At 40.7% G+C, this 44,134-nt stretch carries 45 protein-coding genes (1 of these 45 running past the window's edge); 13 read left to right on the top strand and 32 right to left on the bottom strand.

The genetic code is table 11. The annotated features are described in order from the left end of the window. Together ACTF6W_RS03225 and msrP are read right to left on the bottom strand one after the other, a co-directional pair. The coding region (locus tag ACTF6W_RS03225) for a sulfite oxidase heme-binding subunit YedZ (protein WP_438993100.1) at positions 1-549 on the bottom strand (549 nt) is incomplete at its 3' end. Between the two features lie 71 nt (positions 550-620). Further along, positions 621-1,565 (bottom strand): protein-methionine-sulfoxide reductase catalytic subunit MsrP, encoded by a 945-nt coding sequence (gene msrP, locus ACTF6W_RS03220; protein WP_438993099.1) that lies wholly within the window; start codon positions 1,563-1,565, stop codon positions 621-623. A gap of 132 nt (positions 1,566-1,697) precedes the next feature. Between msrP and ACTF6W_RS03215 the strand changes: the two genes are divergently transcribed. Then, complete coding sequence (locus ACTF6W_RS03215; RefSeq protein ID WP_438993098.1) at positions 1,698-3,521, top strand: ABC-F family ATP-binding cassette domain-containing protein; 1,824 nt, start codon at positions 1,698-1,700, stop codon at positions 3,519-3,521. A gap of 70 nt (positions 3,522-3,591) precedes the next feature. After that, positions 3,592-4,308, top strand: a complete 717-nt coding sequence (locus ACTF6W_RS03210; protein WP_438993097.1) for a nitroreductase family protein — start codon at positions 3,592-3,594, stop codon at positions 4,306-4,308. Positions 4,309-4,345: 37 nt separating this feature from the next. Here the strand turns inward: ACTF6W_RS03210 and ACTF6W_RS03205 are convergent, their stop codons facing one another. Then, positions 4,346-5,893 carry a peptide MFS transporter gene (locus ACTF6W_RS03205; RefSeq protein ID WP_438993096.1) on the bottom strand — a complete coding sequence of 516 codons (1,548 nt, stop codon included), beginning with the start codon at positions 5,891-5,893 and terminating at the stop codon, positions 4,346-4,348. Between the two features lie 116 nt (positions 5,894-6,009). On the opposite strand from ACTF6W_RS03205, the gene ACTF6W_RS03200 reads away from it, so the two are divergent. Continuing rightward, a complete protein-coding gene (locus ACTF6W_RS03200; RefSeq protein WP_438993095.1) occupies positions 6,010-7,134 on the top strand; it encodes a M14 family metallopeptidase in 1,125 nt (374 codons plus the stop codon). A 106-nt stretch (positions 7,135-7,240) separates the two neighbouring features. Here ACTF6W_RS03200 and ACTF6W_RS03195 read toward each other — a convergent pair whose 3' ends face one another. Continuing rightward, on the bottom strand, positions 7,241-7,396 hold the full coding sequence (locus ACTF6W_RS03195; RefSeq protein ID WP_438993101.1) for a YdcH family protein: 156 nt from the start codon (positions 7,394-7,396) through the stop codon (positions 7,241-7,243). A 16-nt stretch (positions 7,397-7,412) separates the two neighbouring features. Between ACTF6W_RS03195 and ACTF6W_RS03190 the strand changes: the two genes are divergently transcribed. Beyond that, entirely contained in the window at positions 7,413-8,210 is a 798-nt protein-coding gene (locus tag ACTF6W_RS03190; protein ID WP_438993094.1) for a LysR substrate-binding domain-containing protein, read from the top strand. A gap of 16 nt (positions 8,211-8,226) precedes the next feature. Here ACTF6W_RS03190 and ACTF6W_RS03185 read toward each other — a convergent pair whose 3' ends face one another. Next, entirely contained in the window at positions 8,227-9,207 is a 981-nt protein-coding gene (locus ACTF6W_RS03185) for a fumarylacetoacetate hydrolase family protein (protein ID WP_438993093.1), read from the bottom strand. Positions 9,208-9,314: 107 nt separating this feature from the next. Between ACTF6W_RS03185 and ACTF6W_RS03180 the strand changes: the two genes are divergently transcribed. Next, a complete protein-coding gene (locus ACTF6W_RS03180; protein WP_438993092.1) occupies positions 9,315-9,755 on the top strand; it encodes a MarR family winged helix-turn-helix transcriptional regulator in 441 nt (146 codons plus the stop codon). A gap of 2 nt (positions 9,756-9,757) precedes the next feature. Here ACTF6W_RS03180 and hemN read toward each other — a convergent pair whose 3' ends face one another. The 3 genes from hemN to ACTF6W_RS03165 all read right to left on the bottom strand — a co-directional run bounded on the left by hemN (position 9,758) and on the right by ACTF6W_RS03165 (position 12,048). After that, the gene (gene hemN, locus ACTF6W_RS03175; RefSeq protein WP_438993091.1) at positions 9,758-11,134 is read right to left on the bottom strand and encodes an oxygen-independent coproporphyrinogen III oxidase; all 1,377 of its coding nucleotides are present in this window, start codon (positions 11,132-11,134) and stop codon (positions 9,758-9,760) included. 67 nt (positions 11,135-11,201) lie between these two features. Next, positions 11,202-11,444 (bottom strand): Lrp/AsnC ligand binding domain-containing protein, encoded by a 243-nt coding sequence (locus ACTF6W_RS03170; protein ID WP_438993090.1) that lies wholly within the window; start codon positions 11,442-11,444, stop codon positions 11,202-11,204. 52 nt (positions 11,445-11,496) lie between these two features. Further along, positions 11,497-12,048: a putative 2OG-Fe(II) oxygenase gene (locus tag ACTF6W_RS03165; protein WP_438993089.1), complete on the bottom strand. Its 552-nt coding sequence runs from the start codon at positions 12,046-12,048 to the stop codon at positions 11,497-11,499. Between the two features lie 227 nt (positions 12,049-12,275). Between ACTF6W_RS03165 and ACTF6W_RS03160 the strand changes: the two genes are divergently transcribed. Next, positions 12,276-12,719 carry a hypothetical protein gene (locus tag ACTF6W_RS03160; protein ID WP_438993088.1) on the top strand — a complete coding sequence of 148 codons (444 nt, stop codon included), beginning with the start codon at positions 12,276-12,278 and terminating at the stop codon, positions 12,717-12,719. Positions 12,720-12,726: 7 nt separating this feature from the next. On the opposite strand, the gene hutG is transcribed toward ACTF6W_RS03160, so the two are convergent. From hutG to ACTF6W_RS03135, 5 genes are all read right to left on the bottom strand, one after another. Continuing rightward, on the bottom strand, positions 12,727-13,503 hold the full coding sequence (gene hutG, locus ACTF6W_RS03155) for an N-formylglutamate deformylase (RefSeq protein ID WP_438993087.1): 777 nt from the start codon (positions 13,501-13,503) through the stop codon (positions 12,727-12,729). Then, positions 13,503-15,032, bottom strand: a complete 1,530-nt coding sequence (gene hutH, locus ACTF6W_RS03150; protein WP_438993086.1) for a histidine ammonia-lyase — start codon at positions 15,030-15,032, stop codon at positions 13,503-13,505. Before hutH ends, hutG begins: the two co-directional genes overlap by 1 nt. A 2-nt stretch (positions 15,033-15,034) precedes the next feature. Then, positions 15,035-16,696, bottom strand: a complete 1,662-nt coding sequence (hutU, locus tag ACTF6W_RS03145) for a urocanate hydratase (RefSeq protein WP_438993085.1) — start codon at positions 16,694-16,696, stop codon at positions 15,035-15,037. A gap of 61 nt (positions 16,697-16,757) precedes the next feature. Continuing rightward, positions 16,758-17,483, bottom strand: a complete 726-nt coding sequence (gene hutC / locus ACTF6W_RS03140) for a histidine utilization repressor (protein ID WP_438993084.1) — start codon at positions 17,481-17,483, stop codon at positions 16,758-16,760. A gap of 47 nt (positions 17,484-17,530) precedes the next feature. Further along, positions 17,531-18,886, bottom strand: a complete 1,356-nt coding sequence (locus ACTF6W_RS03135; protein WP_438993083.1) for a formimidoylglutamate deiminase — start codon at positions 18,884-18,886, stop codon at positions 17,531-17,533. Positions 18,887-18,972: 86 nt separating this feature from the next. Between ACTF6W_RS03135 and hutI the strand changes: the two genes are divergently transcribed. Beyond that, positions 18,973-20,181 carry an imidazolonepropionase gene (hutI, locus tag ACTF6W_RS03130; protein WP_438993082.1) on the top strand — a complete coding sequence of 403 codons (1,209 nt, stop codon included), beginning with the start codon at positions 18,973-18,975 and terminating at the stop codon, positions 20,179-20,181. On the opposite strand, the gene ACTF6W_RS03125 is transcribed toward hutI, so the two are convergent. The 7 genes from ACTF6W_RS03125 to ACTF6W_RS03095 form a co-directional block, all read right to left on the bottom strand. After that, positions 20,178-20,993 carry an NAD(P)/FAD-dependent oxidoreductase gene (locus tag ACTF6W_RS03125; protein WP_438993081.1) on the bottom strand — a complete coding sequence of 272 codons (816 nt, stop codon included), beginning with the start codon at positions 20,991-20,993 and terminating at the stop codon, positions 20,178-20,180. The two genes, hutI and ACTF6W_RS03125, sit on opposite strands and share 4 nt — an antisense overlap. Positions 20,994-20,996: 3 nt before the next feature. Continuing rightward, positions 20,997-21,314 (bottom strand): FAD-dependent oxidoreductase, encoded by a 318-nt coding sequence (locus ACTF6W_RS03120; protein ID WP_438993080.1) that lies wholly within the window; start codon positions 21,312-21,314, stop codon positions 20,997-20,999. Between the two features lie 6 nt (positions 21,315-21,320). Next, on the bottom strand, positions 21,321-22,700 hold the full coding sequence (locus ACTF6W_RS03115) for a sodium-dependent transporter (RefSeq protein ID WP_438993079.1): 1,380 nt from the start codon (positions 22,698-22,700) through the stop codon (positions 21,321-21,323). A 152-nt stretch (positions 22,701-22,852) separates the two neighbouring features. Continuing rightward, entirely contained in the window at positions 22,853-23,887 is a 1,035-nt protein-coding gene (gene holA / locus ACTF6W_RS03110; protein WP_438993078.1) for a DNA polymerase III subunit delta, read from the bottom strand. A 4-nt stretch (positions 23,888-23,891) separates the two neighbouring features. Continuing rightward, complete coding sequence (gene lptE / locus ACTF6W_RS03105) at positions 23,892-24,434, bottom strand: LPS assembly lipoprotein LptE (protein WP_438993077.1); 543 nt, start codon at positions 24,432-24,434, stop codon at positions 23,892-23,894. Between the two features lie 22 nt (positions 24,435-24,456). Continuing rightward, complete coding sequence (gene leuS, locus ACTF6W_RS03100) at positions 24,457-27,021, bottom strand: leucine--tRNA ligase (protein ID WP_438993076.1); 2,565 nt, start codon at positions 27,019-27,021, stop codon at positions 24,457-24,459. Between the two features lie 32 nt (positions 27,022-27,053). Then, positions 27,054-27,503, bottom strand: coding sequence for a DUF3576 domain-containing protein (locus ACTF6W_RS03095; RefSeq protein ID WP_438993075.1), 450 nt, complete (start codon positions 27,501-27,503; stop codon positions 27,054-27,056). Between the two features lie 341 nt (positions 27,504-27,844). Here ACTF6W_RS03095 and ACTF6W_RS03090 point away from each other — a divergent pair, with 341 nt between their 5' ends. Beyond that, a complete protein-coding gene (locus ACTF6W_RS03090; RefSeq protein ID WP_438993074.1) occupies positions 27,845-28,771 on the top strand; it encodes a hypothetical protein in 927 nt (308 codons plus the stop codon). Here the strand turns inward: ACTF6W_RS03090 and ACTF6W_RS03085 are convergent. After that, complete coding sequence (locus tag ACTF6W_RS03085; protein ID WP_438993073.1) at positions 28,768-29,385, bottom strand: thiamine phosphate synthase; 618 nt, start codon at positions 29,383-29,385, stop codon at positions 28,768-28,770. The two genes, ACTF6W_RS03090 and ACTF6W_RS03085, sit on opposite strands and share 4 nt — an antisense overlap. A 29-nt stretch (positions 29,386-29,414) precedes the next feature. Here ACTF6W_RS03085 and ACTF6W_RS03080 point away from each other — a divergent pair, with 29 nt between their 5' ends. After that, positions 29,415-30,077, top strand: coding sequence for a YggS family pyridoxal phosphate-dependent enzyme (locus ACTF6W_RS03080; protein WP_438993072.1), 663 nt, complete (start codon positions 29,415-29,417; stop codon positions 30,075-30,077). Between the two features lie 15 nt (positions 30,078-30,092). On the opposite strand, the gene ACTF6W_RS03075 is transcribed toward ACTF6W_RS03080, so the two are convergent. Both ACTF6W_RS03075 and ACTF6W_RS03070 read right to left on the bottom strand, forming a co-directional pair. Then, positions 30,093-30,512 (bottom strand): PaaI family thioesterase, encoded by a 420-nt coding sequence (locus tag ACTF6W_RS03075; RefSeq protein ID WP_438993071.1) that lies wholly within the window; start codon positions 30,510-30,512, stop codon positions 30,093-30,095. A gap of 5 nt (positions 30,513-30,517) precedes the next feature. After that, positions 30,518-32,581, bottom strand: a complete 2,064-nt coding sequence (locus ACTF6W_RS03070; protein WP_438993070.1) for a S9 family peptidase — start codon at positions 32,579-32,581, stop codon at positions 30,518-30,520. Positions 32,582-32,859: 278 nt separating this feature from the next. Here ACTF6W_RS03070 and sdhC point away from each other — a divergent pair, with 278 nt between their 5' ends. Genes sdhC through ACTF6W_RS03050 form a run of 4 tightly spaced genes read left to right on the top strand, consistent with a single transcriptional unit; the run spans position 32,860 to position 36,230 of the window. Then, positions 32,860-33,246 carry a succinate dehydrogenase, cytochrome b556 subunit gene (gene sdhC, locus ACTF6W_RS03065; protein ID WP_438993069.1) on the top strand — a complete coding sequence of 129 codons (387 nt, stop codon included), beginning with the start codon at positions 32,860-32,862 and terminating at the stop codon, positions 33,244-33,246. 10 nt (positions 33,247-33,256) lie between these two features. Next, positions 33,257-33,631, top strand: a complete 375-nt coding sequence (gene sdhD, locus ACTF6W_RS03060; protein WP_438993068.1) for a succinate dehydrogenase, hydrophobic membrane anchor protein — start codon at positions 33,257-33,259, stop codon at positions 33,629-33,631. Positions 33,632-33,642: 11 nt separating this feature from the next. Then, positions 33,643-35,430 (top strand): succinate dehydrogenase flavoprotein subunit, encoded by a 1,788-nt coding sequence (sdhA, locus tag ACTF6W_RS03055; protein ID WP_438993067.1) that lies wholly within the window; start codon positions 33,643-33,645, stop codon positions 35,428-35,430. A 17-nt stretch (positions 35,431-35,447) separates the two neighbouring features. Further along, positions 35,448-36,230 carry a succinate dehydrogenase iron-sulfur subunit gene (locus ACTF6W_RS03050; RefSeq protein ID WP_438993066.1) on the top strand — a complete coding sequence of 261 codons (783 nt, stop codon included), beginning with the start codon at positions 35,448-35,450 and terminating at the stop codon, positions 36,228-36,230. Positions 36,231-36,380: 150 nt separating this feature from the next. Here ACTF6W_RS03050 and ACTF6W_RS03045 read toward each other — a convergent pair whose 3' ends face one another. The 9 genes from ACTF6W_RS03045 to ffh all read right to left on the bottom strand — a co-directional run. Then, positions 36,381-37,400 (bottom strand): aspartate-semialdehyde dehydrogenase, encoded by a 1,020-nt coding sequence (locus tag ACTF6W_RS03045; protein WP_438993065.1) that lies wholly within the window; start codon positions 37,398-37,400, stop codon positions 36,381-36,383. Between the two features lie 40 nt (positions 37,401-37,440). After that, a complete protein-coding gene (gene leuB, locus ACTF6W_RS03040; protein ID WP_438993064.1) occupies positions 37,441-38,538 on the bottom strand; it encodes a 3-isopropylmalate dehydrogenase in 1,098 nt (365 codons plus the stop codon). 27 nt (positions 38,539-38,565) lie between these two features. Next, a complete protein-coding gene (gene leuD, locus ACTF6W_RS03035; RefSeq protein WP_438993063.1) occupies positions 38,566-39,177 on the bottom strand; it encodes a 3-isopropylmalate dehydratase small subunit in 612 nt (203 codons plus the stop codon). Further along, entirely contained in the window at positions 39,177-40,589 is a 1,413-nt protein-coding gene (gene leuC / locus ACTF6W_RS03030) for a 3-isopropylmalate dehydratase large subunit (protein ID WP_438993062.1), read from the bottom strand. The genes leuD and leuC overlap by 1 nt, the downstream gene beginning before the upstream one ends. Before the next feature lie 113 nt (positions 40,590-40,702). Further along, positions 40,703-41,083, bottom strand: a complete 381-nt coding sequence (gene rplS, locus ACTF6W_RS03025) for a 50S ribosomal protein L19 (protein ID WP_438993061.1) — start codon at positions 41,081-41,083, stop codon at positions 40,703-40,705. Between the two features lie 76 nt (positions 41,084-41,159). Further along, entirely contained in the window at positions 41,160-41,882 is a 723-nt protein-coding gene (trmD, locus tag ACTF6W_RS03020) for a tRNA (guanosine(37)-N1)-methyltransferase TrmD (protein ID WP_438993060.1), read from the bottom strand. Between the two features lie 3 nt (positions 41,883-41,885). Beyond that, the gene (gene rimM, locus ACTF6W_RS03015; protein ID WP_438993059.1) at positions 41,886-42,473 is read right to left on the bottom strand and encodes a ribosome maturation factor RimM; all 588 of its coding nucleotides are present in this window, start codon (positions 42,471-42,473) and stop codon (positions 41,886-41,888) included. Between the two features lie 5 nt (positions 42,474-42,478). After that, complete coding sequence (gene rpsP / locus ACTF6W_RS03010; protein WP_438993058.1) at positions 42,479-42,991, bottom strand: 30S ribosomal protein S16; 513 nt, start codon at positions 42,989-42,991, stop codon at positions 42,479-42,481. A gap of 60 nt (positions 42,992-43,051) precedes the next feature. Beyond that, positions 43,052-44,134: the 3' portion of a signal recognition particle protein gene (gene ffh / locus ACTF6W_RS03005; RefSeq protein WP_438993057.1), read on the bottom strand. 279 nt of this gene lie beyond the right edge of the window; only the last 1,083 of its 1,362 coding nucleotides appear in the window; its start codon lies off the right edge, out of view; the stop codon is at positions 43,052-43,054.

Genomic DNA, 44,134 nt, shown 5'->3' with positions numbered 1-44,134 from the left:
CCCGGACAATTGCTTATTTGACCGTTTTGATTTTTTACTTTTATAAGAAAATACACGGTACCCTAATAAAACTGTCAAAATACTAGCATGAATAATCGGGATAAGTACATCTGCTTTTACCATCATGTAATTATGTACGATGGCAAAAATGGTCAGCACATAGACCAAACGATGAAGTTTTATCCAATTCTTTCCCATTTTTTTGATAATTGATTTCGTTGATGTGATTGCCAACGGGATCAATAACGTAAAGCCGATCATTCCAAATGTTAGCGCAGGGCGTTTAAAGATATCTTCGAGGATTAACGTCCAATCAAAGAAATAATCTAAAACCATATAATTTAAGAAATGTAACGATGCATAATAAAAAGCGTAAAGTCCTATAGCGCGCCTATATTTCAATATCTTAAATTTAAAAATCTTGGCTAAAGGTGTCACACTTAACGAGATCAATAAAAATCTTATGGTCCAGTCACCCGTAAAATCCGTGATATATTCAATTGGATTTGCCGTTAAACTGTGCGGTGCAAAATTATACCATAGCCACATCTGATGAAATAACCATAGAGACGGCGCAAGGCAAATTAAATGCAATATCGGTCTTTTAAAATCTTTAATCATTAGTAATTTTTTCGTAAGTCAATCCCTGCATATAGACTAGCGACTTCCTCGCCATATCCATTAAATTTTAAGGTAGGACGTCTGCTGAAATCACCAATGCGACGCTCTTTCGCTTGCGACCAACGCGGGTGAGAAACTTCCGGATTTACGTTGGCATAAAAGCCATATTCATGCGGCGCCAAACGCATCCAACTTGTATTTGGTTCATCTTCCCAAAATGAAATTTTGACGATCGATTTTACGCCTTTAAAACCATATTTCCATGGCACCACGAGACGCAAAGGCGCACCATTTTGATTGGCAAGTGTTTCACCATAAATACCAACTGCCATTAATGTTAAAGGATGCATCGCTTCATCCATACGCAGACCTTCTTTATAAGGCCATTTAATAACACCGCGAAGAAGTGCTGGCATTTGTGCTTCATCTTCCAGCGTTTCAAAATAAACATATTTTGCTTTTGACGTTGGCTCTAATTTTTTAATGATTTCTGATAATGAGACACCAACCCATGGAATAACCATCGACCATGCTTCTACGCAGCGCATGCGGTAAATACGTTCTTCAAGGGCATTAAAATCAATTAAATCTTCGACACCATATGTTCCTGGCTTTTCACAATGGCCATCAACCGTAATAGACCATGGATCAGTTATTAAGCTATGTGCATTGTCCGAAGGATCCGATTTATCCATGCCGAATTCATAGTAGTTATTATACCCGAGAATTGCGCGCTTATCCGTAAGTTCTTCCTTGATATCACGGCCATCATATGGATTTGCCGCGGCGGTTAATGTTCTGGCTAATGCGCCATATGGCACCATCATTCCGGCAGCCGTAACGATACCCGCCGCTTTTATAAAATCGCGACGCGTTTTATAATTACCGACTGATGTGACGTCATTCTCACTTAATTCCCAAGGTTTTTTAATTTTTATCAACATGGTGTTACCTGATTTATTAAACGTGTTCTAAACTTTATCTATTATATATAAGGCAATTTTATGTGCCTTTCTATTAACAGACTATCACATTTATGTTATTGCCATAATCTTAATAAAAATGAAAGTCTCAGAATGCCACCTCCACTACTCACGTTGACCAATATATCGTTAAGGTTTGGTCCCGACCCTATCTTTACAGATATGGAGCTATCAATCGGTGAGAATGACCGTGTTTCCTTGGTTGGAAGAAATGGTGCGGGTAAATCAACATTAATGAAAATCATCCATGGCACTGTAGAATTTGATAATGGTGAAAGATTTATAAAGCCGGGAACTCATATTACATACTTGGAGCAAGACCCTGATCTCTCTGAATATAAGACGGCTCACGATTACGTTATCAGCGGACTGGTTCATAGTTCTGAAGATGACCACTTCCAAGCTGATATTATCTTGGCTGAAATTGGGCTAAGTGGACCTTTAGAAACAAAAGCAATGTCAGGCGGCGAACGACGCAGAGCAGCCATTGCGCGCGCGCTTATTAGTGATACTGATATCTTATTATTGGATGAGCCAACCAACCATTTGGATATTGCTACGATCGAATGGCTAGAAGGAAAATTAAAAAGTTGGCGCGGCGCACTCGTATTAATCAGTCATGACCGAACATTTTTAAATAACCTGACCAACACGACATTCTGGCTTGATCGCGGAAAGGTCAGGCGACTTGATAAGGGATTCGCACACTTTGATGAATGGTCATCTGGTATTCTTGAGCAAGAAACCGTCGAGCGGGAAAAATTAGATAAGCTGATTGAAAAAGAAACGGACTGGTCACATAAAGGGATTACGGCTCGACGAAAAAGAAATATGGGGCGCATGAGGCGCCTTTGGGAATTACGTGATCAACGTGAAAAACAAATCGCTGTCGTTGGTTCAGCCAAAATCGCTACTGATAGTGGCAAATCATCCGGCAAAAAGGTTATTGAAGTCCATAAAGTATTCCATTCCTTTGGTGAAAAAACGATCTTAACAAATTTCAATTGTAAAATTCTAAGAGGTGATCGTGTTGGCATTATAGGTTCCAACGGCACGGGTAAAACGACACTTTTAAAAATTCTAACCGGAGACCTTCAACCGGATCAAGGACGGGTGAAGTTAGGTACTAATTTAATTCCTACATTCCTAGATCAACATCGTTCACTCATTAAAGAAACCAATACGGTTTGGGAAACATTAAGTGACGGTAGTGATCATATAATGGTCCGCGGTCATTCTAAACACATCATTTCCTATTTAAAAGATTTCCTATTTGATGCATCGCAGGCGCACAGTCCTGTTAGTTCATTATCAGGGGGAGAAAGAAACAGGCTTCTGCTCGCCAAGACACTTGCTCAACCAACAAACCTTCTCATTTTAGATGAGCCAACGAATGATCTGGATATGGATACATTGGATTTATTGCAAGATGTACTGAGTGAATATGAAGGAACGCTTATTTTGGTTAGCCATGACCGTGACTTTTTAGACCGCTTGGTTACATCAACGATAGCGATGGAAGGCAACGGTGATGTGGTTGAATATCCTGGAGGATATAAAGATTATATAAGACAACGAAAAAACCGCACAGATGGACCTAAGAAGCGCACTGAACAGAAGAATAAAGAAAAGAAAGAAATTAAAGCTAAACAAAAAAATCAACCCAAAAAACTGAGTTTCAAACATCAATTTGCGCTTGAAAATATTCCTAAGGAAATTGCCAAGATTGAAAAGAACATAAAAATGTTTGAGGAAAAATTAGCGGAACCAAATCTTTATTCCGAAAACCCTGACCTATTTCATAAATGTTCTGCCGAACTTGAAAAACTAAATGCCCTCCGGGATCAAAAAGAAGAAGAATGGCTTGAGCTAGAAATTTTAAAAGAAGAAGCGAATAATGTTCCTAATATTGAATGATTAACACTAATAGTTGCATATGTAACATTTCATGAATAAGATGTAATGCTTAATAATAAAGGGGTTCGTTATGACAAAAGAAGATAAAAGTTTTCAATCATCCATTCCACTTGACCATGAATATAAAGCGCTGCCGATTCCAGACAAATGGGAAATGAGCGATAAAGAAATGATTAGTAAATCAGAAGAGTTTTATGAATTGATGAAGAAGCGCCATACGGTACGTGAGTATTCTTCTAGACCCGTCCCTAGAGAAGTGATTGAAAATTGTATTCGAGCCGCAGGTCTTGCCCCAAGTGGCGCAAACCATCAACCTTGGCATTTTGCAATAATAGAAAATCCCGACCATAAACAAAAAATTCGTGATGCCGCAGAAGAAGAAGAAAAAACATTCTATGCAGGACGTGCCAGCGATGAATGGCTGGGAGCACTTGAGCCCATTGGTACCAATGACCACAAGCCGCATTTAACCGAAGCACCATGGCTTATTGTTATTTTTGCACAGCGCACCAGTATTGATCGAAACGGACGTAAATTTAAAAATTATTATGTCAATGAGAGTGTCGGTATTGCTACAGGGTTTCTAATCACGGCGCTTCATAAAGCGGGGCTTAGCACGCTAACCCATACGCCAAACCCTATGAAGTTTTTAAATGAGCTGTGTGGGCGGCCGTCGACTGAAAAACCAGAAATGATTTTGGTCGTTGGTCACCCGGCAGAGGATGCGACCGTGCCCGCCCATGCAAAATGGAAAAAGCCACTTGAAGAAATTATGACAGTGTTTTAAGGAACAAAAAAGGCCGAAACTTTCCGGCCTTTCGTCATTAATGAACGCCGTGCATTCCTTTTTTTAAGAGAGGCGTCAGCAATAAAATTATGATCCCAATCACTCCACTGCCGAGACCGATCATCGTATAAAGATCCATTGTCGCAGTCATATCAAGTGTACCACTTGCTGCACCATGTTCCTGACTACCCATTAGAGAGCTTATCCAACCGGCTACGTTATTACCAAGCGCCGTAAACAAAAACCACGTTCCCATCATCATTCCCACGATCTTCGGTACACTTAATTTCGTAACCATCGAGAGCCCAACCGGACTTAAGAAAAGTTCAGCGAGTGTCAGCATAAAATAAATGAAGATTAACCAAAGGAAGCTCTTGGAGGTGCTATCATCAAGTCCCATACCCCAAGCAAACACGATATAACCTGCACCGATTATCAAAAGTGAATAACCAAATTTCGCCGGCGTAGATGGCTCCCATTTCTTTTTCGCAAGCGCAAGCCAAGCCCACGCCATTACAGGAGCAAACATAATAATAAACATCGCATTCATGGTTTGTACTTGCGACGCCAGAATATTCAATCCTAAGAAATTCAGATCAAATTGTTGATCCGCCAGCAATGTCAAGCTGGCAGCTTGTTGTTCAAACAGTGCCCAAAAAACGGACTGTACTGCGATCAAAAAGAGTGCAACAAAGAGACGATCTCGATCCACCTTATCACACTTTGTAAATCCATAAAAAAGCACAAGTCCAATCATAAATGTTCCAGATATACCCACCAACTGTATAACCATTTCATCATATTGCATCATGACGAAACTAAGGGCGACCATGCCAAGACCAAATAGGTAAATAGTATTTTCCTTGTTTAAACCAATTGGTGATTTCTCTTTTAGAACTTCAGGTTTAGGTGGTTCTGCACGGCCACCAAGATACTTTTGTCCCCACAAGAAAACGAGTAAACCAAACAACATACCAATGCCGGCTAGTGAAAAACCATAATTCCAGCCATGAACTTCACCAACATACCCAACAATAATCATGGAGGCGAATGATCCTAGATTAATTCCCATATAAAAAATTGAGAATCCACCATCACGACGCGGGTCATTTGGGCCATAAAGCGCACCAACGACAGATGAAATATTTGCTTTCAAGAAGCCGACACCACCAATGATAAGTGCGAGGGCCAGAAAGAATATATTGATGTAGAATTCGTCCCTTATAACGATATCCCCGCTCATATACGCTGCGGGGCCATGGAAGGCCATCAAACCATGTCCTGCCACCAACAGAATGGCACCGTAAGTTACCGCTTTCCTGCTGCCAAGATAACGGTCCGCCAAATATCCACCAATAATTGGCATCATATAAACCATACCTGCATAGGCACCGTAAATCATACTGGCTTCATCAACACCAAAGAGATGGTATTTCGTAAGATAAAGAATAAGGATTGTACGCATTCCATAATATGAGAAGCGTTCCCACATTTCTGTGAAGAAGAGAACTGAAAGCCCTATTGGGTGTCCCATGAAATTTGGTTTTTGTGACCCCGCATACATTTCATCACTATATTCTGACATATAATCTCCGTAATATTATTTTATGCCACTTTACGAGAAGAATTTAAAAAAGTCACGTTTACGTTTTAATTGAATGAGACTATAAATAATTCATAGAATAACTTTGAGAGATGATCATGAAAATCAGCAGTAATTTTGACAGCGGTAATATCAATATCCTTGATGCCAGCAGCCCGGGAAATATTCGACTTTCTATAAACAAAGATAATAATTCAGATTTTTATCAGTGGTTCCATTTCCGACTAACAGGCGCGAAAGGCCAACTTTGTGCTTTAAATATTGAAGGAGCGGATGGTGCCGCCTATCCCGGTGGTTGGGAGAATTATCAGGTCGTGGCATCATATGACCATGAAACTTGGTTTCGGGTCAGTACAGTTTATAAGAATAGTACGCTGACCATCCAACACGTTCCGGAAACCGATAGCGTTTATTATGCTTATTTTGCCCCTTATAGTTATGATCGACACCAGGAACTGGTTTCAACAGCGGCCATGCATGAGCGTGTAAAACTTGATGTGATCGGCGAAAGCTGTGATGGACGTGATCTTGATCTCTTGACCATTGGCGAGGAACGCGAAGGAAAGAAAAAAATCTGGATTATTGCAAGACAGCATCCGGGAGAGAGCATGGCTGAATGGATGGTCGAAGGAATTTTAAATCGTCTACTTGATGATGATGACGCCTTAAGTCGTGAACTACTGAATAATTGTGTTTTTTATATAATGCCTAATGTTAATCCCGATGGCAGCATTCGTGGCCATTTACGCTGCAATGCAAAAGGGCAAAACCTTAATAGAGATTGGGATGATCCCGATCCCGAAATTAGCCCCGAGATTTTTCATCTGAGAAATAAAATGGATGAAAAGGGTCTTGATTTCTCACTTGATTGTCATGGCGATGAAGCGCTTCCTTATAATTTCATTGCGTGCTTTGAAGGGGTTCCCGATTTAAATCAATATAACCTTGATACAGCCTACATGTTTGGACGCGAACTAGAGCGAGCAAATCCGGATTTTCAGAATGGAAAAGGATATAGCAAAAGTGCCCCCGGCACAGGAAATTTAGGCATGAGTACAAACCAGATTGCCCACCGTTTTAATGCCGTCTCCATGACACTTGAAATGCCATTTAAAGATACTGTTGATAGCCCAAATCCAGAAACTGGCTGGTCCCCAGAACGTAGTATAAAATTGGGCTATAGCACCCTTGATGCGCTTTCCGCTATTCTGGAACGCCTATAAATATAAAACCCGGAACTACTTCTAGTTCCGGGTTAAGCTATGATCTCAAAATCTAAGATTACGCTTACTTAACTAATCTCTTATTAAATCATAACGCATGAATGCTTTAATAAGCGGTTTGTGCTTCCTTATTCGTTCTATGAATTGCTTCTTTTATTTGTAATTTTTGTTTTTTTAACTCTTGAATTTCATAGTCATTAACATGAGGTCTGCTGACTAAGCTTCTTAAGGCCAATTCTAAACTTCTATGTTTGGCTTTCAGTGGACAAATTAAAGAATTGGAAGAAAAACTTGGTGTAGAGCTATTCGAACGAACAAATAAAATGGTTCGTTTAACGCCAATTGGTGAAAAATTAACAGAAAAAGCTCGTATTATCTTACAAGATGTGGATTATTTTTGTGACGCCGCTACTATTGCAGGAAAGTCATTAGGCGGTGTTATTCATCTTGGTGTTCCCCCTTCCCTTGGGCCTTATATTTTACCATATATTATTCCGCTCATTCATAAAGAATATCCTGACCTCCGGCTTCATATAATTGAAGCGCCACCGCGTGAACTTGAAATTGGTCTTGATCAAGGGAAATATGATTTATTATTCACAGCAACGCCGACCATTATGGCGGAACTCTCTTATATGACTTTGTTTGATGAACCGTTATTAGTCGGTATGTCTTCTGAAAATAAATTATCTAAGCTAACTAAAATAGAAGGGCACCATCTGAAAGGCCAAAAGGTCATAACTCTAGGGCTTGGCCATCAACTTTTTGAACAAGCGCAAGTCATCGCAAGTCAATATGACTGTCAAATATTGAGCGAATATGAAGGCACTAGCCTGGATGCCGTTAGGCATATGGTTGCGATGAATATGGGTTTAAGTTTCTTTTCTGGCATTTATGCTGCTTCAGAAATTAAGGCCAGTAAAGAAATAAAGGTTCTACCGTTTTTTAAGAAAAGTTTCAAAAGGTCAGTCGGACTTGCTTGGCGTCGAACAAGTCCACGCATTAAAGATTATCACTTAATTGCTCAAATCATTATTCAAGAATTGAAAGAGAGATTTGCCGACATTATTGCTTAAATTAGGTATAGTTCAGCTACTCTTTAAATTTAACAACTTTTTGATCAATTCTGCCAAATATTGTATTGCCATCTTTGTCAAACATGTCAATTTCGACTCTATCGCCGAAGCTCATGAAAGGGGTTGTTGGTTTTCCATTGGCAATTGTTTCTAAGCATCTTATTTCAGCAAGACAACAGGAGCCATCATTTGAACCTTTATTTGAAACGGTTCCTGAGCCAATGACCGTTCCAGCGACGAGTGATCTCGTCTTTGCACAATGCTCAACAAGCTCAGTAAAATCAAAAGTCATATCAATGCCTGCATTTGGTGAGCCAATTTTTTCACCGTTTAATATTGCATGTAGTGGCAAATGAACTTTTGTACCGTCCCATGCATCACCCAATTCATCAGGTGTTACGAAAACGGGTGCAAATGCCGTCCAAGGCTTCGATTGATAAAAACCAAATTGTTTACCAAGTTCCGCTGGAATTAAATTACGGAGTGAGACATCATTTAAGATCGAGATTAGCTTGATATGTTTCTTTGCGTCTTCAGCAGTCGTGCCGGCGGGCACATCATCCGTAATCACTGCAACTTCTGCCTCAAGATCAATTCCCCATTCTTCTGATCCCGCTTCAATATCATCACAGGGGCCGATAAAAGCATCCGACGCCCCCATATAAACAAGCGGGTCTTCCCAAAAACTCGGTGGTAGTTCTGCGCCGCGTGCTTTACGGACCAATTCAACATGAGTAACATAAGCACTGCCATCAACCCAGTGATAAGAGCGCGGTAACGGCGCATCACATTCACAAGGGTTAAAATCGTGTCCTGTTAATTTTCCGCTATCTAGATCATCATAAAGTGATTTAAGTCCTGCTTCACAGTCACTCCAATTATCAAGCGCTTGTTGCATTGTAGCGGCTACGTTAGTAGCTAAAACATACTTAGAGAGATCTTTGGATACGACGACCAACTTGCCGTCTCTACCGTGCTTTAATGATGCCAGTTTCATAATGTTGCGCTTTCTATCAATTTATATACTATTGACGAATATTGTTGTTAGCACTACAGTAGTTACATATGAAACTAATTGCAAGTTAATTTTAGAAAAACATTAAAATGAACAAAACCGAACTACTACTCGAAGAATTTCTACCTTATAAACTCTCTTACTTAACCAATCTTATAAGTGATGACCTTTCAAAATTATATACGGACCAATTTGGCATAGCGCATACAGAATGGCGAGTTATGGCAGTGCTTGGTGTGTCTAGCGGCGTATCAGCCGGGCATGTGGCTAAAAAAACAGCTATGGATAAAGTTGCCGTCAGTCGCGCTATTAACAACATGATTAAAAATGATCTAATAGAAAGACAATTTTCAAGTGAAGACAAAAGACGCTCAGAGCTAATGTTATCAACTAAAGGGCAAGATGTTTACAATAATATTGTTCCGCTCGTTCTTGAGTATGAGAACAATATACTTAGTATTCTCGATGAAAAAGAACGTGCTTCACTGGCAAATATTTTAAAGAAATTAACGGGGTATATTAAAGAATAATATTACCCTTCGCTTTCATGAACGCATCTTGAAATGATGTCTGAAGAGTTTTGATCGAAATATTGATCAAAAACGGTCGCAATCGCCCTAAGATATGGCATTACTTTTTTATTAATCTTAAAGTTATTACCGTCACGGCTCATGTATCCAGCTTCCACAAGTTTCATTAAATTTTTTATTTCTATTTTAAAATTATAATGAATGTGATGTTCCATCGTGATTTTTACCGGATCAACTTCGAAATAACACATCAAAGTAGAAATAACATCGCGAAACATTTTATCTTTATTTGATATGCTTAAACCACGCACGACAGAGGACTTATTGCTTGATACTTTTTCAATATAATCGCGAATAGAAGGTACGTTTTGCGCATATCCATCAGGTAAGTTACTAATAGCAGAAGGGCCAAACCCAATTAAAGAGTTTGCCGTATCATCAGTATATCCTTGGAAGTTTCGTTTTAATTTACCTTGATCAAAACTCGTGAATAAATGATCGTCGGGTAATGCAAAATGATCCAATCCGATTGCGCGATATCCATTGTCGGTCAACATTTTGCTTGCCCAATTGAACTGTGCTTGGCGTTCTTTTTGATTGGGCAATTCATGCTCCCCAACTAATTTTTGATGTTTCTTCATATGTGGGACATGGGCATACCCAAAAAGTGCAATACGGCTGGGTTTAAATTTTATTGTTGTTAAAATTGTTTCAGCTATTGTGTCGATAGATTGATAAGGAAGTCCATAAATTAAATCAAAATTGACACGCTCAATACCAGCGCCTTTAAAGTCTCGCATGGTTTTTTCAATTAGATCTACCGTTTGAATTCGATTTATTGCTTCTTGGGTTTTTAGATTAAAATCTTGGATACCAAGGCTTACGCGATTTACACCAGACGATGCATAAGCAAATATTTTATCACGATCAACGGTACGAGGATCAATTTCAATCGCAAATTCCGGCACGTCGTCAATGTCATAACACTCGCTTAAAACATCAATCAAACTTCTAAAATCTGCTGGATCTAAAATTGACGGAGAACCACCACCAAAATGAATATGACTAACTTTTAAACGACCCGTCTTTTTAGCTGTTTGTCGAACTTCTTGTTTTAAAACCTCAAGAAATTTTTCAACAGGGCCATATTTATTACTTATGGTCGTGAAACATCCACAAAACCAACAAAGCTTATCACAATAGGGTATATGAAAATATAAACTAATCGGTTCACAAATAGGTAGTGACTTAAGCCATTTATCGTGGGATTTACCATCAATCGGGCCGAACTCCAGCGCGGTTGGATAGCTTGTATAACGTGGCAAACGCTTAGGTCGTGTCACATCAACTGATTTTAGTACTGTATTCTCCTGAGTCATGCCGACTTTATAGGATAAACAATCATAAAAAAAATTGACCTAAGTCATAAAGCCCAAATCACTTTAGTTATTTAAAGGCTTTAAAAGTCATAATCGTGAATGTATCTTTGATACCATCAACTGTTTGTACTTTTTCATTAATGAAGCGGCCAATATCAATTTCATCTGATAAATGAAACTTTATCATCAGATCAAAAGCACCAGAAATAGAATATAAATCTTCTGTTTCTTCAATATTATCCACGAGTGCTTCTGCGACTTCATAAACTTTACCAAGTTCACATTTAATCTGTACGAAAATATTTTGCATAGTTAAAATTCCACCTATGGTTTATTGATGTTAAAAAATTCTTATCCAATAATTACATGCGTTTACTCAGGTCTTCTTCCAAATTAAAAGCAACTATTGTTCTTGGCACCAAAGAATCGCTCGGTGTTGCTTGGTGCAACATCCATGAAGGAAATATAAGAATTTCTCCTTCTTCTACTTTAGGGGTGTAACAATCATTTACATTTCTTACATCATTTGGGTCTAAGAATGGTCTAAAAAGAGTGGTCGCCCAATGTTCGTTGGGATCAAACTCGGCATAAAGGACGCAACTATATCCTGTTGGCTGATGGCGATGAGTTGTAAATCCCGCTTGATCGATATATTGCTGCGCCCAAATATCCTGCAATTTTGTTTGCGTACTTGCAATAAATGGCCTCAGTTCAGGCTCAATAAATTCTCCCCAAATTTTTTTTCGCCACGGCTGCGGTTTTCCATAATCCGTATAGTATCCTGCTCTAGGCCGATAACTTGGATCTGGCTGATTGTTAATAGAGTCTAACAGATACCCTTTATATTTATCCCATCCTTTAGTTCTCACTTGATGAACAGCTGTTGGAAACAGGTTTAGTGTAATGGCATCCATTTTCTTGATCCTTTTACTTTTCTATGTGAACATCATAAAAACTTTTTTGCACTTATTCAACCGGGATTGTGAAACATTGCTGCCACAATATCGATTTCTTATAAGGCTATCACCGATAAATTATATTGTTTACAAATTTGAATAAAATAGCATTTTACATTTGCCTTAATTTATCCAAAAGCATATGGCATATATAAATCAGTCACGATTATTTAATAGGGAATAATATGAAAAAATTCATAATATTAATGCTTATATCATTAGGAATATCCACTCCTGCTATATCGGGTGAACATGCAAACGCATTATCACAGTGTCTGGTATCAAATACGACTGAAGAAGACAAAGGTGTGATGGCACGTTGGGTTTTTTCAACCTTAAGTCAGCACCCATCCATTGGTTCGATGTCTACTTTAACTAAAAGTGCCACCACAACTGCGGACCGTGATATGGCACAATTAGTCGAAACATTTATGTATAATAAATGCAAAGATCAGGTGAAAAACGCCCTTCAAAACGAAGGCCCAAAAGCCATTGAGTTAAGCATCCGACAATACGCACAAGTGACTGGACAAGAGATATTGAAAGACCCAAGCATTACTAACAATGTGACAAATTTGGCGCAGCATTTGGATATGATGAAATTATTCCAAGCCCTTATGACGGATTGATGCAACCTTACATCTTAGGAAAACTTATTAGAGTTTCGATAAGCTTTTTCAGGGTAGGTCTAAGTTGATTGGCAAGACGCTCATCAAATTCATTCGTTTTTTCATTCATGTATGTTATTTGAGAGATCTCTAACTGAATAGCATCAATATTATTTTTCGGATCACCGTAATGCCGTGTTATATACCCCCCTTTAAATCGCCCGTTAAGGGCATTGGTATATTTTGAATTTCTAATAATTTTATCTAACTTTTTGACCAGTTCCATATCCGCAGAGGTACCATTTCCTGTTCCCAAGTTTAAATCTGGTAATCGACCATTAAATAGTTCAGGTACATGACTTTTTATTGAATGGGCATCCCAAAGTCGTGTGAAGCCGTGATACTGTTTAATTCGTGAGAGCTCATTACTAATTTTATCATGATAAGGACGCCAATATCGATCAATTCGCGCGGCTTCATCTATTTTAAAATCTTTCTTATAAAGCGAGTCACCATCAAACGTATGTGTTGGACATAATCCCGATACTTTTTTTCCTGGATAAAGATTAGTTCCATCAATGCCGCGATTTAAATCAACAACATATCTGGAATATTTTGCCCCTATAATCGAGACATCCATATCAAGCAAGAAATCATAAAGACGATCAATATACCAATCTGTATCCATCATATTAACGCCGTGAGACGTCATATTTGATTTAATATATTCCGGATTTTCCAAACCAACATGAGGCATACTAACAAGAAGCGGTTTTGATCCTTTATGGAAAAAATATAGGTCCATTACATATTTCCTGAAGGTAGAATATCGATGATATGATCAGAAAAATCACCTTCGAGCACCATATTCGTCGCCTGTTCCATATCTGGAGCAAAAAAGCGATCCACTGTATAATGTGGAACGCGTTCACGAATTTTAGAATGCACTTTTTGCAATACGGGGGATGTTTTATGCGGTGCCCTAAAGTCAATGCCTTGGGCCGCGGCCAAAAGCTCAACACCAATAACCGTTGCACTATTAAATGCAAGGTCTGTTAAACGGCGAGCACCGTATGTCGCCATGCTGACATGATCTTCCTGATTAGCGGATGTAGGAATACTATCAACGCTTGAAGGGTGGGACATGGTTCTATTTTCTGACACTAGTGCAGCAGCAGAAACCTGCGCGATCATAAATCCAGAATTAACGCCGCTATTTTTAACTAGAAACGCTGGTAAATCACTCATTTTAGGATCAACCAAAATCGCAAGTCTGCGCTCAGAAATACTTGCTATTTCACAGATTGCCATGGCCAGAATATCGGCCGCGAAGGCCACTGGTTCAGCATGGAAATTACCCCCTGAAATTACATCCCCATTATCGGTAAAAATAAGTGGGTTATCAGTGACCGCATTTGCCTCAATAATGAGTGTGCTTGCTGCATTATTAATAATATCTAAAACTGCCCCCATTACTTGTGGTTGGCACCTTAGCGAATATGGATCTTGCACTTTTTCACAGTCATGATGCGCTAAATTTATTTCACTTCCGGATAGCAAGGATAAATATTTCTGTGATACCGTGATTTGTCCGGGTTGACCACGTGCAATATGAATACGTTTATCAAAAGGTGCAACGCTTCCCATTAATGCATCTACACTCATAGAGCCAGAAACCACTGCAGACGCAAAAACATCCTCCGCTTGAAAAAGCCCTTTAAGCGCTAACGCCGTTGATACTTGTGTGCCGTTTAAAAATGCAAGTCCTTCTTTTGAACTTAATTTTAAAGGCTGCAATCCGCTTTTATCGAGTCCTTCTTTAGCGGTCATCCGTTCGCCATTTAAATTGACGAAGCCTTCGCCCATTATCGCAGCCGTCATGTGTGCAAGCGGCGCCAGATCACCAGACGCACCTACAGAACCTTTGCGCGGAATTTCAGCAATCAATCCTGCATTAATAAATTTTAGAAATGTTTCAATAGTAGACGCTCTAATGCCAGAATATCCTTGGGCAAGACTTGATACCTTAAGAGCATAAATAAGCCTGACGACATCATCTGTTATGGGTCTGCCGACCCCGGTACTATGGGACATGACCAAATTTGTTTGGAGAAGCTCCAATTGATCTTCTGGTATTGATGTCTGGGCAAGCAGACCAAAACCCGTGTTAATGCCATATACTGTCTGTCCTTCATCCGTGATCGTATCAACTACATTTCGTGATTGATGTATGATTTCCCAGGCATCGCTTTTAAGCGTTATTTTCTGTTCTTCGCGGTATAGAAGTCTCAATTCACGGAGCGTCATTTCACCTGGATTTATTTGAAAGCTCATGATTATTTCTCCAACATAGGAAGGTTTAAGCATTTTTCCATTGCGCATTCACGCGCTATATCATAACCCGCATCGGCATGCCTCATTACGCCTGTAGCCGGATCATTCCAAAGAACGCGACCAATTCTTTCCGCCGCTTTATCAGTCCCATCGCACATAATAACAACACCACTATGCTGAGAAAAACCCATCCCAACACCGCCGCCATGATGAAGAGATACCCAAGTCGCACCACTTGCCGTATTCAAAAGCGCGTTCAAGAGTGGCCAATCAGAAACAGCATCCGAGCCATCCATCATACTTTCTGTTTCGCGGTTAGGGCTTGCCACTGACCCACTGTCCAAATGATCTCGACCGATCACAACGGGTGCTTTTAATTCTCCGTTCTTGACCATTTCATTAAAGGCAAGGCCAAGTTTGTGACGTTCGCCAAGTCCGACCCAACATATCCGCGCTGGTAATCCTTGAAATTGGATACGTTCACGAGCCATATCAAGCCAGTTATGAAGGTGCGGATTATCAGGAATGAGTTCTTTTACTTTTTGATCGGTTTTATAAATATCTTCTGGGTCGCCACTAAGGGCCGCCCAACGGAATGGCCCAATACCACGGCAGAATAGCGGACGAACATAAGCAGGGACAAAGCCAGGAAAATCAAACGCATTTTCCACGCCTTCATCAAAAGCAACCTGACGAATATTATTACCATAATCAAAAGTTGGAACACCCATTTTATGGTATTCAAGCATGGCTTTAACATGTTCCGCCATCGCTTTCTTAGCTTGCTTTTCTACTTCTTTTGGCGCGCTGTCAATTTTACTTTCCCATTCATCAACACTCCATCCAATAGGAAGGTAACCATTAATGGGATCATGAGCAGAGGTTTGATCGGTAACAGCATCCGGACGGATGCCACGCTTTAACATTTCAGGAATAATTTCTGCTGCATTACCTAGCAAGCCAACAGAAATCGCCTTCCCTTCGTTGGTTGCTTGATTGATCATTTCCATCGCGCTTTCTAATGTTTCTGCGCGTTTGTCAAGATATCTCGTGCGTAAACGGAAATCGATACGGTCGCTTCTGCATTCAATGGCAAGCATTGAGGCGCCAGCCATAGTTGCTGCGAGCGGTTGAGCGCCGCCCATACCACCGAGACCACCAGTTAAGAACCATTTTCCCTTAAGATCACCGCCAAAATGTTGGCGTCCCATTTCAACAAAGGTTTCATATGTTCCCTGCACGATCCCCTGGCTTCCGATATATATCCAACTACCAGCTGTCATTTGGCCATACATCATTAAACCTTTTTTATCGAGTTCATTAAAATGATCCCAATTGGCCCAATGCGGTACAATATTTGAATTGGCAATTAGTACACGTGGCGCATCTTCATGGGTTCTAAAAACACCGACAGGTTTACCAGATTGAACGAGAAGAGTTTCATTTTCATCTAAGTTCTTTAAACTTTCAACGATTTTATCAAAACATTCCCAATTACGTGCGGCTTTACCAATACCACCATATACCACCAGATCTTCTGGACGTTCAGCCACTTCTGGATCAAGGTTATTCATAAGCATACGAAGGGGTGCCTCTGCCGCCCAATGTTTTGCATTCAATTCAACGCCTGTTGGCGCTTTTATTATACGGTTGTTTTTATTCATTTTTATGTCCTGTATATACAAGTTAAAAAGTCAAATTTTTATATGTCATCTTATTTAAAAATTAAAATTGTTCTGGTTTAAAAAGTCCCGAAAGTTCGTATCTTGAACCCGGATGATATAATTTCGCTGTCGACGCCACTTGTCCTTTTGTCCAAGTGCGTCTTTCCACTAAAAGACATGCGTCATCATCTGACATGTCTAATACTTCCTTTATAGCCGCAGTTGGAATAATTGCCTTAACGATATGCTCTACTTTTTGCAAAGGTGCTTTTTTAATTAAATATTCATAAGGTGTTTGCTTAGTGTAATCTTGCGCCCCATAACCCGGTACGATTATTTCATTGACCAACCGATCTTCCAACTGGATCGGTATTCCTTGTTCTTTATGGATTATTTGTGAATGAGTTAAAGGGTCACCAACATTTACATTCATAATCCCTGCAATTTTTTCATTAGCCTTAATAGTTTCACATGTAAGAACGACAGCAGAATATTCATGGTGACGCGCTCGAATTTCATCAGCGATATTATGAATTTCTAGTGGATTACTTTTCGCTTTTAATTCGGCAACAAAAGTTCCAACACCGGCAACACGAATAAGATATCCTTCATCGGTTAATTCACGCAATGCACGGTTTGTGGTCATACGGGACACAGAAAATTCTTTAACCAATTCATTTTCAGAAGGCACCCGCATAGAAGATCCCCATTCACCGCTATCAATACGGTCAAGAATATGATCCTTGATTTTACGGTATAATGGTTCTGATTTTAGGACGGTAGTCAATTTAATCTCCTGAAATTTGTATAATAATATGCCCTTGTATATACAGGCTAGTCAAGATGTTTTTGCAAACCTTCCATGACCGTTTTAAATTTATCATAAATTTGATCTTCGTTAGCATGCTTATAGTTATTTATTAAGTGTTTACCTGCCACAAAAACATGTTGAATTACATTTTGATTTCCGTTAAAAATAAATCGATCAATGATATGATTATCAGGCGTTGCTAACAATGTTGCCGCATTACGATCAAGGACGATAAGGTCAGCACGATTGCCCGTTTTTATTTCATTATTATTAAAGCCGCTCGCCATTGACCCTCCCCTTAAAGCATTCTTATAAAGGTTGGTGCCTGTGTGAACCTCTTTTTCAGATGTTGCAATATTACGTTTCTGCATATCTAATCTTTGGCCATATTCTAATAGGCGCAATTCTTCGCTGGCACTGACGCTTATATGGCTGTCGGAACCAATACCAAAGTTACCCCCCATATCAAGAAATGCTTTTAGTGGGAAAATTCCGTCGCCTAAATTGGCTTCAGTGGTTGGGCAAAGACCAACGACCGCGCCAGATTTAGCGATCATACCCACCTCATCATCAGATAAATGAGTTGCATGAATAAGACACCATCTATTATCAATTTCAAAGTTTTCATAAAGCCATTCCACCGGCCTTTTTCCAGAAAATGATATTGAATCATCTACTTCCGCTAATTGTTCGGCTATATGGATATGTATAGGCCCAATTGTTGGGTTGTGTTCAAGAACATATTTTAACGCCTTTTCTGGCACTGCCCGCAAACTGTGAAAGGCCAATCCTAAATGCTGATGATCGAATTTATTGATCTGCTCATTTAATTTTATCAGCAAACTAACAAATCCTTCCGCACTTTGACTGAAGCGTACTTGTTCGTTCGTTAAAGGATTTTCACCAAACCCTGAAGCCATATAAAGAACAGGTAAATGACAAAGGCCAATACCAACATTATTGGCGGCATCCATAATCGCGTTTGACATATCCATTACACCATCCGGCGCATCATGAAGATAATGAAATTCAGAAACAGATACATACCCCGCTTTAAGCATTTCAAGGTAAAGATGTGAAGCAATAACCTTTAAATCATGGGCAGATATTTTCCCCGCGAATTTGTACATTATGTCTCGCCATGTCCAGAAACTATCTAAATCAGACGCAGAATATTCCGCAAGGCCCGCCATCGCGCGTTGAAAGGCGTGGCTATGAATATTATTTAATCCCGGAAGTGCGTATCCCCTAATCTTATCGCCAGACCCATTATATCCCGTTTCTATATTTGCGATAACGCCATCATCATTGATTTCAAGCAGAACATTTTCTGCCCAATTTCCATTTAATAACGCCTTTTCAAATATTATTCTTTTCATTTACTCTGCTTCTGGATATAGTTGTCTATACAAGTTAACTTAACCGATAAAATTTAATTGTCAATTTTAAAGAAAGCGTCCTATATATGAGCAATAAAATCTGGACCAATGTAAATTTGATTTCTATGCAAGAAAATGAAACGCCTTATGGCTTAATTGAAAATACTGCCATGGTAATTGAAAATGACTATATTACATGGATCGGCTCTGAAGAATCACTCCCAAACCATTATGATTACGAAATGGAAGATGCAGAAGGTGATTATATATCACCGGGACTTATTGATTGCCATACACATTTAATATATGGCGGCAATCGCATTGACGAATTTGAAAAAAGATTAAATGGCGTAAGTTATGAAGAAATTGCAAAAAGTGGTGGTGGCATTTTATCAACCGTTCAAGCCACGCGTGATGCCACTGAAGCTGAGCTGATTGAAAGTGCTAATAAAAGACTTTCTCATTTAAAAGCAGAGGGTGTCACTACCATAGAGGTAAAATCAGGTTATGGCTTAAACACGGAAACAGAGCTAAAGATGTTATCTGTCGCAAGAACAATGAATGTAAATAATGACATTGATGTGATTGCCACTTTTCTTGGCGCCCATGCAATACCGGATGAACATAAAAATAACAGAGACGATTATATCGATTTAATCATCAATGAAATGCTACCAAAAATTGCTGAGCAGAAAATGGCCGCCGCCGTAGACGGTTTTTGTGAAACAATCGGTTTTCAATATCAAGAAATGGAAAAAATATTCATAAAGGCAAAAGAACTAGGCCTTAATGTTAAGCTACACGCGGAACAATTATCCAATCAAAATGGTGCAAAGCTTGCCGCCAAATATGGCGCTCTATCTGCCGATCATTTAGAACATCTGACAGAAGATGCCATATTAAATATGAAAGAAGCAGGAACGATCGCGGTGCTTCTTCCCGGTGCCTATTATACATTGCGTGATAGCAAATGCCCGCCAATTGACTTACTTAGAAAACATAAAGTTCCTATGGCGGTTGCAACGGACTGTAATCCGGGGTCATCGCCAGTTCTTTCCTTGAAGCTTATGATCAATATGGCATCAACAATTTTCCAATTAACACCAGAAGAAGCTATAGCGGGCGTTACACGTAACGCCGCAAAAGCATTGGGCTTAAGGGATCGTGGTATTATTAAAGAAGGGATGCTTGCCGATCTTGTAAGATGGGATATCGAACATCCCGCTGAGCTCGCCTATTACGTAGGGGGCAACCATGTAAAATCGGTAATAAAAAATGGAAAAATAGTTCTTTAAAAGAAACGTTTCACATCAATTAAAGATAAATCAATCCCGACATCACGAATGTCTTTTCGAATTTCTTCACCCATTATTATAGAAGCTGCTATGCGTGACATTGCCGGTGATGTCATGATACCAATACCTTCTTGACCGGCGAGCCAGAAAAACCCATCCGCATCGGGTGCAAATCCGAGTGCAGGGTATTTATCTTGTGTACCATTTCGAAGACCAGCCCATTTTTGTTCAACTTTACGTATTTCTATATCTGTGCACTCATGAAAATAATGAGCCGCATATGCAACATCAATTTCTTCTGGTTGCGCATCACATGGCTTAGAAAGGGACGTATCACAAGGGCTAATGATAATTTTTCCTGCATCTGATTTAAAATAAAAGGTGTCTACAAGTTCTACAACCATTGGCCATTTATCAATATTTTGAATTCCTTCTGGCGCATCAACGACGACCATCGTGCGTCTTTGCGGACGAATTCCGATCTCTTTAACGCCTGCCATTTTCGCAATTTCGTCCACCCATGAACCAGCGGCATTGACAATAATTGGCGCAGAATAGTCACCGGCATTCGTTTCTAAGCACCACCCTACATTTGTCTTTGAAATTTTTAATACTTCTGCATTCGTAATAAATTCTGCGCCACGCGATTTTGCGCCTTTCATATATCCTTCATGAAGCGCATGCACATCAATATCAGCCAATTCATTTTCAAGATATAAACCAAGGTCACTATAATTATCGTTGATGATTGGAACGAGTTTTCTAATTTCTTCACGATTAACAAGTTTTACATCATCGGTAATCTTGATCAATTTTTAATATCTCTCAATAACTTTATCGCGATCATCCTTTGGAGCAATATAAATTTCCCCCCGCCAATTTAAGAGCTCTGCATCCGTAAACCCTGAAGGCGGGTTTTCTAAAAATATGCTGCTGGTTTTGGTTAATGCATAAATGGCAGGGTCACCTTGACCATATGTTGTCTCAAGAACGGCTGCACTTCGTCCAGTCGTATGATAACCGGGTTGACTTTCTCTTTCTAAGACGATCACTTTCCCATACTTACTAAGTTCATAAGCAACAGAGGCGCCAGCAATACCGGCGCCTATGATAATAAAATCAGCTTTAATCATATTCTATTAAATAAATCCATATCCTAAGAAATCAATGATGAGATATCCGACAACGATTGGTACTACAAATTTAATTATACCCCGCCAGAATTTAAAGAGGATACTATCCCCTAAGCCAAGCTCTTCAAGGGCTTCTTTTCGGTTTAAAACCCAGCCCAAGAAGATACCTGCAAAGAGCGAATTAAAGAGCATCATTCCGTTAGCGGACATATATTCAAGAATATCCATAATATTCTTACCCGCGACCGTATCATTAAAAGTAAGAAGCCGAACATCAGATAGTACGTTCATCGATAGAGCAGAAAGTGCGGCAAGACACCATAGTCCCAACCCAACCACAAGCGATGCTTTACGACGTGTAAATATGCCGCGCTCTTCGAGGTTTGAAACCGCTGGTTCAAAGAGAGAAATTGTTGACGTAATTGCTGCAAAAGCCAACAACAAGAAGAAAAGAATACCAAAGACTTGGCCAAAAGGCATTTGATCAAATATTACCGGAAGCGTCACAAAAACCAGATTTGGCCCGCTATCAAGTTCAAGACCATTGGTAAAGATAATTGGAAAGATTGCAAATCCAGCAATTAATGCCACAAATGTATCGGCAAAGGCTACCCCGCATGCGAGTTTCGGGATACTTTCATTTTTCGGTAAATATGAACCATAAACAAGCATGGTCGCGCTACCAAGAGAAAGTGAGAAAAACGCCTGTCCGGTCGCCTCTAATACAGTTCTCATATTAATTTTTTCAAAATCAGGCGTGAACATAAATTCAAATGTTTCCTTAATCCCACCGTTAAAGAAAGAATAGATCACAAGCAAAACCAAGATAAGAAATAACATTGGCATCAAAATATTTACGGCTTTTTCAAGCCCCGCTTTAATACCGCGCGAAATAATAAAAGCAGTAATCGCCACACTTAAAGTCATCCAGAAAATTAGTGTTCCCGGGCTATCCATCATTTCAGCAAAAACTGCTTGTGTTTGCCCTTCCTGAAGATCACTGAGTTGCCCGGTTATAAGACTAACCACATAATTTAGTGTCCAACCTGCGATCACAAAATAAAACCCTAAAATACCAAGTGGTGTAAGAATGGTGGTAAAGCCGATAAACTTCCAAAAGGGTTGGCTTTTCTTACCCTCTGAGAGTTCCGTAAACGCGGTAAAGGGAGGGAGCTGACGTCGCCTCCCAATTGTTAGTTCAGTCATAACGAGCGGTATACCAAAGAAAAGAACGATCCCGAGATAAAGGATCACAAAGGCGCCTCCTCCATTTTCACCAACGACATATGGAAAACGATAAATATTTCCTAATCCAACCGCACTACCGATTGCCGCGAGCAAGAAGGCCGTCCCCGAAGACCATTTTTCCTGATTTACATGTGCCACTTAAAACTCCCAGATTTTGTTTTTATAGTCTGCTAGACTAATGACTTGAGCGTATGACGTCCATAAAATAATAATAACTAAAAAACACTAGGTCTTAATATTTATGAAAGTTTAAAATAATAGACCTTAAGAGAGTATCAATACATACTTAATTATTGTTTCGCGGCGTTGGCGATGCGTAAGCAGGCTCTTGCACAGATCGCTTCAACTGGCATTCCTGTTGTTTTACAATCTTGTTCTGCACCGGACGTAATAGCCATGGCACTTGATAACCTGCCTGTGGTCCATTTTCCCAAATCCGATTTAAAGCGGCGAGCTTCCATCGCAAAAACTTTTGGAATTAATTTTCCCATTGCTTGATCTGCTGAGAACCCTTGATCCATATATCCACGAGCTAAATGCATACGCCCAATTTTTCTTGAAAGTGATCTTAATACCGCAATTGCATTTTCGCCACGATTAAAAGCTTTAAAGAGTGTGTCATCCAGACGTTTAAGGTCACCGCTAATGGTTGCGTTTGTGATTGTATCGATACTTAAAGCACCGCTATCACCAACACATGCAGAAACATCATCTAATGTAACCATATCACTTTCACGTGTCTCTTGTGGTCCCATATAAATTGATAGCTTATTTAGTTCACTTCGTGAAACCAATCTATCATTTCCCAAATTCATCTGTAAAAATGCGGCAGCATCCTGATCTATTGTTAATCCATTTTCACGCATGACTTCATGGATAAGAGCATCCAGTGACGCTTGATTGTCCTCATAACAAGGAAGTGCAGCTGCATTTTTTGCTTTTTCGAACAATTTTCTTAAACCAGATGTAGGTCTAAGATTACCTGCCGTTATCACAACAAGTCCATCGCCGACAGGATTTGTCAAAAAGCTTTCCGCGGCCTTAGTAGCATTTTCAGCGGCCCCCTCCACGCGAATAACACGCCTTCCGCCCATCATGGATATGGCGGCAACTTCGTCTGCTAATTGTCCGGGTTCTTTTTTAAGCGTATCTGGATCAAGATTGGCCACTAGAAAAGGATCTTGTAGGTCCTCAACGACTTGTTTCGCGATCTTCGTTGCTCGTTCGCGCACCAGACCTTCATCTGGGCCATAAATAAGAACGGCCTGATATTGCGGCGAAAGATTTTTAACTTGAGCATCAATATCACGGTAAGAAAGTTTCATTTATTCAACTTTTCTGATTATTGCTTAAAAATGTTCCAACGCGGGTTATAACTTGATTGGATGCTTCTTCGGCGAGACGTTCTAAAGATGTTTGACGCGCCGTCATGTTTGAAAAGTCCGATTGAACCAAATCATATGTCACGATCGCTCTGGCTGTTCCATCCATAATGGCGTTATCACTTTCAATATCCACCAATGCAAATTCTACTATCAATCTTAAGTTTATAAGTGTTACAGATTCGTCTTCTCTAATACCATACCCTTGCTCGATCACTTCATAATTCGTTCTTAAAATATAACTGGTTTCTCCTGTTGCATTTAAAGTAGAGATTCGATCTCTAAGATTATTTTCTAAAAGTTGAGAAAGTCTTTCTTGTCGACCCGTTTGGCTTCTAACCGGATCAATATCAATATTAGCCATCAATTGTGCCAGTTCGGCTCCGCCCGCCGTATTTTGGCCATACATAGGCTTAAACCCACATGAAGACAGCACCAGTAAACAAATAAGACTGACAAAAGCTTTGATGAATTTATGACGTACGATCATATAAGACCCTTAAAGTTTTCCTTTAAACGACAATATTAACAATTTTATTTGGAACAACAATAACCTTGCGAATTTCTTTTCCATCCGTAAATGCTTGAACTTTCTCTGAAGCCAGTGCAAGTTCTTCAAGTTCTGCTTTATCCATATCTTTCGCAACTTCGAGTTTGTCCCTTAATTTGCCTTGAACTTGGACAACTACAATCACAGAAGATTGTTGCATTAATTCAGATTTTGCCACTGGCCAAGGGGCATCAGAAACCAAGCCTTCACCACCAATAAGCGACCACATTTCTTCAGCAAGATGAGGCATCATCGGTGCGGTGATCAAAATAATAGTTTTTATGGCTTCAAATAATGCATATTTATCACCATCGGATCCATCCGGCTTAAAAGATGAAATGGCATTGGCATATTTATATGTTTGTGCCACAGCCGCATTAAAATGGAAATTTTCAATGTCTTTACCAATTGAATCAATTGATAAATGAGTTATTCGACGCAAGTCTTTTGCGTCTTTTGAAAAATCTCTTGGCTCTTCCATTCCAATAGAATTTTCATCAAGAGACATTGTTACCGCACGCCATAAGCGTTGTGTGAAACGCCAAGCACCTTCGACACCCTCTTCTGTCCATTCGAGGTCACGCTCAGGAGGACTATCGGACAGCATAAACCAGCGCGCCGTATCAGCACCATACGTGTCAATAATGGCCGTTGGGTCGACAACATTCTTTTTCGATTTTGACATTTTTACGGAGCCGCCAACTGTGACAGTTTCGCCGGTAGTAGCCACAACAAAGCTTCCATCTTCTTTTTTTGTCAAATCTTCTGGGTTAATCCAATCGCCATTTTGATCTTGGTAAGTTTCATGGCAGACCATGCCTTGTGTAAATAGACCATCAAAGGGTTCTTTCACATCACAAAGCCCTACTTCTTTCATGGCACGGGTATAAAATCTTGAATATAATAAATGCAAAATCGCATGCTCCACACCACCTACATATTGATCAACAGGTAACCAATAATCAGCCGCTCCCTTATCAAAAGGAAGATCTGAATGTGGAGAGGCAAAACGCGCAAAATACCATGAGCTATCAATAAATGTGTCAAACGTGTCCGTTTCACGTATTGCTGGCTTAGAACATTTTGGGCAATTTACATGCTTCCATGTTGGGTGATGGTCTAGAGGATTACCCGGTTTATCGAAAGTAATATCTTCTGGAAGAACCACGGGAAGATCACTTATTCCGACCGGAACTACACCACAATCATCACAATAGACCATTGGAATAGGTGCACCCCAATATCGCTGGCGGCTCACACCCCAATCGCGCAAACGGTAATTTGTTTTTGCTTTTCCGAAACCACCTGCTTCCCCGAGCTCTATGATCTTTGCTTTTGCCTCTTCTATGGTCATGCCATTTAAGAAATCAGAATTGCCAATTAATCCCGTATCCGTATAAGCAATATTATCAACAGAAAATGTTGCTTCGTCTTCACCTGTAGGAATTACGACAGCCTGAACATTTAAATTATATTTACGTGCAAAATCCAAATCACGCTGATCATGCGCAGGGCACCCAAATACGGCCCCCGTTCCATATTCCATTAATACAAAATTTGCGACATAAACAGGTAATTTTAAATCATCCATAAATGGATGTAGCATATGTAAATCTAGCTTAAAGCCTTTCTTTTCGGCCTTTTCAAGCGCTTCTTCGCTTGTGCCAAGTTTACGGCATTCTTCAATAAATTCTTTTAGTTCTGGATTATTTTCAGCATATTGAGTTGCGAGTGGGTGATCCGCAGCAATTGCCACAAAAGAAGCACCAAAAATAGTATCAGGGCGTGTCGTGTAAACCGTAATTTGATCAGCTGTCTCAGTTGCATCAAAAGTTAGGTGCATTCCTTTTGATTTGCCGATCCAGTTTTTTTGCATGATGCGCACTTTTTCCGGCCACCGGGGTAGATTATCCAACTCCGCATCGAGATCATCCGCCGCATCAGTTATTTTAAAAAACCATTGGTTTAATTTTTTACGCTCAATAGTAGCACTGCTTCTCCACCCTTTACCGTCAATGACTTGCTCATTGGCAAGTACTGTATTATCAACTGGATCCCAATTGACCCAAGATTCTTTTCTATAAACCAATCCCGCCTCAACGAATTCAATAAACATTGATTGTTCTTTACCATAATATTCTGGATCGCAGGTTGCTAATTCACGGGACCAATCAAACGAAAAACCAATTCGTTTTAGCTGATTTTTCATATGATCAATATTTTCATATGTCCATTTCGCTGGGTGAACATTATGTTCCATTGCTGCGTTTTCTGCGGGCATACCAAAAGCGTCCCAACCCATCGGGTGAAGTACATTAAAACCTTTGGCCCTTTTATAACGAGCGACTACGTCCCCTTGCGTATAATTACGCACATGGCCCATATGAATTTTTCCAGAAGGATACGGAAACATTTCAAGCACATAATATTTTGGTCGGCTACGGTCTTCTGTTACGCAGAAAGTATCATTTTCTGCCCATATTTTTTGCCATTTTGCCTCAGTAGACCCAGCGTTATAGCGTGTCATTTTCTAAATTCCTGAAAATACAATTAGGTATATTAAAATGATGTTATTGGCGCATTATCGCGACGCAATAATCTCGCTTGAATAGTAATTGCTTGAATGATTTGTGCTTCAGCATTCGCTCTTGGTTCAGCTGTCATCCAATTACCATTTTGCAACATTTCCCGGTGAACGGTCACATTTAACGAATCTGCACGAAGTTCTTTTCCTACAATATAAACGTCAACTTTTGTACGTTCATTAGAATCTGCAGGGTTTATTTTCCAATCTGAAAGAATAGTGCCACTAATCGGTTCAGCCGATAACATTGGCATAAAAGAAAGAGTGTCCAGAGCCGCACGCCAAAGATATGCGTTAACACCAATTTCATAGACTTCATCCGCCGCAACTAAATTGACACGAGGCTCGCCTATATCTGTTCGGGTGTCACATCCGGTTATTGATAATGCAATTAACACTATAAAACTGGTCAATAAGCCCTTCATTGAAAAATCCTGTAACATTTTTATATTTATTCCATTTCACGAAGTTACATTTGCTTCATTAATCCACAGTGAATAGATGAAACATTTTCGTGCATCATAACCACTGCATCAAATTAGATAAAGTTGTTTATCATCTTTTAAACAACTTTGTAGAAATAATTCAATATTTCACAATTAAATGACTCAAATGATTGAATTTCTATTTTATTTCTATATACTTAGATTAGGATTCTGTGTAATATTTGTTAACCATGAGATGTGGTTAATCAATGTTATTCGTATCTATAGGCTGTAAACAGTTGAATTTTAAAGACTATTATTAATTAAATCTGGTTTATAAATTGAAATTTAAGGACACAAACATACGCGTTATCGCGACCTTTTTTGGCATGTTGGGAGCACTTTATGTGTCTTCTATTGCTCATGCTGATGACAAGATTCGTTTGAATCCTAATTATAAAGGGCCTACTGAACAAAATTCTCCTATCAATTATGACGAAATTATCACAGAAGAACTTGGTCAAGATTTTATCCAGTTTCTTGAGACACCAGACGACGATGATCAGTATATTCAACTTAGGGATACAAATGATAGTATTCGTCCCATCATCTCTTTGAGTGACGATAGTGGTTCTGGTTATTCAATTACTGTTGATCAGGATTACCAATATAATCCATCGCTTTCTTTTGATATCTCTAATCCGCTTTTAGGCTATACTGGTGCAAATTTATTTTCTCATAATGTTGGAGGGTCTCGAGCCGTCTTTTCACTTGGTAAGAATAATAGTCCTGACAATGGGTTATATAATGCTTCTGCCTTAAAGTTCTTTATAGGGTCCAGTTTTATTCAGTCAAAAACCGATCGATATTCTTCTTTTTACCAGAATGGATTCCTTGGACAAGAAGCATATAACGTTTCACTAGGTATCGGATATTCTGGGTTTCAGTTAGGGGCCTCCTTCAGTCAGAATGACAATCTTTTATCAGCTGATCTTTCTGGTTATGATCTTGGTCTAGGGTATGTAGGAAGCAACTGGTCGGCAAATTTAAGATTTGGTGAATATAATAGTGGTCCTGCAACTTTTATAACATCCGACATGGGGATGTTTGATAATATATCAGCATATGAAATAGGCGCGGCTTATAGGCTGTTTCCTAATCTTAATCTAACGGGAAGATTTACATATTATTCTTATGGTGTTGGTAGTGAAATTATGCCGATTGACGATGTTAAATCACTTATTTTTGGCACAAATTTCAGCTTCTAATCTTTAAAACCTCTTATCCCTGCAATTCCTGCTATATTTGAATATATTAATTCTTGTGCTGTTTCTTTATTAATACCCCCCAAAGCATATACGGGTATTTTATATTTCTCGCACACTTCATTTAACCTCTTAATGCCGATCGTTTTCCCTATATCCTCAAATGTTTCCGGATGACTTTTGGTTGGATAAATTGGCGATAGCAATGAAGCAAATAAATTTAACCTTTCTGCTTCTACAATTGTTTCTTCTTTATGAGCGGCAACCGATATCAACATTGAAGGATAATCTTGCTTTATTTTTTCGGCTTCTGATAACATAAATTCGGGCAAATGAATACCATCTGCATCTAGCATCAGTGCAAGCTTAATATCGCCGGCCACAAAAAATTTAATGCCTTTGGTTTTGCACATATATCTAAGGGCCTTTCCCAAATTTGCACGGGTTTCAAGATCATAATCACGCAAAATAACCATGGAATTTTTTGGTAATCTTTCAATAACATCTTCAGGGTAAGGCTGAGCACCATTATCTGTTATAAATATTACCCGTGGCATATTATCAAATCGACTTTCACGATTGAGCTCTAATGCAATCTCTGTTAGGTTTCCTGTCATAAAACCGACTTTAACGGATGATGAAGGACATGACTAGTAATCTGATTAATATAAAAGACAAAATTGAATCGGCAGCAAAGAAATCTGGACGTCATGAAAAAGACGTTACTTTAGTTGCAGTATCCAAAGTACATGTTGCTGATACAATTCTTCCAGTACTTGAAGCTGGTCAAAAAATATTCGGTGAAAACCGTGTTCAGGAAGCAGCTGAAAAATGGCCTACTCTTCGTGAACAATTTGATGGGGTTGAACTACATTTAATTGGACCACTTCAAACCAATAAAGTACGTCAAGCCATTCAACTCTTTGATGTAATAGAAACTGTTGATCGCCCAAAACTTGCCCGCACTCTTGCACGTATATTTGAAGAAGAAAACAAACGATGTGACGTGTATGTACAGGTGAATACAGGGCTTGAAGACCAAAAAGCCGGAATCGCACCTGAAGACGCCGATAATTTTATAAAATTATGTAAAGATGAGCTAGGTTTGAATGTAACAGGAGTTATGTGCATTCCACCCTTCGACGAAGATGCAACGGAACATTTTAAATTGCTTAAATCCATTGCAGATAGAAATAATATTAAAATTATTTCAATGGGTATGAGCGGAGATTTTGAACAGGCAATCGCACATGGTGCCACACACGTGCGTGTTGGTACCGCCGTTTTTGGAAAAAGACCTGGATATTAAACCATAGCAAAGATTTTATTTTGACAAAATCATGCAGCTGGCTGAACCGATTGCAAAAATTTTACCATTCTCATCAATGATTTTACCATCTGCCACAGCCAATCGGCGTGAACGGTTAATCACGCGCCCTTCAGCTATTAATTCCTGACCCACTTGAATTGGCCTTATCATTTTCACATTCAGATCTGTCGTTGCAAACGCGGTTTCTTCATCTAATAAAGTGCTCACGGCGCATCCCGTGATCGTATCAATAACGGTGGCACTAAAGCCGCCATGAACACCACCCATCAAATTTAATAATCGATCATCTGCCTTCACAATGAACCGAACAAAACCTTCTTCCACATCAATTAATTCTGATGACATGGTTTTGGCCATACTAGGCGGGGGAAATTCACCTGCCAGCATTGCCTTTAATTGTTCTATTCCGTTCATTAAACCTATTCCTTAATCCCAAGAAGGTTGAAGTAAAAAGCATACTCAAGTGCCGTTTGTTTATATCGTTTGAAACGACCCGAAGCACCACCGTGCCCCGCTTCCATATCGGTTTCAAAAATCAATAAATTATCATCCGTTTTATAGTCACGTAACTTTGCTACCCATTTCATAGGTTCAAAATATTGCACCTGACTATCATGAAGTCCCGTCGTGACCAAAATATTTGGATAATCTTTTCGCTCAACTTGATCATATGGTGAATATGAAAGCATATAATCGTAATAGTCTTTTTCTGCAGGATTGCCCCACTCATCCCATTCACCTGAGGTCAAAGGAATAGATGCATCCAACATTGTTGTGACCACATCAACAAACGGTACATGAGCACCGACGCCAAGATAAAGTTCGGGTGCCATATTCAACACTCCGCCCATCAAAAGCCCCCCTGCACTACCGCCCATTGCATATACCTTTTCTGGATGGCCATGCTTTTGAGCCGTTAAACCCTTAGTCACATCAATAAAATCATAAAAGCTATTCTTCTTTTTAAAAAGCTTTCCATCCTCATACCATGGGCGCCCTAACATTTGACTGCCGCGTATGTGGGCAATGGCATAAACAACACCACGATCAAGCAGGCTTAAACGCGGCCCACTAAAGGATGGCTCAATGGTCGCGCCATAAGATCCGTACGCATATTGAAAGAGCGGATTACTGCCGTCACTATTAAACTTATCTTTTCTATAAACAATAGAAACGGGAACTTTTTTTCCATCCCTCGCTTCAATAAAAACACGTTCACTTTGATAGTTTAACGGCGAAAATCCACCAAGAACTTCGTCCTGTTTAAGCAGCTTTCTCTCACCTGTGGTAAGATTAAAGTCATAGACACTGGGCGGTGTTGTCATTGAACTATAGGATATACGAACAACGTCGCTGCTAATTTCTGGATTGCTAGAAATGCTCGCACTAAAAACCGGGTCATCAAATCCAAGATTATTACTTTTACCAGAACTTAGTGTCAGTACTCTTATACGCGTTTCTCCATTTTCCTTTTCCTTGATAACGAGCTGATCCGTAAAAGCTGTCAGATCTTGAATATAAACATCTTCTCGGTGCGCAATCACATCCGTCCAGGCACTTTTATCTGATGTTTTATCTGAAGATACTTTCATGATACGGAAATTGATCGCATTCCAATTCGTATAAATATAATAATCGTTGCCTAACTTCTCGACCGCATATTCATGATTTTCTTCGAGTGGCAGGAAAGGCTCAAAACTTCCTAAAGGATCATCCGCGTTTAAAACTGAAACACCGGCGGTCAATGTACTGCTATGATGAATGTAAATGATAGCACCATCTCGTGACTTGGAAAGAGAAGTATAAAATGTTTCATCATCTTCTCTATATACCAGAACATCTTCGCTTTGTTCGGTGCCTAATTTATGACGGTACACTTCTGTTCCTAAAAGGGTTTGAAGGTCCTTTTTGATATAAAAAACATGTTGATTATCATTAGCCCATATGGCTGAGCCTTGCGTATCCATTAGTTTATCCGGGTAATCTTTATCGCCCACTAAATCTTTAAATTCGATCGTATAAAGTCTACGACTGATTGTATCAGTGCTAAAGGCCGCAATTTCATTATTATCTGAGATTGAATAACCCCCTAAACTAAAATAGCCGTGACCTTCTGCCATTTTATTTTCATCAAAAAGCACTTCTTGAGTTTCGCTGCTCTCTTGCCAGCGCACATGAACTGGATATTCTTGGCTGCCATCAAATTGTATTTGATACCAATATCCTCTTTTCCTAATCGGCACACTGTTATCATCTTTTTTAATCCGACTGACAATCTCATTATAAAGTTTTTCTTGAAATGCTTCTGTGTGCTTCATTTTTGCTTTTAAATAATCATTTTCAGCTTCCAGATGCGCTAAAATTTCTGGATCTTCACGTTCATCATCACGCATCCAGTAATAATCATCAATCCGCTTATGATCATGAATTTCCATTTCAAAGGGAACTTTTTTTGCCACAGGGGCAGATATTTGTTCTTTCATATTTTCCAAATTCTCATTTACTGATTCTTGCGTCGTGTTTTACCGCAGCCCATAAGCAACGATAAAACAGTTATCAATGTGATTTGTTTGCTGACCATAAAAACTCCTCTCATTAGTCACCTTTATACACAGAAAATTTTTCCAATGTTAAGAAAATGAATTTTTCTCAATAAATAAAGTATGGAATTCCTTGCTCTATCTACTCAATATGTTAAAAACAAATGTGGAGGGGAGGACTTATTCCTCCTTGTAGATTTAACCTTAAGAGGGAGTAGCAGATGTCTCAAACCAAGCGGCCTACCTCGCCGCATCTGCAGGTATATTCATGGAGCCTTGAAATGGCATTGTCCATTCTTCATAGAGCGTCCGGTGCTGCACTTACGGGTGGCACACTTCTTATCACATGGTGGGTCATTGCCATCGCATCAGGTCCCGCAGCATATGCACAATTTAGTGATATAATGGGCAGTATAATCGGAAAAATAATCCTTTTCGGATTTACTTACGCCCTCATGGTTCACCTCTGTAACGGTATCCGTCACTTGTTCTGGGATATGGGTAAAGGGTTTGAGCTTGAAGACACTCACCGATCTAGTCGTCTGGTTTTAATTTCATCCGTCATACTGACGATCCTTTCATGGGTCATCGGTTACGGCTTGATATAGGGAGAAGAAAATGAGTTTACGTTCCCCGCTTGGAAAAGTTCGAGGCCTTGGCTCTGCAAAGAGTGGTACTCATCATTGGTGGATGCAAAAGGTAACAGCTATTGCCCTTATTCCTCTTACCGTTTGGTTTGTCTCAAGTGTCGTACAAATGACACAAGCAGATTATGCCTCAGTCGTTAAATGGATGAGTTCTCCTGTTGTTGCCGTGCTTATGATGCTTTTCATTGTAACAGGCATTTATCATTTGAAATTAGGTCTTCAGGTAATCATCGAAGATTATATTCATTCAGAAGGTCAGAAGCATGCTTTGTTGATGCTCGTGACATTTGGCTGTGTTCTTATTGGTGCACTGGCCGTTTTCTCCATATTAAAAATTGCGCTTTAAGGTACGTTTAAATGAGCACATCATATGAAATAGAAGATCATGTCTATGACGCGATCGTCGTTGGTGCCGGTGGCGCCGGACTTCGCGCCGCTATGGGCATCGCTGAAAGCGGCCTTAAAACCGCATGTATATCAAAAGTTTTTCCAACCCGATCGCACACAGTCGCGGCGCAAGGCGGTATCGCCGCATCGCTCGGAAACATGGGGCCGGATAAATGGCAGTGGCATATGTATGACACCGTCAAAGGATCCGATTGGTTAGGGGATCAGGACGCCATTGAATATATGGTCCGTCAAGCCCCAGAAGCGGTTTATGAACTTGAGCATTTCGGTGTTCCCTTCAGCAGGACTGAGGAAGGCCGCATTTATCAGCGTCCCTTCGGCGGCATGACAACGGAATTTGGTGAAGGCCCAGCCGCGCAGCGCACCTGTGCTGCCGCAGACCGCACCGGTCACGCCATGCTTCATTCGCTTTATCAACAATCCCTTAAATATGATACGGATTTTTACGTTGAATATTTCGCGATCGATCTGATCATGGAAAATGGTGAATGTCGTGGTGTTATCGCACTTGATATGAATACGGGTAAACTTCACCGTTTCCGCGCACAATCAACAACACTGGCGACAGGTGGATATGGCCGTGCATATTTCTCAGCAACGTCCGCACACACCTGTACGGGTGATGGTGGTGGTATGGTTCAACGTGCTGGCCTACCACTTCAGGATCTTGAATTCGTTCAATTCCATCCAACCGGCATTTATGGTGCGGGTGTTTTGATCACTGAAGGGGCCCGCGGTGAAGGCGGATACCTTGTGAATTCGAAGGGGGAACGTTTCATGGAACGTTATGCCCCATCCGCAAAAGACCTCGCTAGCCGTGATGTAGTATCGCGCTCAATGTCATATGAAATCCGCGAAGGTCGCGGTGTTGGTGAACATGGGGATCATATTTTCCTTCATCTTGATCATCTTGATGCGGAAACATTGGCCAGTCGCTTACCTGGAATATCAGAATCAGCGAAAATTTTCGCTGGTGTTGACGTAAACAAAGAACCGATCCCAGTTTTACCAACTGTTCATTATAATATGGGCGGTATTCCAACCAATTATCATGGTGAAGTGCTTAACCCGACCGAAGGAGATCCGGATAGGACCGTGCCGGGCCTCATGGCCATCGGTGAAGCAGCATGTGTTTCTGTTCATGGTGCGAACAGACTTGGTTCAAATTCACTGATTGACCTTGTGGTGTTTGGGCGTGCGGCGGCGCAACGCGTTGCCGATGTTGTCACAGCCGGTGCAGCGCATGGTAAGCTTTCAGATGATCATGCTGATCTTGCGTTAAGTAGACTTGATCGCCTGCGTTATGCAGACGGTGAGATTTCCACCGCTGACATTCGAGACAAAATGCAACGCGTTATGCAAGCAAACTGTGCCGTCTTTAGAACAGAAGAAGTTCTTGAAGAAGGTAAAGGTAAGATCGATGAGATTGCTGGGCTTCTGCCTGATATTAAAACATTCGACCGTTCCCTTGTTTGGAATAGTGATCTTATCGAAGCAATGGAGCTTGAAAACCTGATGGGTCAAGCACAAGTAACAATGCATTGTGCAGCCAACCGTAAAGAAAGTCGCGGGGCCCATATGCATGAAGATTTCCCAGATCGTAATGACGATGATTGGATGAAACATACCATTGCACATCTTAATGATGGCAAAGTCGACATTAGCTATCGTCAGGTTCATGACTATACCTTGACCGACGAAGTTGATTACATCAAACCAAAACCACGTGTTTACTAAGGATAGGGAGAGAAACAATGGCTGAATTTAAACTTCCAAAAAATTCCACTTATACCAAAGGAAAAACATGGGCCGCCGATGAAGGCGCAACAAACATAAAACGTTTTAACATTTATCGTTGGAACGAAGATGACGGCGAAAACCCGCGCATTGATACTTATGAAGTTGATCTCGATAAATGTGGTCCGATGGTTTTGGACGCGCTCATTAAAATTAAAAATGAGATCGACCCTACGTTAACATTCCGTAGATCATGCCGAGAGGGTGTGTGCGGATCATGCGCCATGAATATTGGTGGGAAAAATACTCTCGCGTGCACCATTGATATTGCATCTTATAAAGGGGACGTAAACGTCTTCCCACTTCCTCATATGGATGTGGTGAAGGATTTGGTGCCGGATCTAACTAATTTTTATGCGCAGTACGCCAGTATCAAACCATGGATGCAAACTGAAACACCAACCCCAAGTGGCACGGAACGTCTTCAAAGCCAAGATGACCGCGCGAAACTTGATGGACTTTATGAATGTGTTCTTTGTGCGTGCTGTTCTACATCATGCCCAAGTTACTGGTGGAACAGCGATAAATACCTTGGCCCTGCGGTGCTGCTTCAAGCTTATAGATGGCTTGTGGATAGTCGTGATGAAAACACAGGTGAGCGCCTAGATGCACTAGAAGACCCGTTCCGTCTTTATCGTTGTCATACCATTATGAACTGTACCAATACTTGCCCAAAAGGTCTCAACCCGGCCAAGGCGATTGGCGAGATCAAAAAAATGATGGTTGAGCGCCAAGGATAAACTCATATAAATTTCAAAAGAAAGGCCCGCTAGTTTAGCGGGCCTTTTTTAATGTTAATTTTGTCATTCGCCGACTTGATCGGCGAATCCATTAGATAGACTTCTCAAGTATAGACTCGCCGATCAAGTCGGCAAGTGACAATTTTGGATTTAGTCTTTTTTCAAATGATCGCGACAAAGAACCTCGGCTATTTGTACAGCGTTTAAGGCAGCCCCTTTAAGAAGGTTATCAGATACGCACCAAAGATTAAGGCCGTGCTTTACGGTTTCGTCTTTACGAATGCGGCTGATGTAGGTGGCAAATTCGCCTGCGGCATCGACGGGCGTGATATATCCGCCGTCTTCGCGTTTATCAAAAACCATGATGCCCGGTGCTTCACGTAAAATTTCACGGGCACGATCAACGGTCATTTCGCGGGTGAATTCAAGATTGATGCTTTCAGAATGTGATAAAAAGACTGGTACACGCACACATGTGGCTGTCAAACGGATATCCGGATCAAGAATTTTACCGGTTTCAGCAACCATTTTCCACTCTTCCTTCGTATCGCCACTATCCATAAACACATCAATATGCGGGATCACGTTAAAGGCGATTTGTTTTGGATAAACATTCGTTTCAACAGGATCATTAACAAAAATAGCCCGCGTTTGTGTCCAAAGTTCTTCCATCGCTTCCTTACCAGAGCCAGAAACAGATTGGTACGTGCTCACCACGCAGCGTTTAATCACCGCCGCGTCATGTAGAGGCTTAAGGGCAACCATCATTTGCGCCGTTGAGCAGTTCGGATTGGCGATGATGCCTTTTTTTGTATAGCCTTTAATCGCGTCGCCGTTTACTTCGGGTACGATCAATGGCACATCTGGGTCCATGCGAAAATGTGAGCTGTTATCAATAATAACACATCCAGCCGACGTAATTTTATCAGCGTATTTTTCAGAAATTGAACCACCCGCAGACATAAGTGCAATGTCCGTGCCCGTGAAGTCATAGTCATCAAGATTTTTGCAAATAAGCGTCTTATCGCCGAAGGTAATTTCTGAACCAACTGAACGACGAGACGCCAAAGCGACTACTTCTGAAACGGGGAATTGGCGCTCGGCTAAAATATTTAGCATCTCACGGCCAACGTTGCCAGTCGCTCCTACGACGGCCACTTTATAGGACATTATACTCTCCAGTATTTAATAATTGTTGTTTAGTTTAAATTTAGCTTTCTAGCTTTTGCATGGCATCCACAATGTGGTTGCCCATTTCGCTTGTGGATACAAGCGTCATTCCAGGCTGATTAATATCGGCCGTTCGAATATCGTTTGCAAGCACGTCATTAACGGCTTCTTCAATTAAATCCGCGGCGTCCCCTTCATTATATGTGTAACGAAGGGCCATTGCGAAACTAAGAATAGTAGCAATCGGATTTGCAATGCCTTGTCCGGCAATATCAGGGGCACTGCCGTGAACCGGTTCATAAAGGGCACCCTTACCCACCTCACCAAGGGAAGCGGACGGAAGCATGCCGAGAGAGCCCGTAAGCATAGCCGCAATATCAGATAACATATCGCCAAATAGATTATCCGTTAAAATCACATCAAATTGTTTTGGGGTACGGACAAGCTGCATAGCACAATTATCGGCATACATATGATCAAGTTTGATGTTTGGATAATCTTTGGCAATGATGTTCACTTCTTCGCGCCAAAGAAGACCGCTTTCCATCACGTTCGCTTTTTCAACGGATGTCACACGACCGCTTCTTTTGCCTGCAAGATCAAATGCCACATGGGCAGCACGATGGATTTCATAAGTTTCATAAACTTGTGTATTAACACCGCGACGTTGCCCGTTTGAAAGTTCGGTAATGCCGCGAGGTTCACCAAAATATACACCGCCCGTTAATTCACGAAGGATCATAATATCAAGACCGCTAACTATTTCAGGCTTTAGACTAGAAGCGTCAACGAGTGGCTCAAAACAAAGAGCCGGGCGAAGATTTGCAAAAAGATTAAGTTCTTTTCGTAGCTTTAAAAGACCTGCTTCAGGACGCTTATCGTAATCTACGCCGTCCCACTTAGGACCACCAACAGCACCAAACATCACGGCATCGACTTCTTTTGCTTTTTCAAGCGTATGATCAGCTAGTGATGTACCATATTGATCATAAGCGGCACCACCGACGCTATCTTCTGATATATCAAACTCAAGGCTTTTATGCTCTTCAAGCCACGCAACAATTTTCTTCACTTCAACCATTGCTTCAGGACCGATACCGTCACCCGGTAGAATTAACATGCTATGTTTTTTGCTCATTGTTTCTTACTCTTATTCTTTTTTTGCTTATCTATATAGCCAAGGCTGTTCAGCTTTTTGTTTGGCTTCAAATTCAGAAATCTTCTCACCCTTTTCCATGGTAAGGCCAATGTCATCAAATCCATTGATCATGCAGTGCTGGCGAAACCCATCAACTTCAAATGAAATAACTTCACCGTCAGGGCGGGTAATTTCAAGATTTTCAAGATCAATAGTAAACACAGCATTTGCGCCATTTTCCGCATCTTTCATTAAATCATCTACAATTGCTTGTGGTAATTTTATAGGAAGAAGACCGTTTTTAAAGCAATTGCCATAAAAAATATCTGCAAAACTTGGTGCAATCACACAACGTAATCCTAAGTCCATTAGGGCCCAAGGGGCATGTTCACGGCTAGAACCACAGCCGAAATTATCACCCGCAATTAGAATTTCAGCGCTTCTATAGGCCGGTTTATTTAGAACAAAATCTTCATTTTCAGAGCCATCTTCGTCATAGCGAATATTTGAAAACGCATGTTTTCCAAGCCCCGTACGTTCAATTGTACGCAAATGTTCTTGTGAAATGATCATATCCGTATCAACATTAGTAATCGGAAGCGGCGCAGCAACGGCGCGAATTTTTGTAAATTTTTCCATTATGATAGCTCCCTGATGTCTGTTAAATGACCGGTAACTGCAGCGGCAGCCGCCATTGCAGGACTAACCAGATGAGTGCGGGACTTAGGTCCTTGTCGTCCTTCAAAATTACGATTTGATGTGGATGCACACCTTTCACCAGGAAGAAGCTTATCCGCATTCATCGCAAGACACATTGAGCAACCTGGCTCGCGCCATTCAAATCCAGCATCAATGAAAATTTGATCAAGCCCTTCTTGTTCTGCTTGTATTCTAACCAACCCACTGCCCGGTACAATTAAACCTTGCTTAATATTATCTGCCAGTTTCCTTCCCTTAACAACTTCTGCAACGGCGCGCATATCTTCAATACGGCCATTAGTGCATGATCCAATAAACACTCTGTCGACTTTAATGTCAGTTAGCTTCGTTCCAGGCTCTAATCCCATATAATCAAGCGCTCTTTCAATTGAAGCTTTGTTATCAGCATCCTTCGCATCGGCGGGGTTTGGTACTATGCCCGTAATCGGCAAAACATCTTCAGGGCTATTGCCCCAAGTTACCTGAGGGACAATGTCGGCTGCATCCATGAAAACTTCGTTATCATATGTCGCGCCTTCGTCTGATTTCAAGCTGTTCCAATAATTGACAGCCATTTCAAATTCGGTACCTTTTGGTGATTTCGGGCGGCCTTTTATATAATCATACGTTTTTTCATTCGGCTCAATAAGTCCAGCACGAGCTCCACCTTCGATGGCCATATTACAAAGGGTCATACGACCTTCCATGGTTAAGCCTTTTATCGCTGAGCCTGTAAATTCAATAACAGACCCCGTGCCGCCTGCCGTACCGATATTGCCAATAATAGCTAAGGCGACATCTTTAGCGGTAACACCCGCACCAAGTTCACCGGATACATCAATACGAAGATTTTTTGATCGTTTCAAAATTAAAGTATTGGTCGCCATCACATGCTCAACTTCAGAAGTACCAATACCAAAAGCAAGTGCGCCAAATGCACCGTGAGTAGCAGTATGACTATCACCACAGACAATCGTTGTGCCTGGAAGCGTAAAACCTTGCTCAGGGCCAACAATGTGAACGATCCCTTGGCGCGCATCCATCATCGGAATATAATCAAGGTCAAATTCTTTGGCATTTCGCTCAAGTGCATCTAACTGATTTTTACTTTCGATACTATCAATGCGCGTTTCCCGGTCCGATGTAGTCGGAACATTATGATCAGGAACAGCTAAAATCGTTTCCACGCGACGCAGCCCACGTCCCGCCAGTCTCAGGCCTTCAAATGCTTGTGGGCTTGTGACTTCATGGACGATATGGCGATCGATATAGAGAAGACTGTTTCCGCTTTGTTGTTCTTCAACAACATGGGAATCCCAAATCTTGTCATATAATGTACGCGGACTTGTCATTTCATAGTTCCTTATTTTACCTTAAACACAAAAAATGAGGCTCCGTTTCCCGAGCCTCATTTTGCTAGAGGCTCTAAAATGAAGCCTCGAATTCGATAGTAGACGGTCAGGTCTTAATTCGCAGACTTCTTATGATAATCCGTTTTCTCAGCAATACGGGCTTTCTTACCACGCAGACCACGAAGATAATATAGTTTCGCACGGCGAACACGACCACGACGAACAACTTCAATGCTGTCAACGTTTGGTGAGTAAAGTGGGAATATACGCTCCACACCTTCACCATAAGAAATCTTACGTACAGTGAATGATGAGTTAAGCGCGCGATTTGAACGTGCAATTACAACACCTTCATAAGCCTGAATACGCTCACGCGATCCTTCAACAACTTTTACGTTCACTTTAACTGTATCACCAGGGGCAAATTCAGGGATGTTTTTGCCTTCAGTAAGTTGAGCCATTTGCTCTTGTTCAATTTTTTCAATCATATTCATAATATTTTTCCTTATACGGCGGCTCTTTTAAACAAGTTTGAGCCATATTTCAACATCAATCATCTTTTTTTTTGCGCTAAATCTCTTTTTTAGCGCGTATATATTCTTTCCATAGGTCAGAACGACGTTCTTTTGTCAGTTTTTCTGACGTTTCTTGTCGCCATTCCTTAATCTTTCCATGATGTCCTGAAAGCAAAACATCTGGTATTTCAAGGCCTTCCCACATTTGTGGTCGGGTATATTGCGGATATTCGAGTAACCCGCTTGTAAAACTTTCTTCCCTTAACGTCTCAGGTTCACCTATGACACCCGGGATAAGCCGCACCACTGCATCCATAAGCATAAGTGCTGCAATTTCACCGCCAGAGAGAACAAAATCGCCAAGACTAACTTCTAAAACGTTCCGATTCTCTATAACGCGCTCATCCAAACCTTCAAATCGGCCGCAGATTAGCGTGACACCCTTTTTAGATGCAAAATCATGAACCATTTTCTGGTTAAGTCTTTTGCCCCTTGGGGATAAATATATTAATGGCCAATCATCGTTTGTCGTATCTTCAGGTCTTTGGCTTATTGCCGCATCTATTGCGCGCCCCATAACATCAGCTCTTAAGACCATCCCTGCGCCACCCCCAGCGGGAGTATCATCGACGCTACGATGCTTGTCCGTGGCATGGTCGCGAATTTGCATCACATCCATGCTCCATAATTTTTTATCTAGTGCCTTCCCCGCGAGGGAGAGGCCTAGAGGCCCGGGAAACATTTCAGGAAACAGGGTCAATATTTGTGCTTGCCACATATTTTACCCTTTCTCTTTTGTTTCCATCTCTTGCTTCAAATCACCATAGGCCTCGCGGTCTATGACCAAATAGCCTTCTTCAATATTAACGGTCGGAACGATTTCATCAGAAAAGGGATACATACGTTTTCCTTTTTCCTTTGATAGGTTCACTTCAATAATATCGCCTGCACCAAAATTAAATACGCCTTCTACTTTACCGAATTGATTGTCTTGACTATCTCTTGCCATAAGACCCACTAAGTCTTCAAAATAAAAACCCTCATCATCTTCTAACTTTGGAAGAGATGATTTTTCGATATATAGTTTTGCGCCTTTTAATGTTTCAGCTTTGTCGCGGTCATTAATACCTTTCAAAGTTACGGCAACTCCGCCTTTGACTGGATGAAGAATTTTTACCTTATGCTTTTGCCCGTCTGGATGATCATGACTAAATAAAGTCACAGGACCATAGTCGGAAATAGCATTTAAATCTTCGGTAAATACCTTTAATCTTACCGCACCGCGCACACCAGATACACCAAATACCGCAGCCAAGCATATCATGCCCGCGCGCTCTTCTATCTCTGGCTTACGCATCAAAGCAGACATAAAAGTTACTCTTTATCTTTTTCTTCAGCAGCTTCTTCAGCTGGAGCTTCATCTGCAGTAGCTTCTTCAGCAGCCGTTTCTTCAGCCGGTGCTTCTTCTGCAGGAGCTTCTGCGGCAGCTTTTGCTTCTTCTTCAGCAGCCTTAGCAGCTTCTTCAGCTTCTTTTGCCGCTTCTACCGCAGCAGCAGCTTTTTCTTTTTGTTCTTCGATACGGTCTAGTGCTTTTGCACCAGGCTTACCTTTGTTAGGGTTATTACGTTCTTCACGTTTCATAAGACCCGCTGCATCAAGAAAACGAGCGACACGATCTGTTGGCTTCGCACCTTTTGAAAGCCAATATTCGATGCGCTCTACATCAAGTTTAATGCGGTCTTCATGATCTTTTGGAAGAAGTGGGTTATGCGTACCAACTTTTTCAATGTACTTACCATCACGAGGCGCGCGACCATCTGCCACTACAACACGGTAATAAGGACGTTTTTTTGCACCACCACGTGCAAGTCTAATTTTAACAGCCATTTAATTTTCCTTTAGCTTATTTAATTCGAGTAATTCAGTTTATTATTTAAGAGAGTTCACTTATTTAGGAAGTAAACCATCCATTCCGGGTGGCAATTGACCGGGCATTGGCATACGGCCGCCCTGCTTGCCTAATTTCTTCATCATTGTTGCCATCTGCTTTTGCATTTTCATCAACTTGTTAATTTCCTGTACGGAAACGCCAGCTCCTGCTGCAATACGTTTCTTACGTGATGCATTCATCAATTTCGGGTATGAGCGTTCTTTTGGAGTCATACTATTAATAATGGCTTCCTGCCTAAGCAGAACGTTATCATCTATTTTCGCGGCGGCCATTTGCTTTTGCATTTTACCAAGTCCGGGTAACATTCCTAGAATACTGCCCATACCGCCAATTTTTTTCATTTGTTGAAGTTGGGATCTGAGATCATCGAAATCAAATTGACCCTTCTTCATTTTCTTAATCATTTTCTCGGCTTCTTCAGCCTCAATGGTTTCAGCGGCCTTTTCAACCAATGACACAACATCACCCATACCGAGGATACGTGATGCAACACGTTCCGGATGAAATTCTTCCATGTCTTCGATTTTCTCACCGACACCAACCAATTTAATTGGTTTTCCGGTAACCGCGCGCATGCTTAATGCCGCACCACCGCGCCCATCACCGTCCATACGCGTTAAGATAACACCAGTAACACCAATTTGATCACCGAACTGCTCTGCAACATTAACGGCATCTTGACCTGTTAAGGCATCAACAACCAACAATGTTTCATGCGGGTTAACGGCATTTCGAACGGCGGCCACTTCCGCCATTAATGCCTGGTCAATATGTAATCGACCCGCCGTATCGAGCATAATAACATCAAAACCTTGAAGTTTTGCGGCTGTCATCGCGCGGTTTGCAATATCTTCTGGCCTTTGTCCCGGAATAATCGGCAACGTCGCCACGTCAATTTGTTCGCCTAATATGGCAAGCTGTTCCATGGCTGCTGGACGTTGCACGTCAAGCGAGGCCATAAGCACTTTTTTCTTTTCTTTATCTTTAAGTCTTTTGGCAATCTTTGCTGTTGAGGTGGTCTTACCAGATCCTTGAAGACCAACCATAAGCATTGGAACAGGGGCAGGCGCATTTAAATC

The sequence above is a fragment of the Pseudemcibacter sp. genome (genome assembly GCF_965661635.1).
Classification (GTDB): Bacteria; Pseudomonadota; Alphaproteobacteria; order Sphingomonadales; family Emcibacteraceae; genus Pseudemcibacter.
Note: the sequence above shows the minus strand (reverse complement) of the source record. Positions and strands in the feature narration are given on the sequence as shown.

Bases quoted from the DNA above. Each gene is read 5' to 3' on its own strand.
- ACTF6W_RS03200 (WP_438993095.1), top strand. From the start codon at position 6,010: ATGAAAATCAGCAGTAATTTTGACAGCGGTAATATCAATATCCTTGAT.
- trmD (WP_438993060.1), bottom strand. From the start codon at position 41,882: ATGTGGCAAGCACAAATATTGACCCTGTTTCCTGAAATGTTTCCCGGG.
- ACTF6W_RS03180 (WP_438993092.1), top strand. From the start codon at position 9,315: ATGAACAAAACCGAACTACTACTCGAAGAATTTCTACCTTATAAACTC.
- rplS (WP_438993061.1), bottom strand. From the start codon at position 41,083: ATGAATATGATTGAAAAAATTGAACAAGAGCAAATGGCTCAACTTACT.
- ACTF6W_RS03170 (WP_438993090.1), bottom strand. From the start codon at position 11,444: ATGCAAAATATTTTCGTACAGATTAAATGTGAACTTGGTAAAGTTTAT.
- ACTF6W_RS03205 (WP_438993096.1), bottom strand. From the start codon at position 5,893: ATGTCAGAATATAGTGATGAAATGTATGCGGGGTCACAAAAACCAAAT.
- ACTF6W_RS03160 (WP_438993088.1), top strand. From the start codon at position 12,276: ATGAAAAAATTCATAATATTAATGCTTATATCATTAGGAATATCCACT.
- sdhD (WP_438993068.1), top strand. From the start codon at position 33,257: ATGAGTTTACGTTCCCCGCTTGGAAAAGTTCGAGGCCTTGGCTCTGCA.
- rimM (WP_438993059.1), bottom strand. From the start codon at position 42,473: ATGTCTGCTTTGATGCGTAAGCCAGAGATAGAAGAGCGCGCGGGCATG.
- ACTF6W_RS03165 (WP_438993089.1), bottom strand. From the start codon at position 12,048: ATGGATGCCATTACACTAAACCTGTTTCCAACAGCTGTTCATCAAGTG.
- leuS (WP_438993076.1), bottom strand. From the start codon at position 27,021: ATGACACGCTATAACGCTGGGTCTACTGAGGCAAAATGGCAAAAAATA.
- hutI (WP_438993082.1), top strand. From the start codon at position 18,973: ATGAGCAATAAAATCTGGACCAATGTAAATTTGATTTCTATGCAAGAA.
- ACTF6W_RS03050 (WP_438993066.1), top strand. From the start codon at position 35,448: ATGGCTGAATTTAAACTTCCAAAAAATTCCACTTATACCAAAGGAAAA.
- rpsP (WP_438993058.1), bottom strand. From the start codon at position 42,991: ATGGCTGTTAAAATTAGACTTGCACGTGGTGGTGCAAAAAAACGTCCT.
- ACTF6W_RS03135 (WP_438993083.1), bottom strand. From the start codon at position 18,886: ATGAAAAGAATAATATTTGAAAAGGCGTTATTAAATGGAAATTGGGCA.
- sdhC (WP_438993069.1), top strand. From the start codon at position 32,860: ATGTCTCAAACCAAGCGGCCTACCTCGCCGCATCTGCAGGTATATTCA.
- ACTF6W_RS03215 (WP_438993098.1), top strand. From the start codon at position 1,698: ATGCCACCTCCACTACTCACGTTGACCAATATATCGTTAAGGTTTGGT.
- leuD (WP_438993063.1), bottom strand. From the start codon at position 39,177: ATGGAAAAATTTACAAAAATTCGCGCCGTTGCTGCGCCGCTTCCGATT.
- lptE (WP_438993077.1), bottom strand. From the start codon at position 24,434: ATGATCGTACGTCATAAATTCATCAAAGCTTTTGTCAGTCTTATTTGT.
- msrP (WP_438993099.1), bottom strand. From the start codon at position 1,565: ATGTTGATAAAAATTAAAAAACCTTGGGAATTAAGTGAGAATGACGTC.
- ACTF6W_RS03210 (WP_438993097.1), top strand. From the start codon at position 3,592: ATGACAAAAGAAGATAAAAGTTTTCAATCATCCATTCCACTTGACCAT.
- holA (WP_438993078.1), bottom strand. From the start codon at position 23,887: ATGAAACTTTCTTACCGTGATATTGATGCTCAAGTTAAAAATCTTTCG.
- leuB (WP_438993064.1), bottom strand. From the start codon at position 38,538: ATGAGCAAAAAACATAGCATGTTAATTCTACCGGGTGACGGTATCGGT.
- sdhA (WP_438993067.1), top strand. From the start codon at position 33,643: ATGAGCACATCATATGAAATAGAAGATCATGTCTATGACGCGATCGTC.
- ACTF6W_RS03075 (WP_438993071.1), bottom strand. From the start codon at position 30,512: ATGAACGGAATAGAACAATTAAAGGCAATGCTGGCAGGTGAATTTCCC.
- hutH (WP_438993086.1), bottom strand. From the start codon at position 15,032: ATGAGCTTTCAAATAAATCCAGGTGAAATGACGCTCCGTGAATTGAGA.
- ACTF6W_RS03095 (WP_438993075.1), bottom strand. From the start codon at position 27,503: ATGAAGGGCTTATTGACCAGTTTTATAGTGTTAATTGCATTATCAATA.
- ACTF6W_RS03070 (WP_438993070.1), bottom strand. From the start codon at position 32,581: ATGAAAGAACAAATATCTGCCCCTGTGGCAAAAAAAGTTCCCTTTGAA.
- hemN (WP_438993091.1), bottom strand. From the start codon at position 11,134: ATGACTCAGGAGAATACAGTACTAAAATCAGTTGATGTGACACGACCT.
- ACTF6W_RS03045 (WP_438993065.1), bottom strand. From the start codon at position 37,400: ATGTCCTATAAAGTGGCCGTCGTAGGAGCGACTGGCAACGTTGGCCGT.
- ACTF6W_RS03080 (WP_438993072.1), top strand. From the start codon at position 29,415: ATGACTAGTAATCTGATTAATATAAAAGACAAAATTGAATCGGCAGCA.
- ACTF6W_RS03085 (WP_438993073.1), bottom strand. From the start codon at position 29,385: ATGACAGGAAACCTAACAGAGATTGCATTAGAGCTCAATCGTGAAAGT.
- ACTF6W_RS03185 (WP_438993093.1), bottom strand. From the start codon at position 9,207: ATGAAACTGGCATCATTAAAGCACGGTAGAGACGGCAAGTTGGTCGTC.
- hutG (WP_438993087.1), bottom strand. From the start codon at position 13,503: ATGGACCTATATTTTTTCCATAAAGGATCAAAACCGCTTCTTGTTAGT.
- ACTF6W_RS03120 (WP_438993080.1), bottom strand. From the start codon at position 21,314: ATGATTAAAGCTGATTTTATTATCATAGGCGCCGGTATTGCTGGCGCC.
- leuC (WP_438993062.1), bottom strand. From the start codon at position 40,589: ATGACAAGTCCGCGTACATTATATGACAAGATTTGGGATTCCCATGTT.
- hutU (WP_438993085.1), bottom strand. From the start codon at position 16,696: ATGAATAAAAACAACCGTATAATAAAAGCGCCAACAGGCGTTGAATTG.